At 60.8% G+C, this 55,910-nt stretch carries 54 protein-coding genes and 1 pseudogene (1 of these 55 running past the window's edge); 14 read left to right on the top strand and 41 right to left on the bottom strand.

Translation table 11 applies throughout. From position 1 onward, the window contains the following. Positions 1–543: the 5' portion of a class I SAM-dependent methyltransferase gene (locus FH08_RS0146970; protein WP_031365006.1), read on the bottom strand. The gene continues 309 nt to the left of window position 1, outside the view; the window shows 543 of its 852 coding nt (coding positions 1–543); it begins with the start codon at positions 541–543; the stop codon falls past the left edge of the window. A 271-nt stretch (positions 544–814) separates the two neighbouring features. Here FH08_RS0146970 and FH08_RS0146965 point away from each other — a divergent pair, with 271 nt between their 5' ends. Continuing rightward, a complete protein-coding gene (locus FH08_RS0146965) occupies positions 815–1,069 on the top strand; it encodes an AbrB/MazE/SpoVT family DNA-binding domain-containing protein (RefSeq protein WP_031365005.1) in 255 nt (84 codons plus the stop codon). Between the two features lie 144 nt (positions 1,070–1,213). On the opposite strand, the gene FH08_RS0146960 is transcribed toward FH08_RS0146965, so the two are convergent. After that, entirely contained in the window at positions 1,214–1,909 is a 696-nt protein-coding gene (locus FH08_RS0146960) for a helix-turn-helix transcriptional regulator (protein ID WP_031365004.1), read from the bottom strand. A gap of 90 nt (positions 1,910–1,999) precedes the next feature. Here FH08_RS0146960 and FH08_RS0146955 point away from each other — a divergent pair, with 90 nt between their 5' ends. Next, complete coding sequence (locus tag FH08_RS0146955) at positions 2,000–2,287, top strand: DUF1330 domain-containing protein (RefSeq protein ID WP_031365003.1); 288 nt, start codon at positions 2,000–2,002, stop codon at positions 2,285–2,287. Positions 2,288–2,295: 8 nt separating this feature from the next. Here the strand turns inward: FH08_RS0146955 and FH08_RS0146950 are convergent, their stop codons facing one another. From FH08_RS0146950 to argH, 8 genes are all read right to left on the bottom strand, one after another. Beyond that, the gene (locus tag FH08_RS0146950; RefSeq protein ID WP_031365002.1) at positions 2,296–3,153 is read right to left on the bottom strand and encodes an ABC transporter substrate-binding protein; all 858 of its coding nucleotides are present in this window, start codon (positions 3,151–3,153) and stop codon (positions 2,296–2,298) included. A 46-nt stretch (positions 3,154–3,199) separates the two neighbouring features. Then, entirely contained in the window at positions 3,200–4,588 is a 1,389-nt protein-coding gene (locus tag FH08_RS0146945; RefSeq protein ID WP_031365001.1) for an MmgE/PrpD family protein, read from the bottom strand. Further along, the gene (locus FH08_RS0146940) at positions 4,585–5,493 is read right to left on the bottom strand and encodes a polysaccharide deacetylase family protein (RefSeq protein WP_031365000.1); all 909 of its coding nucleotides are present in this window, start codon (positions 5,491–5,493) and stop codon (positions 4,585–4,587) included. The genes FH08_RS0146945 and FH08_RS0146940 overlap by 4 nt, the downstream gene beginning before the upstream one ends. After that, entirely contained in the window at positions 5,490–6,380 is an 891-nt protein-coding gene (locus tag FH08_RS0146935; protein ID WP_031364999.1) for a polysaccharide deacetylase family protein, read from the bottom strand. The genes FH08_RS0146940 and FH08_RS0146935 overlap by 4 nt, the downstream gene beginning before the upstream one ends. Then, the gene (locus tag FH08_RS0146930; RefSeq protein WP_031364998.1) at positions 6,367–7,209 is read right to left on the bottom strand and encodes an ABC transporter substrate-binding protein; all 843 of its coding nucleotides are present in this window, start codon (positions 7,207–7,209) and stop codon (positions 6,367–6,369) included. The genes FH08_RS0146935 and FH08_RS0146930 overlap by 14 nt, the downstream gene beginning before the upstream one ends. A gap of 62 nt (positions 7,210–7,271) precedes the next feature. Then, positions 7,272–8,045: an amino acid ABC transporter ATP-binding protein gene (locus FH08_RS0146925; protein WP_200878889.1), complete on the bottom strand. Its 774-nt coding sequence runs from the start codon at positions 8,043–8,045 to the stop codon at positions 7,272–7,274. A 29-nt stretch (positions 8,046–8,074) separates the two neighbouring features. Further along, positions 8,075–8,950: an amino acid ABC transporter permease gene (locus FH08_RS0146920; protein ID WP_051889069.1), complete on the bottom strand. Its 876-nt coding sequence runs from the start codon at positions 8,948–8,950 to the stop codon at positions 8,075–8,077. Beyond that, on the bottom strand, positions 8,944–10,371 hold the full coding sequence (gene argH / locus FH08_RS0146915; RefSeq protein ID WP_031364995.1) for an argininosuccinate lyase: 1,428 nt from the start codon (positions 10,369–10,371) through the stop codon (positions 8,944–8,946). Before argH ends, FH08_RS0146920 begins: the two co-directional genes overlap by 7 nt. Positions 10,372–10,566: 195 nt before the next feature. Here argH and FH08_RS0146910 point away from each other — a divergent pair, with 195 nt between their 5' ends. Beyond that, positions 10,567–11,457 (top strand): LysR substrate-binding domain-containing protein, encoded by an 891-nt coding sequence (locus FH08_RS0146910; protein WP_031364994.1) that lies wholly within the window; start codon positions 10,567–10,569, stop codon positions 11,455–11,457. A 248-nt stretch (positions 11,458–11,705) separates the two neighbouring features. Here FH08_RS0146910 and FH08_RS0146905 read toward each other — a convergent pair whose 3' ends face one another. The 9 genes from FH08_RS0146905 to FH08_RS0146865 form a co-directional block, all read right to left on the bottom strand. After that, positions 11,706–12,092 (bottom strand): BON domain-containing protein, encoded by a 387-nt coding sequence (locus FH08_RS0146905; protein ID WP_031364993.1) that lies wholly within the window; start codon positions 12,090–12,092, stop codon positions 11,706–11,708. 30 nt (positions 12,093–12,122) lie between these two features. Further along, positions 12,123–13,268 (bottom strand): porin, encoded by a 1,146-nt coding sequence (locus tag FH08_RS0146900; RefSeq protein WP_031364992.1) that lies wholly within the window; start codon positions 13,266–13,268, stop codon positions 12,123–12,125. Positions 13,269–13,361: 93 nt separating this feature from the next. After that, the gene (locus FH08_RS0146895) at positions 13,362–14,990 is read right to left on the bottom strand and encodes a 3-(methylthio)propionyl-CoA ligase (RefSeq protein WP_031364991.1); all 1,629 of its coding nucleotides are present in this window, start codon (positions 14,988–14,990) and stop codon (positions 13,362–13,364) included. Between the two features lie 42 nt (positions 14,991–15,032). After that, the gene (locus tag FH08_RS0146890) at positions 15,033–15,395 is read right to left on the bottom strand and encodes a Rieske (2Fe-2S) protein (RefSeq protein WP_031364990.1); all 363 of its coding nucleotides are present in this window, start codon (positions 15,393–15,395) and stop codon (positions 15,033–15,035) included. Next, positions 15,382–15,930: an RBBP9/YdeN family alpha/beta hydrolase gene (locus tag FH08_RS0146885; protein ID WP_031364989.1), complete on the bottom strand. Its 549-nt coding sequence runs from the start codon at positions 15,928–15,930 to the stop codon at positions 15,382–15,384. Before FH08_RS0146885 ends, FH08_RS0146890 begins: the two co-directional genes overlap by 14 nt. After that, the gene (locus FH08_RS0146880) at positions 15,927–16,775 is read right to left on the bottom strand and encodes a TauD/TfdA dioxygenase family protein (protein WP_031364988.1); all 849 of its coding nucleotides are present in this window, start codon (positions 16,773–16,775) and stop codon (positions 15,927–15,929) included. The genes FH08_RS0146885 and FH08_RS0146880 overlap by 4 nt, the downstream gene beginning before the upstream one ends. A 10-nt stretch (positions 16,776–16,785) precedes the next feature. Beyond that, positions 16,786–17,766, bottom strand: coding sequence for a quinone oxidoreductase family protein (locus FH08_RS0146875; protein WP_031364987.1), 981 nt, complete (start codon positions 17,764–17,766; stop codon positions 16,786–16,788). 126 nt (positions 17,767–17,892) lie between these two features. Continuing rightward, positions 17,893–19,212 carry an MFS transporter gene (locus tag FH08_RS0146870; RefSeq protein WP_031364986.1) on the bottom strand — a complete coding sequence of 440 codons (1,320 nt, stop codon included), beginning with the start codon at positions 19,210–19,212 and terminating at the stop codon, positions 17,893–17,895. 153 nt (positions 19,213–19,365) lie between these two features. Next, the gene (locus tag FH08_RS0146865; RefSeq protein ID WP_031364985.1) at positions 19,366–20,421 is read right to left on the bottom strand and encodes a 3-keto-5-aminohexanoate cleavage protein; all 1,056 of its coding nucleotides are present in this window, start codon (positions 20,419–20,421) and stop codon (positions 19,366–19,368) included. 247 nt (positions 20,422–20,668) lie between these two features. Here FH08_RS0146865 and FH08_RS0146860 point away from each other — a divergent pair, with 247 nt between their 5' ends. Further along, positions 20,669–21,670, top strand: coding sequence for an AraC family transcriptional regulator (locus FH08_RS0146860; protein ID WP_031364984.1), 1,002 nt, complete (start codon positions 20,669–20,671; stop codon positions 21,668–21,670). Between the two features lie 619 nt (positions 21,671–22,289). Here the strand turns inward: FH08_RS0146860 and FH08_RS51185 are convergent. After that, a pseudogene (locus FH08_RS51185) lies at positions 22,290–22,442 on the bottom strand (lipid II flippase family protein); the annotation flags it as partial. Positions 22,443–22,800: 358 nt separating this feature from the next. Next, complete coding sequence (locus FH08_RS0146855) at positions 22,801–24,312, bottom strand: sensor domain-containing diguanylate cyclase (RefSeq protein WP_075583477.1); 1,512 nt, start codon at positions 24,310–24,312, stop codon at positions 22,801–22,803. A 642-nt stretch (positions 24,313–24,954) separates the two neighbouring features. On the opposite strand from FH08_RS0146855, the gene FH08_RS0146850 reads away from it, so the two are divergent. Further along, entirely contained in the window at positions 24,955–25,248 is a 294-nt protein-coding gene (locus tag FH08_RS0146850; RefSeq protein ID WP_031364982.1) for a hypothetical protein, read from the top strand. Positions 25,249–25,796: 548 nt separating this feature from the next. After that, entirely contained in the window at positions 25,797–26,084 is a 288-nt protein-coding gene (locus FH08_RS0146845; RefSeq protein WP_031364981.1) for a DUF1330 domain-containing protein, read from the top strand. 110 nt (positions 26,085–26,194) lie between these two features. Here FH08_RS0146845 and FH08_RS0146840 read toward each other — a convergent pair whose 3' ends face one another. From FH08_RS0146840 to FH08_RS49205, 4 genes are all read right to left on the bottom strand, one after another. Beyond that, positions 26,195–27,184 carry a dienelactone hydrolase gene (locus FH08_RS0146840; protein WP_081889878.1) on the bottom strand — a complete coding sequence of 330 codons (990 nt, stop codon included), beginning with the start codon at positions 27,182–27,184 and terminating at the stop codon, positions 26,195–26,197. A gap of 108 nt (positions 27,185–27,292) precedes the next feature. Then, positions 27,293–28,357: a serine hydrolase domain-containing protein gene (locus FH08_RS0146835; RefSeq protein ID WP_419178066.1), complete on the bottom strand. Its 1,065-nt coding sequence runs from the start codon at positions 28,355–28,357 to the stop codon at positions 27,293–27,295. Positions 28,358–28,379: 22 nt separating this feature from the next. Further along, positions 28,380–29,666, bottom strand: a complete 1,287-nt coding sequence (locus FH08_RS0146830; RefSeq protein ID WP_031364978.1) for an MFS transporter — start codon at positions 29,664–29,666, stop codon at positions 28,380–28,382. Beyond that, positions 29,663–31,078 carry a M20 family metallopeptidase gene (locus FH08_RS49205; protein WP_051889068.1) on the bottom strand — a complete coding sequence of 472 codons (1,416 nt, stop codon included), beginning with the start codon at positions 31,076–31,078 and terminating at the stop codon, positions 29,663–29,665. Before FH08_RS49205 ends, FH08_RS0146830 begins: the two co-directional genes overlap by 4 nt. A gap of 153 nt (positions 31,079–31,231) precedes the next feature. Here FH08_RS49205 and FH08_RS0146820 point away from each other — a divergent pair, with 153 nt between their 5' ends. Then, positions 31,232–32,137 (top strand): LysR family transcriptional regulator, encoded by a 906-nt coding sequence (locus FH08_RS0146820; RefSeq protein ID WP_031364977.1) that lies wholly within the window; start codon positions 31,232–31,234, stop codon positions 32,135–32,137. Between the two features lie 21 nt (positions 32,138–32,158). On the opposite strand, the gene FH08_RS0146815 is transcribed toward FH08_RS0146820, so the two are convergent. From FH08_RS0146815 to glnT, 4 genes are read right to left on the bottom strand one after another with little or no spacing between them, the layout of a single operon-like run. Further along, positions 32,159–33,517, bottom strand: a complete 1,359-nt coding sequence (locus FH08_RS0146815) for an FMN-binding glutamate synthase family protein (RefSeq protein WP_031364976.1) — start codon at positions 33,515–33,517, stop codon at positions 32,159–32,161. Positions 33,518–33,543: 26 nt separating this feature from the next. Then, positions 33,544–34,233, bottom strand: coding sequence for a protein glxC (locus tag FH08_RS0146810; protein WP_031364975.1), 690 nt, complete (start codon positions 34,231–34,233; stop codon positions 33,544–33,546). After that, positions 34,221–35,129 (bottom strand): class II glutamine amidotransferase, encoded by a 909-nt coding sequence (locus FH08_RS0146805; RefSeq protein WP_031364974.1) that lies wholly within the window; start codon positions 35,127–35,129, stop codon positions 34,221–34,223. Before FH08_RS0146805 ends, FH08_RS0146810 begins: the two co-directional genes overlap by 13 nt. Before the next feature lie 11 nt (positions 35,130–35,140). Continuing rightward, complete coding sequence (glnT, locus tag FH08_RS0146800; RefSeq protein ID WP_031364973.1) at positions 35,141–36,541, bottom strand: type III glutamate--ammonia ligase; 1,401 nt, start codon at positions 36,539–36,541, stop codon at positions 35,141–35,143. Between the two features lie 222 nt (positions 36,542–36,763). On the opposite strand from glnT, the gene FH08_RS0146795 reads away from it, so the two are divergent. From FH08_RS0146795 to FH08_RS0146775, 5 genes are all read left to right on the top strand, one after another. Then, positions 36,764–37,366, top strand: a complete 603-nt coding sequence (locus FH08_RS0146795) for a helix-turn-helix domain-containing protein (RefSeq protein ID WP_031364972.1) — start codon at positions 36,764–36,766, stop codon at positions 37,364–37,366. 356 nt (positions 37,367–37,722) lie between these two features. Further along, positions 37,723–38,115 (top strand): RidA family protein, encoded by a 393-nt coding sequence (locus tag FH08_RS0146790; protein ID WP_031364971.1) that lies wholly within the window; start codon positions 37,723–37,725, stop codon positions 38,113–38,115. A gap of 123 nt (positions 38,116–38,238) precedes the next feature. Further along, positions 38,239–39,426 (top strand): NAD(P)/FAD-dependent oxidoreductase, encoded by a 1,188-nt coding sequence (locus FH08_RS0146785; protein ID WP_031364970.1) that lies wholly within the window; start codon positions 38,239–38,241, stop codon positions 39,424–39,426. A gap of 28 nt (positions 39,427–39,454) precedes the next feature. After that, entirely contained in the window at positions 39,455–40,228 is a 774-nt protein-coding gene (locus tag FH08_RS0146780; protein WP_031364969.1) for an electron transfer flavoprotein subunit beta/FixA family protein, read from the top strand. A gap of 2 nt (positions 40,229–40,230) precedes the next feature. Further along, entirely contained in the window at positions 40,231–41,163 is a 933-nt protein-coding gene (locus FH08_RS0146775) for an electron transfer flavoprotein subunit alpha/FixB family protein (protein WP_031364968.1), read from the top strand. A gap of 142 nt (positions 41,164–41,305) precedes the next feature. Here the strand turns inward: FH08_RS0146775 and rhaS are convergent, their stop codons facing one another. The 6 genes from rhaS to rhaM form a co-directional block, all read right to left on the bottom strand. Then, a complete protein-coding gene (gene rhaS, locus FH08_RS0146770) occupies positions 41,306–42,331 on the bottom strand; it encodes a rhamnose ABC transporter substrate-binding protein (protein ID WP_031364967.1) in 1,026 nt (341 codons plus the stop codon). Positions 42,332–42,411: 80 nt separating this feature from the next. After that, positions 42,412–43,416 carry an ABC transporter permease gene (locus FH08_RS0146765; protein ID WP_031364966.1) on the bottom strand — a complete coding sequence of 335 codons (1,005 nt, stop codon included), beginning with the start codon at positions 43,414–43,416 and terminating at the stop codon, positions 42,412–42,414. Continuing rightward, positions 43,409–44,449 (bottom strand): ABC transporter permease, encoded by a 1,041-nt coding sequence (locus tag FH08_RS0146760; protein WP_031364965.1) that lies wholly within the window; start codon positions 44,447–44,449, stop codon positions 43,409–43,411. The genes FH08_RS0146765 and FH08_RS0146760 overlap by 8 nt, the downstream gene beginning before the upstream one ends. Further along, a complete protein-coding gene (locus FH08_RS0146755) occupies positions 44,449–45,972 on the bottom strand; it encodes a sugar ABC transporter ATP-binding protein (protein ID WP_031364964.1) in 1,524 nt (507 codons plus the stop codon). Before FH08_RS0146755 ends, FH08_RS0146760 begins: the two co-directional genes overlap by 1 nt. Positions 45,973–45,982: 10 nt before the next feature. Further along, entirely contained in the window at positions 45,983–46,873 is an 891-nt protein-coding gene (locus FH08_RS0146750; protein ID WP_031364963.1) for an amidohydrolase family protein, read from the bottom strand. 38 nt (positions 46,874–46,911) lie between these two features. Beyond that, the gene (gene rhaM / locus FH08_RS0146745; RefSeq protein WP_031364962.1) at positions 46,912–47,226 is read right to left on the bottom strand and encodes an L-rhamnose mutarotase; all 315 of its coding nucleotides are present in this window, start codon (positions 47,224–47,226) and stop codon (positions 46,912–46,914) included. Positions 47,227–47,396: 170 nt separating this feature from the next. On the opposite strand from rhaM, the gene FH08_RS0146740 reads away from it, so the two are divergent. Further along, entirely contained in the window at positions 47,397–48,347 is a 951-nt protein-coding gene (locus FH08_RS0146740; protein WP_031364961.1) for a LysR family transcriptional regulator, read from the top strand. Here FH08_RS0146740 and FH08_RS0146735 read toward each other — a convergent pair. From FH08_RS0146735 to FH08_RS0146720, 4 genes are all read right to left on the bottom strand, one after another. Continuing rightward, complete coding sequence (locus FH08_RS0146735; RefSeq protein WP_031364960.1) at positions 48,334–49,116, bottom strand: SDR family NAD(P)-dependent oxidoreductase; 783 nt, start codon at positions 49,114–49,116, stop codon at positions 48,334–48,336. The genes FH08_RS0146740 and FH08_RS0146735 overlap by 14 nt on opposite strands. Before the next feature lie 16 nt (positions 49,117–49,132). Further along, positions 49,133–50,311, bottom strand: a complete 1,179-nt coding sequence (gene rhmD / locus FH08_RS0146730; protein WP_031364959.1) for an L-rhamnonate dehydratase — start codon at positions 50,309–50,311, stop codon at positions 49,133–49,135. A gap of 27 nt (positions 50,312–50,338) precedes the next feature. Next, the gene (locus tag FH08_RS0146725) at positions 50,339–51,658 is read right to left on the bottom strand and encodes an MFS transporter (protein ID WP_031364958.1); all 1,320 of its coding nucleotides are present in this window, start codon (positions 51,656–51,658) and stop codon (positions 50,339–50,341) included. A gap of 68 nt (positions 51,659–51,726) precedes the next feature. Further along, a complete protein-coding gene (locus FH08_RS0146720; protein WP_031364957.1) occupies positions 51,727–52,479 on the bottom strand; it encodes an SDR family NAD(P)-dependent oxidoreductase in 753 nt (250 codons plus the stop codon). 401 nt (positions 52,480–52,880) lie between these two features. Between FH08_RS0146720 and FH08_RS0146715 the strand changes: the two genes are divergently transcribed. Beyond that, positions 52,881–53,150 carry a GlsB/YeaQ/YmgE family stress response membrane protein gene (locus FH08_RS0146715; RefSeq protein ID WP_031364956.1) on the top strand — a complete coding sequence of 90 codons (270 nt, stop codon included), beginning with the start codon at positions 52,881–52,883 and terminating at the stop codon, positions 53,148–53,150. Between the two features lie 190 nt (positions 53,151–53,340). On the opposite strand, the gene FH08_RS0146710 is transcribed toward FH08_RS0146715, so the two are convergent. Together FH08_RS0146710 and FH08_RS0146705 are read right to left on the bottom strand one after the other, a co-directional pair. Further along, on the bottom strand, positions 53,341–54,384 hold the full coding sequence (locus tag FH08_RS0146710) for a substrate-binding domain-containing protein (protein WP_031364955.1): 1,044 nt from the start codon (positions 54,382–54,384) through the stop codon (positions 53,341–53,343). Between the two features lie 128 nt (positions 54,385–54,512). After that, positions 54,513–55,772 carry an SfnB family sulfur acquisition oxidoreductase gene (locus tag FH08_RS0146705; RefSeq protein WP_031364954.1) on the bottom strand — a complete coding sequence of 420 codons (1,260 nt, stop codon included), beginning with the start codon at positions 55,770–55,772 and terminating at the stop codon, positions 54,513–54,515. Between the last annotated feature and the right edge of the window lie 138 nt (positions 55,773–55,910).

Genomic DNA, 55,910 nt, shown 5'->3' with positions numbered 1-55,910 from the left:
GATTGGGGTCTGGTCAAAATAGTCGTAGCGCATTTTCCATTGCTCGTCGAAGATCATGGCGAAGGGATGGAATTCGACGAGGACAAAACGTCCACCGGGCTTCAGGGAGTGCGCCACGCCTTGCGCCCATGCGTCGATATCGGAAAGCCAGCCAAGTGTTCCATAGGAAGCAAACACGCGGTCAAACCGGCCCGGCATACTTCCCTGTTCGGCGAAATAGGTCAGCAAGTCGGCGCGGTGGAATGTCGCCGGGATCTTTGTTTGCGCGGACAGGTTTCGCGCGAAGCGAATGGCTTCGTCCGAGATATCGACACCGGTCACGTTGGCGCCCAAACGTGCAAGACTCAATGTGTCCTGCCCCGAATTGCACTGCAGATGAAGCAGGTCCAGTCCGCCGATACCGCCAAGCAACTCGACTTCCTCGGGGAACAGCGTTGAACCGCCGTTGCGGAAAAATGCAACCTGATCGCCCTTGTGACTGTTATGCGCTACTGTAGCCGCGTCCCAGGAAAGACGGTTTTTCTCGTGAAATTCGTTTGTCATTTTTTTGTTGTCGTTCGTTCTAAAGGATTCGTACCACTGTAGTCTGTTGCGCAGATCGCGGCGCTCATCGTATCGCGACAGCGCCCGAGGAGGCTTGTGTGACTGTCATCCGCAGCCGCGTACGTTCGGCCTGGGGAATCTAGACACGCTCGGGCGCAGGTCGAGCTCGGGTGAAAAAATGATTTTCATTGCCAATGCGTATCTGCACGTCGAAACATACAAGATCTTCAGATATGCTTATTGATACATTTATATTTGCGGAGTTCAGATCATGCCCATAACCGCGACACTCACGATTCAGCAGTGGGGCAACAGTCTCGCTGTGCGGATCCCCGCGGCCGTTGCCCGCTCCGCCCACTTTGAGGTGGGGCAGAAAGTTGATGTGATGACTGAAGAGATTGGCGTATCCATCAAACCGGTCGGCGCGCGCAAGTTCACGCTAGCGGAAAAACTCGCGCAATTTGATCCAGCGAAACATGGCGGCGAGGCGATGAAAACGTTCCCCGTCGACGCGGAGGTGCTTTGATGGTGCGCGCATCATGGCTACCCGACCGGCGCGACGTCATATGAATTGACCGTAACCCGCAGCTCGGTCGCGAAATGAAAGATTTTCATCCGATTCATCGATCAGCCGGATCAGCGTTACCGTACAGTGCTGGCTCTTTCACGACTACCAAGGCGTCGACTTCGCCAGATGCGTGCGGTACCGGCTCAATAACACCGCTCTCGCTCCTGGATACCGCTCACCCGTTTCATCGGCGGACGTGATCCTGTCGGTGCGAAAACTACGGAAATCCTGGCGCTTTTCGCACCACGCGCCAAGGATGCGGACATTGTCGAGGAAGCCCAGCACGACCGGCCAGACCACACGCTCCGACGGCTCGCCTTGCCCGTCCAGATAAGCGATCCGCAGTTTGCACTGGCCACGAATGGCCCCGCGCAAGCTCGTGAGCGGCACGGCATTGGCGGGAAAGTCCGGCACCGGCGGGCCGGAATGGACGGTCGGGGCACGCATGGCATCCTTGCCCGACGCATTCAATACCGCATCAATCTTCGCTAGCGCCTGAGCGGCGGCCTTACGCAAAACATCGTCGCCGCGCTGGTCCACATAACGCAGACCCAGCACCACGGCATCGATCTCGTCTTCGCTCAACATAAGCGGCGGCAGGAACAAACCTGGCCTGAGCACATACCCTATGCCCGCTTCGCCGTGGATCGGCGCGCCCTGTTCGATCAGCGTCGCAATGTCGCGATACAGCGTGCGCTCGGACACGGCCAGGTCCGACGCGAGTTCCGACGCAGTCACCGGCACACGCTTCGCGCGCAGCCTCTCCAGTAAGGTCAATAAACGAGCGGTTCGGGACACCCTGACTCCTGACAGTATCTGACAGGAGCTAAACGTACCATGAACTTCACCCGGTCAATCCGGCGCCGCCAGCGAATCCCCCGGAACCCCATGCCCGCCTACGTTATCTTCATCCGCGAAAAAACCCGCGACGCCGATCAGTTGGAGCTTTACAAAGAAAAATCGCAGGCAGTCTTCGCGAATCATCCCGTGACATTTCGCGCGTACAACGGACGCCATGAGGTACTCGAAGGTGCAAACGCGGAGGGCGTGTTGGTCCTCGAATTTCCGTCATTCGATGCCGCCCGCTCGTGGTATTACGACCCCGTGTATCAGGATGCATCGACGCACCGGTTCGTGGGTTCGGACTATCGATGCATCCTGGTCGAAGGCACGTGACTGCAGGACTAATGTACCGGCGCTGCGTTCATCGTCACCTGCTTGACCGCGCTCGATTGCAGGTTCCACTTGGCGACAATCGCCGCATAGGTCCCGTTCGCGATCAGTTTATTCAGCGCCCCGAGCACTGCATCGCGCAACTTCGGATTCGACTTCGCGAACGCAATGGCTTCAGGAGATGTAGCGAACGGCACGCCGATAGGCTTGTAGGTATTCGGTTCGAGCTTCATTGCATACGGCAGCGTTTCGCTGCCTTGCACGCCCGCCATAATCCGCCCTTGCTTTAACTGCATGCGCGCAGCGGAAGTATCTTCGGTCCCAGACACCGTAATGGCGGGCTTGCCGGCCGCCTCGCAATTTTGTGCGCTCCATGCGGCCGTGTCGCCCGGGAAGGACGTGCTGCGGCTCGTGCCAACCGACTTGCCGCAGAGATCCGCCGCTTGCCTGATCTCGTTCCCACGCGACGCGATGATATAAAACTGCGCGCCCGAGTTCAGGTAGTCGAGAAAATCGGCGGTGTCGCGGCGGCCCGGCACATCGCTCATTCCGCTCAGGATCATATCGACACGGCCCGTTGCCAGCGACGGCAACAACTGCTCGAACGCCGACTCCTGCCAGTCCAGTTTCACGCCCAGTTCCTTGGCAATGGCGTTGCCCAGATCGATATCGAAACCGACCAGGTCGCCGCTTTCCGGGTCCTTGTATTCCATCGGCGGATAGATGGAATTCACCGCGACCTTGATCACTTTCGACTTGGCGATGGCATCGGGCAAGGCCTGCGCATGCGCGCCGCTCGCGAAGAGAAACGTCGACAGGCAGAGTGCCATCAGGCTGGAAACGGCACGGATCGGGTTCAGCTTGTTCATGGAAGACGCACCTTTAAAGAGGTCTTGTTGAAGGTCAGGGTATCGATTAACGCACTACAGGTCTTGCGTCGGCGTCGCCTTGCAGCCATTGCGTCAGGGTGCGCGCATCGGCGAGATTGTCCAGATCGAGCACGGCGATTTCAAGCGCGTTCACTGATGCTTGCGGGATCGTCATGGCGGCCAACGTGCGGTATTTATCGGCGAGGTCCGCATCGGAAACCGGGTTGCGCGGGTCGCCAAGCGGCACGTTGACCTGCCGCGAACGCGGTTCGGCATCGGTCAATGTGAACGTGATGACAGGCTCGTCGAGATCGGACATTGACGGATCGATCTCGAGCGTGACGCGTTCCATTGCGGCTGCGATGCGCGGGTCGTTACGCTGCGCGTCGAGATACGCACCGATTCCCGCATGGCCATTCACCAGCACGGTGGCGATCGCGTAAGGCAGACTCATTTGCGCGGAAGCAAGCGTGCCAAGGTCACGGCCGCCGCACATCTGGTTCACGAAGGCGCTGAGTCTGACGTGCACGCCAACGAGTTTGTCCAGGTCCACCGCGCGTCCTTGCAGCAGGTCAAGCGTGGCATCCACGGCCGCATGGGTGCTGCGGCATGCCGCGTGCGGCTTGATCGAGCAGCGCATGAGTTTCCAGACAACACCCAGCTCCGCCAGCAGCGCATTCGGCATTTGCGTGTCTCGTGCAAACGCGTTGAAGAAACCTCCCCACACGTCCTCGAACACCTGCGTCGGGCCACTCACGCCCTGCTGGGCGAGCAACGCGGCTAGCAAGCCGCCTTCAGCCGCACGGCCCGTATGCATGCGCTTGGTCTGCGATGCATCGTGAATAAAACCCCACAACCCGCCGCTGAAACTTGCCGCGTGGCCGAACGCTGCTGCGGTCTGCGCGGCATTGAGACCGAGCAGGCGCGCACTGGCGGCGGCCGCGCCGAACACGCCGCACGTCATGGTCGAATGCCAGCCGTAGTTGTTATGAGGCGAATAACCGCCGCACGCTTCCAGCACGCGGCGGCCGACGTCGTAGCCGAGCACAACTGCCATCAGGAACTCGCGGCCCGATACGGGTCGCTGCGTGCACGCAAGCGCCGCGAATGCGGCGGGCAGCACTACCGCGCCGGAGTGATCGCAGCCGCCGGCGTCATCGAGTTCTAGCGCGTGCGCCGCCACGCCGTTGACGAAGGCCGCATCGCGGGGATTGAAGGCCTGTGACGTGCCCCACGCGGTTACTTCACCGCTGCTGCCCCTGCCCATCACTGCGCGGGCGCTGCGGGCTTCCACACCCGTCGCACCGCCCAACGAAGCACCGAGGGTATCGAGAATATGGCGCTTCGCCTTGTGCACGACAGGTGCGGGAAGCGTGTCGGCGGGAGTCTCGGCAACGAACGTCGCCAGGCGCTGAGATAAAGACGACGCGTTCACGCTTCCTCCCGCCGATGCCGCGCGTACACTTCGACCGGATGCCCGGGCTCGTTGGCTTCAACGCTCTGACTCCACCATGCAGCCATTTCGGAGCCGGTGGCGAACCACACATCGTCGCGTGAGCGGATATCGGCGAGCAGTTCGCGCAGCACATCGATGCGCCCCGCCGTGCCGATAATCTCCGGGTGCAGCCTCAGCACAAAGCACAATCCGAATCGATGAAACGCGGCGAAATCATGCTTCCAGTTCCGCAACACTTCGCGATAGGAAGGAATGCGCGGCTGCCCAACCGGGACTGCTGGTGAAAGGTTATAAGCGAAGTAAGGCTCGTCTTCCAGCTCGTAGTGCAGCGGCAATTCGACCAGACGAGGCGCTGCGAGCGACGCGTCCGTATCCGTATCCGGCAGATGAAAGTACGGCAGATCATCGCCGCGCCACGATGATGACCACGTCACGCCTTCATCGCGCAGGAAGTCCGCGAAGCCCGGCGCCCAGTTGCCGGTGAACGAACGGAAACCTTGCGTACGCCGTCCGAGCACGTGAGAGAGCGCATCTTGTCCCTTCCTGAACGCGTCTTTTTGCGCATCGAGCGTGAGCCTATCGAAGTCCTCGCAGACGTACCCGCTGTTGCCTATCTCATGCTTTTGCGTATGGATGCGCTTCACCAGATCCGCGTGCGTTTCAGCCACGCGACCGGGCACGAACCAGCTTGAACGCACCTCGTATTCCTCGAGCGCATCGAGCACGCGATCCACCCCGCGCTTCGCCCCATAGCGCCATACTGATAGAGATTTCTCGCGCCCCGCGATCCGGGGCTCTTGCGTAAGGATGCCGTGTTCGTCGTTGAAGTCGACCGTGACAACGACCGCGCAACGCGCGTTCTGCGGCCAGCGTAAAGAGTTCATCTGGAAGCTTCCTGCGAAGTCGGTGAGGCGTGGTCGGCGTTATTCATGCGCCACCATTGCGCGACGTCGCGACACGTGGCGAACCACACGCCGCCCTGCTCATGCATGTGATCGATCAGGCTTTCGAGCAACGCGATCCTGCCTGGCTTGCCCGACACCTTCGGATGAAAAAGCGTCGTCAGGCAAAGCCCGTCGCGATGTGAACCATCGAACTCGCGCCGCCAGTTATCGAGCGTCGTGTCGTAGCTTGCGATGCGATCCAGGCTCGCCGGAAAATTCGGATTGCGGTGATACGCGAGCGACGCGTAATCGTCCATTTCCCAGCGGCCGGGGATCTCGACCATAGGTTCGGCCATGCCCGCCGTATGCAGCAGATACGGACGGTCGTCGCCACGCATGGAACTCGAATATCGCACGCCCGCTTCCATCAGTACGCGAATCGTGTCCGGTCCCCAGTCTCCCGACGGCGTGCGAAAACCGACTGGGCGGATGCCGAGGTACTCGTCGAATACTCGCGCCGAGCGCTCCATCACCGCGCGTTGGCCGTCGGCATCGAGCGTCCAGAAGGCTTCATGTTTATAGCCGTGATAGCCGATCTCATGACCGCGCGCCACGATCGCCGCGCACTGTTCCGGCCAGTTTTCGACGACCCATGCGGGCACGAAAAACGTGGCCGGCACCTTCCTGTCGCCAAGCATGTCAAGCAACCGTCCTAACGCGCGCCAGGGGCCATAGCTGCCCAGCGTGAAGTATGAAGGGTTCCTCCAGATCGAGCCGTCGAGCATGGCGTCGCCGGTCGGGCCGTCAAGGTCGAAAGCCAGCGCGACGCAGGATCGATTGCCCTGAGGCCAGCGCGGGGCCGTCTGTTGAATGTCAGTTGCTGGCATCGATCAGCGCCTTTTGAACCGCGTGTTCCTGCAGACCCCACTTCACCAGGATCTTCTGATACGTGCCATCGGCAATCAGCTCGTTGAGCGCTTCCGTCAGTCCCGCATTCAAGGCCGCGTTGCCCTTCGCCATGCCGATGCCGTTGTACTGCGACAGGAACGGCTTGCCGATCGGCGCGTACGCGCTCTCCTCCACCGAGTTCTGGTACGGCAGCGTTTCACCGCCCTGCACCGCGGCATCGATACGGCCTTGGCGCAGTTGCACGCGTGCATCCGCCGAGCCGTTCGTGCCGCTTACATTGACCGGCTTCTTGCCCGCCTTGACGCAATGCTCGTTGCTCCAGGTCGCGATGTCGTCAGGCCACGACGTACGGCGGCTCGCGCCCACCGACTTGCCGCACAGCGCGTCCATGCTGGCGAATTCGCCGACACGCGCCTTGACGGTGTAGAACTGCGGACCGCCCGTGACGTAGTCGAGAAAGTTCACGGCCTCGCGGCGTGACGGCAGGTCGGTCATGCCTGAGAGGATCACATCGACACGATGCGTGGTCAGTGCGCTCATCATCTGGTCGAAGCCGGTCTCTTCCCACTGCAGTTTGACGCCGAGTTTCGCGGCAATCGCAACGCCTAAGTCAACGTCGAAACCCATCAGCTTGTCGGTGGCCGGGTCCTTGTATTCGAACGGCGGATAGTTCGGCACGATGGCCGCAACCAGCGTGCTCTTGCCGATCGACGGTGGTGTCCCGGCGTGTGCCAGAGGCACCACATGCAATGCCATTGCGCCGGTTACGAGCGCGGCAAGCTGGCGAAAGCGGAGGGAAACATTCATGGAAACTCGCTGAAGGTAAAAGTCAGACCGGGTTCCAACGACGCTGGAACCACAAATAAAAATCATGACAGCACGGCGGAAATAAAATCCTGCGTGCGTCGATGCTGGGGATTCGACAGCACCTGTTCCGGCGTGCCGCTCTCCACCACCTGCCCCTGATCCATGAACACAATGCGATTGGCCACTTCACGCGCGAAGCCGAGTTCGTGCGTGACCACGATCATCGTCATGCCGCTCTTGGCGAGGTCGCGCATCACGGCAAGCACTTCGCCAACAAGTTCCGGGTCAAGCGCGGAAGTGGGTTCATCGAAGAGCATGAGTTGCGGATGCATGGCAAGCGCTCGTGCAATGGCCACGCGCTGTTGCTGCCCGCCTGACAGTTCCACCGGGAACGCATCGCACTTGTGAGCAAGGCCCACGCGTTCGAGCAGCGCACGCGCTTCTTCAATCGCCTCCGAGCGACGCCGCTTGAGCACCTGCACCGGCCCTTCAATCACATTCTCCAGCACGGTCTTGTGCGGGAACAGGTTGAAACGCTGGAACACCATGCCGGTCGCCAGCCGCTGACGCGCGACCTGCTTCTCCGACAATGCATGCAGCTTGTTGCCCACGCGCCGGTAACCTACTCGTTCGCCGTTGACCCACAACGCGCCATCGTTGATCTCTTCGAGCTGGTTGATGCAGCGCAGGAACGTGCTCTTGCCCGAACCGGACGGTCCGATCACGCACAGCACTTCGCCTTTCGGAATGTCGAGCGTGATGCCTTGCAGCGCCTTGAAATCGCCGTAGGACTTGCGCACGTCGACGGCACGAACGATTGCATCGATTGAACTCATGGGAAGGGTTTCCATTTCAATCGCCGGGTTCATTGCCGGCCCGACGGACGGCCCGCGCCGCGTGCGTAAAACCGCTCCACGCGCGACTGCATGAACGACAGCACCGTCACCACCACGAGATACCAGATGCCCGCGACCATCAGCAGCTCGATCACCCGGGCGTTGGCATAGTAGATGTTCTCCGCGTTGTGCAGCATCTCCGCGTACTGGATCACGCTGGCGAGCGAAGTGAGCTTGACCATGCCGACCAGTTCATTGCCAATAGGCGGCACGATCACGCGCATGGCCTGCGGCAGGATCACGCGGCGCAGCGCCTGCAGCCTTGGCATGCCGATAGACTTCGCCGCTTCATACTGGCCGGTGTCGACCGCGAGCAGCCCTGCGCGCACCACTTCCGATGTATACGCGCCCTGGTTGATACCGAGCCCAAGCAATGCGGCGAGGAAAGGCGTCATCACGTCGACGGTGCGAAACTCGAAGAGACCGGGTATGCCTATCGACGGAAACACCAGCGCGAGGTTGAACCACAGCAGCAATTGCAAGATCACTGGCGTGCCGCGAAACAACCATACGTAGGCTTGCGCGACCGTCTGCAGCACCGGATTGGTCGACAGCCGCATGATCGCGGTGACGACACCCAGAGCGACGCCCAATGCCATCGCAAGCACCGTCATGACGACGGTGTTGGCGAGGCCAGTGAGGACCGATTTAGCTGTCAGGAAGCGCGCGACATAACGCCATTCGATCTGCCCATGCGCGAACGCGAGCCCGATATAAACCACGATCGCCAGGATCACGGCCGACGCAATGTATCGCCCCCAATGACGTCGACGCACGTATTCCAGTTGCGTGTAATCTGCTTCGATCGCATCGCCCGGTGTCATGTCCTGGTAAGCGCTCAGCATGTCGGTCCACCGTATGAAGTGGCCCATGCCAGTTGCTTATCGAGCGCCGTTTGCAAACGCGTGATCTGCTCGGCCACGCGCACCGGCGCAGTGCCGCCAAAGCCGCTGCGCGCGGCCACCGCTGCGTCGAGGGTCACGTGGTCCAGCACTGCGGGTTCCAGCCGTGCGTCGACCTTTTCAAGCGTCGCGGCCGATACCTCGGAGAGCTCGATCCCCTGCTCCTCGCAGGCCTGCACCAACGCGCCGGTGATCTCGTGCGCTTCGCTGAATGGCACGCCGCGCAGCGCGAGCCAGTCGGCAACTTCAGTGGCGAGCGTGAACCCGAGCGGCGCCTGACGGCGCATTTCATCCACGTTCACGCGCATCGTGCGGATCATGCCGGCCATGGCGGGCAGCACGAGTTCGAGGGTATCGATGCAATCAAACGCCGCGATCTTGTCTTCCGCGAGATCGCGGTTATAAGCAAGCGGCAGCGACTTGAGCGTGGCAAGCAAGCCGCTCAGGTTGCCGATCAACCGGCCGGCTTTTCCACGTGTCAGCTCGGCGATATCCGAGTTTTTCTTCTGCGGCATGATCGAGCTGCCGGTTGCGTAACCATCGTCGAGCACGACCCAGCCGAACTGGCGCGAGGTCCAGAGAATGACTTCCTCCGAAAGCCGCGACAAGTTCACCGACAACATGCTCGTGATGAACACGAACTCGGCAACGTGGTCGCGCGAGGCGACGGCGTCGATGGAGTTTTCACACGGACCGTCATAGCCGAGTTCCGCCGCCGACAACTCCGGCCGTCTGCATATCGCCGATCCCGCCAGCGCTGCCGCGCCCAGCGGCGAACGCGCGCTGCGCCGATCCCAGTCCACCAGCCGGTCGACATCGCGATAAATCGACTGCGCATGCGCGAGCAAGTGATGCGCGAACACAATCGGTTGCGCCGGTTGCAAATGCGTGAACCCTGCACTCACGCTATGCACGTGCGCGTTCGCCTGTTCGATTAATGCATTCTGCAAATCGATGACCGCTTGCGCCAGCGTGCGCGCCTTGTCGCGCAGAAAGAGACGCAGGTCGTTCGCTGCCTGATCGTTGCGCGAACGGCCGGCGCGCAGTTTGCCGCCGGTTGCGCCCAGGCGTTGCGTCAATTCCCGTTCGAGGAATGTATGCACGTCTTCATCGTCGAGCGTCGGGCCGACCTCGCCTGCCAGGAACTGCGCTTCCAGCCGATCCATTTCGCTCAGCAGTTGCTGCAGTTCGTCAGCCGTCAGGATTTCAGCGCGTCTGAGCTCCTGCGCATGCGCGCGTGAGCCCGCGAGGTCATACGGCGCAAGCCGGAAGAAGCTCGGGTCGGAGCGCGAAAGCGCGGTCAGTGCGGGCGCCGGGCCAGTCTTGAAGCGTCCACCCCACAGCCGGTCTGAATGTTGGGTCATGCAAAAACTCCCTGGAAGTGGATGGTTTGATTGCGCACCTGTGGAGGCGGTATGTCGCCAGGCGCCCTGCTCGTCAGAAGGCTTCTTGCGCTTTGGATCGGGCAAGAAGCCTTAACTTTCGAGCCGATTTTATGAACGCCAATTTTTAAGCGACAAACGGTAAAATCTCATGGTTACCATGCACAACTTGCATAAATGAAAATCGAACGCTATCCGCCGTTTAATGTGCTGCAGTCGCTGCTGGTTGTTGCCCGGTGCGGTAATTTCACGGCGGCATCGCAGCAGTTGTTCCTCAGCCAGAGCGCGGTGAGCCGGCATATCCAGCAGATCGAAGAGTATTTCGGCTGCGCATTATTCGTGCGGCACACGCGGATGGTGGTGCCGACGGCGGAGTGCCAGCGGCTCGTGCCTATCGTCGAGGAGCTGCTTGCGACCGCGCGCCGGTCGATGCATATCATCAGCACCGGCGGCCAGACCATCACGCTACGAGTCACGCCTACACTAGCTGCACGCTGGCTGTTGCCGCGCCTTCCCGACTTCTATGCCGAGGTGCCGGGCACGCAGTTGAACATCGACACCGCGTGGTTCCTGCCGACCAATTTCGGCGAAGGCACGCTGGACGCAGCGATCCTGTTCGGCAATGGACGATGGGAAGGACTCGAGGCGACCTGCCTGATGCGCGAACGATTGACGCCTGTGTGCTCGCCACAGACCGCGCATGGCCCGCATCCGTTGGCGCAGCCTGCCGATCTGAAGCATCACACGCTGCTGCATTCCAGTTTTGGCAGGCGCGGATGGATGTTATGGCTGCAGCAGGAAAGCGATGAACTCGCGTCGCATACGTATCGCGAGCAGGTGTTCGACACGCTCGATCTCGCGTTTGGCGCGGCGGTGCGAGGTCATGGCGTGGCGCTGGGAGACTTGAATCTCGTGCAGGAGAACCTGGCGAGCGGCGCGCTCGTGGCGCCGTTCGAACGCGTGCTTGAAACGGGTTCCGGGTATTACCTCGTGCATCCGCCGCGTAACGAGTATCGCGAGAAATTGAAACCACTGCTTGCGTGGCTGCTGGGAATTGCGGCGGGTTGAGGCGGGTTTAGGCGATACGTCGGTGATGGGCACGACTGAATCCTTGCCACCAGTCAGCGGCTGGCAGGAGCCGGCCAGTTACAGACGTTGGGCGGAATGCAACCCAAGACATTTAAGCGTCTTCTTCAGGCTCGTAAGGAGGCGGTGGATGCTTGAGGCCACCCACTCGGGCATCGCCGCCGATTGGTAGAAGCCGGCGTGACCCATTGTCTTCGGCCGCGCCGTACTTCGTGGTTGACTACAACAGCTTACATGCCGCCAAACGGTTTTTTCACCGTCAGCTTGTTGGTCACCGACGTCACTCCGGAAACGCCCCTGGCCATCGCCTCAGCCTTGCCGATCTGGGCAGCTTCCGTGACCGTGCCATTCAGTGTCACTACGCCGTCTTTCGCGATGACACTGATGTCCCCGGCGCTGATTTCCTTGTCCTTGCCGATGGCGGCATAAACCCTGCGGCGCAGGGCACGGTCCGCTTTCCTGCCTACGGGAGCCACAGCGCCCGATGCCGCCATCCCGGACGCACCTTGCGCACTGGCGGGCGCACTGGCTGCATCACCGGGCTGGGACCACGCGGTTGTAGACGCTGCAACGAACCATGCGGCGACCGCCAGCTCGAGTGCCTTGTTTGTTTTCATGGATTACTCCGGTTCATGAAGGTGACGGAATCAGAAGCTATGGCGAATGCCGACCATGGCCGCAGTGGTGGAGACACCGGGTGCAACTGGGGCTCCATAGATGATCGTCTGGTTCATGGTCCCCTTGTTGTTGACATAGCCGACCTGCGCGTACGCCTTGGTCCTCACGGACAGGTTGTATTCCGCACCTACTGCGAACTCGCTCGAGTGATTCGCTGAATTGTTCCGGTCTTTCAGGTAGTAGTAGCCGGACGTGATCTTGAAGGCCGGATTGAACTGGTAGCCAAGGCCGCCCGACACCATTTCGAAGTCGACGCTATTGCTCTTCGCCGGGTTCTTGCCAATAGCGTACGAGGCGGATACCGAGAAGCCGCTGATCGTATACATCGCACCGAAATAGTAGAAGCGGTTATTGTCCGAGCCTGTCGCCGGCACAGCCGGAGCCGCTGGATAAGTCAGCGGATACGGGTTGGTGTCATGCCCGTTGTAGTACACCGCGGACAGGTTCAGACCGTAATTTGAATACTTGAGTACGGCCGACTCGCGTGTGCCGCCCTGGAACTGTCCCGCGACGCCGCCCGGCGCGTACTCGAGCGCAAGCGAGGTGCCATAGAATTTCGGCGAATTGTAGACCAGCGCGTTGCTGTCATACAGGGCGCCGATTGGTGCGTTCGTGCTGGTACCGGGCCAGCCGGCCGCCTGATTGATGCCCAGCCACGAAGTCAGGATGCTGCCGAAATACTGTGCGCCGCGTACGTCGGTTTCCGCCATCGCGTAGATCATCGGGATGATCTGCCGGCCGGCGTCGAACGTGCCAAACGGCCCGGTTGCGCCGACCGTCGCAAACTGGTTGAAGAGCGCGGTCGTGCCCGGTGTATCGGTCAGCCCGAACTTGCCGTTCGTGGTGTTGAACGTGCCTTGCAGCTTGAACGTGATCTTGTAGCCGCCACCGATGTCTTCGGCGCCCTTCAGGCCCCAGTAGCTGGAATAGATGCCGCCGTCCTTGAGTTCATAGACATGCCCCAGGTTATGCGCACTCGGCTGGAACGTTGCGGCCGAGGTGCTCTGATACAGGAATCCACTGTCGAGTACGCCATAGAGCGTAACCGACGACTGCGCATGGGCCGCCGCTGAAAAAACTATCAGCACTGCCAAGCTATACGATTTTAATTTCATTGCGTCTCCTCCAGGTGTGGGGCGCCCCGGGTGGACCCGGCGGCTTATGATTTTGTTGCTCGAATGAAACTGTGTTGTTGCCGTGTCTGCGTCTCAGGCCGACAGGTAGTAGTCGCCGAACTGATCCCGTAACTGGTTCTTGAGCACCTTACCCGTTGCACCGAGCGGAATCGAGTCGACGAACACCACCGCCTCTGGCTTCCACCACTTCGCAACCCGGCCGTCAAAGAACGTGAGGAGTTCATCTGCGGCGAGCGCACTGCCAGGCTTTTTCACGATTAGCAGCAGCGGCCGCTCGTCCCACTTCGAATGCCGTGCGGCGATGCAAACCGCCGTCGCGACTTCGGGGTGCAGATACGCGACGTTTTCGATGTCGGTCGAACTGATCCATTCCCCGCCGGACTTGATGACGTCTTTGCTGCGATCGGTAATCTGCATGAAGCCGTCCGGATCGATCTTTGCGACGTCGCCGGTCGGAAACCAGCCGTCGCGCAGCGGCGATCTGCCGTCATGGCCGAAGTACGCCTGCGTGACCCAATGACCGCGTACGAGGAGGTCGCCGGTTGCTGCGCCGTCCCACGGCAAATCGTTGCCTTCCAGGTCGACGATTTTCATGTCGATGCCAAATACCGGGCGTCCCTGCTTCGCCTGAAGCGCGTAGCGCTCTTCAACGGGAAGAGACATCTGATGCGCCTTGAAACTGCAGACGGTGCCGACCGGGCTCAATTCAGTCATGCCCCACGCATGCAGGACGTCAACGTGATGGCGCTGCTGGAACTCCGTCGTCATGGCGGTCGGGCAGGGAGCGCCGCCGATAATCGTGCGTTTCATCGATGAAAACGAACCGGTGATCGTCTCGACATGCGCAAGCAGTCCTTGCCAGACGGTCGGTACGCCAGCCGACAGCGTGACCTGTTCGTCCTCGATCAGGTCATGAAGCGACTTGCCATCCAGCGCCGGCCCCGGAAACACCAGCTTCGCACCCACCATGCAGGCGATATACGGCAATCCCCACGCGTTCACATGGAACATCGGCACGACCGGAAGGATCACATCTCGCGCCGAACAGTTCAGTGAATCCGGCAGCGCGGCCGCGTAGGTGTGCAGCAGGGTCGAGCGGTGGCTGTATAACACCCCCTTCGGATTGCCGGTGGTCCCGGACGTGTAGCACAGTGATGACGCGCTATTTTCGTCCAGCAGCGGCCAGTCGAAGGCGTCGCTGTGACCATCGACGAGATCCTCGTAGCACAGCAGCATCGTAGACAGGCCATGGTCTTGCGGCATGTGCGCACGGTCGGTCATTGCCACGAAAACCTTCGGGCTCTTGACCCGCGGCGCGACGCGCTCGATCAACGGCAGAAACGTCAAGTCGAAGAAGACGACACGATCTTGCGCATGCTCGATGATGTACGCGAGCTGATCGACGTGCAGACGCGGGTTGAGCGTGTGCAACACGGACCCGGCCCCAGACACGGCGAAGTACAGCTCCATGTGCCGGTAGCCGTTCCACGCCAGCGTCCCGACCCGCTCGCCCGGCTGGATGCCGAGGCCAGCGAGGGCATTTGCCATGCGGCGCGCGCGTTGCGCAAAATCCCGGTACCGGTACCGGTGAATATCACCTTCGACCCGTCGTGACACGATTTCCTGTTCGCCGTGGTGGCGTTCAGCGTGCATGAGCAGTGACGCAACCAGCAGCGGTTGCTGCATCATTAAACCTTGCATCCTTGTTCCCCTGAATGACTGCATGTTCCCGCGCGGCCCGGATCACGCTTCCGCATTGCACGCCGGCCCCTGCGCGGGACTGGTGGCCGGGTCCTCAAGACTCGCGACCAGCTTTCCGTCGATGACCCGGACCGGGAAAGTTGTCAAGCTCAGCCCGCCTGCGCCTGGCATGCGGCCGGTTCGCAGGTCGAAGCGCAGACCATGCGCCGGGCAGCGCAGCACGCATCCCTCCAACTGACCGCTTGCTAGCGAGGCCCCGTTGTGGGGACACGCGTTGTCGATTGCGTGGATCGTGCCGTCGATGTTGAACAGGACAATGCTGCGGCCATCGACGAAGGCCAGTTTGCGCTGGCCTGGCGCGAGTTCATCGACCGCGCCAACCGCTATCTGATCAGACGAGTCCATGGATCAGTGTCTCCGCCATCGGCCATTCGCCAAACCCCGCAGCGGGATTCAGGTGACCGACTTCGCCAAGGTCGACGAGCCGACTGCCCCAGTCTTTCGCCATCGCCGCGACACGCTCGAACTGCGCGAGCGGATCGTTGCGGCTTGCACCGACAATGCTTGGAAACGGCAGCGGCTTGCGTGGAATTGGCTGCCAACCATTCTGAGCGAGCGCATCGAAGGCTGGATAGCCTGCCGGCAGCGGCGTCTCAAGGTCGGCCGGAGTGGCGAGCAGTGCACCGTGAATCTTGCGGCTGTGCTGCTGGGCCCAATGCACCGTGATCATCACGCCCGCGCTATGCGCGACCAGGATCACCGGGCCATCGACTTTCGCAAGGGCAGCATCGAGCGCCGCGACGCGTGCCGCGCAACTGAGTTTGCCGTGCTCAAGCGGCGGCACCGAGACCACCTTGGGCAACTTTTGCTCCAGCAGCGTTTGCCAATGCTCCGCAACGTAGTCGCGCAGGCCCGGCACCATGAGGATGGTGGGTGTCATATCGGCTTGTCACCGATAATTCCGGCGCGCTCCATCTTGCGGTGACACGGCGGGTAGTCCATCACTGCATAGTGCTGCGTGCTGCGGTTGTCCCAGATCGCAATGCTGTTGGGTTTCCAGCGCCAGCGGACCTGGTACTCGGGGATGCAGGCCTGGCTGATGAGATAGCGCAGCAGCTCACCCGCGCCCGGATTGGCGTCCTGCCCGAAGCGCACGCGCGCCGGCGTGTGGTAGTTGGTGAAATGGGTGGTGAAGGCGTTCACGAACAACACCTTCTCACCGGTCTCCGGGTGCGTGCGCACAACGGGATGCTCCGCGTCCGGGAATTGCGCCTTGAGAGCGAGACGTTTTTCGATCGGCATCGCGGCACCGAAGCTCGCCTCGATGCTGTGGCGGGCGCGCAGGTCTGCGATCTGGGTTTTGACGTGGTCTGGCAGGTTCTCGTAGGCGAGGACCATGTTTGCCCACATCGTATCGCCGCCGACTGGCGGGCACTCCACGCAGCGCAGGACAGCGCCGAACTGCGGCGCCTCGCGCCAGGTGGCATCCGCGTGCCACGCGTTTTCATACCGGTCGTTGGGTTGATCCGGGTTCTTGTAGATGCGCACGAGGCCCGGATGTTCCGGGTCGCTGCCGGCAACAGGATGGTCCTCCAGTTCGCCGAAACGGCGCGCAAACGCAACATGCTCGGCGCGCGAGATGTCCTGGTCGCGCAGGAACAGCACCCGGTGCTTGAGCAGCGCCGCATGGATCTCGGCAAACAGGCCGTCATCGTCGATGGCATCGGCAAGATTCACGCCGACCAGTTCGGCGCCGATGGCGCAGGTCAATTGTTCGACTCGCATGGCGTTCTCCTCAGATGACGAAGACCGACGAACCGGTCGTCTTGCGCGATTCAAGGTCGCGGTGGGCCTGCGCCGCATCCTCCAGCGCGTAACGCTGGTTGAGTTCGATCTTGATGCGGCCTGCGGCGACATGCCCGAAGAGTTCACCGGCGAGTTCATCCTTCTCGGCGGGGTCGGCGATATAGTCCGCCAGCGCGGGGCGCGTCAGGTAGAGCGAACCCTTCATCGCCAGAATCTGTGGATTGAACGGCGGGATCGGCCCGGACGCCGTGCCGACGCAGACCATCAAACCACGGCGCCGGAGCGAATCGAGTGACGCCTCAAAGGTATCCTTGCCGACGCTGTCGAACACGACGTCCACGCCAACGCCGTTGGTCAGTTCCCGCACGCGCTTCGCGACGTCTTCCCGGCTGTAGTAGACGATGTGATCGCAGCCATGCGCACGGGCCACCTCGCCCTTCGCCTCGTTCGAAACTGTGCCGATCACGGTGAGACCCAGCAGCTTCGCCCATTGCGACACAATCAGGCCGACGCCGCCGGCGGCGGCATGCAGCAGGATGGTGTCACCCGCCTTGAAATCGTGGATGCGGCGCATCAGGTACGACGAGGTCAGGCCTCGCATCGTCATGCCGGCCGCCGTTTCGCAAGAGATCGCATCCGGCAGCTTGATGAGCGGCGCCGCCGGGACCAGGCGTTCAGTGCTGTAGGCGCCGAGTGTGTTGAGAAAGCCGGTGTAGGTCACGCGATCGCCGACCGCGACGTCGGTCACGTCGGGGCCGATTGCCTCGACCACACCTGCTGCCTCGACACCCATGCCTGCAGGCATGGGCACGGGGTAGAGGCCGCTGCGGAAATAGGTGTCGGCGAAATTCAGGCCCACTGCCTCATGGCGCAAGCGAACCTGTCCGGGACCGGGGTCGCCCACTTCAACGTGTTCATAGCGCAAGACTTCGGGACCGCCGGTTTCATGGAAGCGCACTGCTTTCGCCATGTCGAATCTCCTGTTATTTACTCGAACTGCAAATTTATATTTGGTCGGTAACGGTAACGGTGACGATGCTGTCCGTCCCGCTCTCAATTCACTTGCCAGGCCTGAAGCTTGCCGGTGGCCGTTGGGTCAGTATCCGGCCTGTTCACGCAGGGCACTCACACGATCGAGGTCGACGCCATAGTTCCGCTTGCCGATGAAGAAGGCGACTGCAGCGACCAGGGGTGCAAACGGCACGAATTGCAACGCGCCGAGCAGTCCGATCCGGTCGGCCACGATGCCCGTCAGGACGGCGGCGGGCGCCAATCCCAGCAGGTTGTTCGCCAACGTCAGGGTGGCAAACGCCGACGCATGGATCGACGGTGGGGTGAGGTTCGCCACCATCGCACCCGAGGGTCCGGTCGCGCCTGCGCAGAAGAACATGCCAGCGCCGATCACGACGAGCTGCGCCAAACCCGCCGGCATCCGGAAACCGATCGTGAGCAGCACGAAGCAGATCAGGCAGAAGGCGACGGCAGTGCTCCACTTTCTTTCCCGCTGATGCTTGCTGAGCCGGTCGGTCAGATTGCCGCACACCACCATGCCGAAAGCGGTGACCAGCACAAACACGGCAGCGCTCATGGCCGCCTTGCCGGTGGGCATGCCATAGTAGCGGTTCAGGAAGCTGGGCATCCACGCCCAAACAGCTGCCGGAACCAGCAGATGGATGCCGCTGCCGACGTAGGCGCAAACGATCGACTTTGTCGAAAAGAGCCCTTTCATCAGCGCGCGAAAGCTCATGCATACGCCGTGGCCCTGCGCTTGGCTGCTCACACTTGCGGGCTGCAATCGCGCCAGTTGTTTTTCGGTGACGGCAAACCGGTAGACAATCAGCAGCACGATGCCCAGTGCTGCCATTGCGCCGAACGCCGCGCGCCAGCCAAGGTGAGCCGCGACCGTACCCCCGAGCGCCATGCCCAGCACTGAACCGAACGCCCCTCCGGCCATGAACGCGGCGGTGAGCGTGGAGCGCAGCCGTGCCGGAAATATGCTGAGGACGACCGCGATGCCGACACTGCCATAGGCGGCTTCACCGACACCGACGAAGGCGCGCGCAAGCAGCATCTCGTTGTAGTTCGTCGAGAGCGCACAGCCGAGCGTTGCGAGACTCCACATCGCCGCCATCAGGACAATGCTTTTCACGCGGCCCCAGCGGTCGGCGAGCACGGACAGCGGAAAGGTGAGCACGCCGACCATCAGCGCGACCACACTGCTCAGCGAACCCAACCGGGTGTCGGAAAGGTTCCACGTCGCCTTGAGCATCGGAAACACCGCATTCAACACCTGCCGTGACATGTAGTCGGAGAGCAGCAACCCCACGGTCAGGACAAATACGACCCACGCATACGCGCGCACGTCTTTTTGCGTCGTCGAAACATCGGCCGTCGTGGGCTCAGCATGCGTGAACATGAGTCGTCTCCTTCCTGTCCAGCTCGTTGGCGACCGCCTTGCCTTGCAGGACAAAGCGGGCCTTTATGGATACCGCGCAACCCTTCCCGGCATGCCGGGGAGCTCTACCTTTGAAAACCGGCATCCGCGAAGCGTCAGCCGCGCTCCAATCCTTTACGCCGCGCGCAGCGGCAGGTTCTTCACACCGGCCTTGCGATTCGGCGCCATCCCGTTCGCCGCGAGCGTCTCGTCGGCCGTTTCGTACTGCACGCCGATGCGGTAGATGTCGCGCGCTTCTCTGCCGGAGGCAATCTCGCGGCCCAGTTCGCGCGCCACGCGCACGCACTGTTCGATCTGCTGCACCGAAGTCATCCTGTTGCCGTGCTGGTCGATGATCGTGTCTTCGATGCCGCAGCGAGGATGCAGGCCCATTGCCATCGCCATCATGTTGAACGGCAATACGTTCTTGAGCAGCGACTCAGCCGTGAGCGTGCAGCCGTCCGGCGCGCGATGCACGAAGTTGGAGAAATTGAACGGGTTCGGGCCGTCGAAGCCCCCGCCGATACCGATCCACGTCAGGTTGAGCGGACCCTTGTAGGCGCCTTTGCGCACAAGGCGATCGAGTGTCTCGAGCGCATGGATGCCCGTGAGCTGGAAGTGCGGCTGGATGCCCGAAGCGTGCAGGCGGCGCAGGTGCTCCTCGACCCATGCCGGGCCGGCGGGCACCGTCATTTCGCTATAGGCGGCCATCAACGCAGGGTTAGACAACGAGGTGCCTTCCAGGTACTCCGGATAGAGCAACTCCATGATGTTCATCTGCGTGGTGTTGATCGCGACCGTCACCTGATCGGGCTTCGGGTCGAGGTCGGCCAGCATGTGGCGGGTGTCGTCCGACAGCCACTTTGCGGCCTGCCCATCGTCTTCCGGTGCGAACGAGATCGAGCCACCGACCTGGATGATCATGTCCGGCACGGCCGCGCGCACACCCGCGATGAGTTCGTTGAATTTCGACAGACGCTTGGAGCCCTTGCCATCCAGCTCACGCACGTGCAGGTGCAAGACGGTCGCGCCGGCGTTGTAGCAGTCGACGGCCTTCTGGATCTGCTCCTCCATGGTCACCGGAATGTCTTCCGGAAAGTCCTCGGGCATCCATTCCGGGCCGTACGGAGCGGTCGTGATGACAACCTTGTCCTGGTTCTCGGGGTGCAGCGAATCGTCGAGGAATTGCATCGTGTTCTCCAATAGGGGGGACGGTATTCCGACGCTCCCGGCACGGCTGGCCGCTTGACAATCAGTCGAAATATGATGAACCGTTGAGATGCACGATACGGCAAACCTGCGTTACACTTTTACGATTGGGCGCCATTCTTTTAGCATTTCATGCCACTACGTGTTAACACCGGTATTTGCGCGCGCGAGGCATTTTCATGACCGGACGGCAAGGCGCTGCCCGTAAGTTGTGCGCGGAGGCATGACGATGGAATCGATGTTGCGCTCGGTCGCCATGAGCGGCTATTTCGATGTAACGCGGCGGGTCGGGCTGAATCCGGTCGAGCTTGCGCGGCAGGTCGGAATTGATACCGCGGCGCTTGCGAATCCGGATGATCGCATTCCGGCGGCCGCCGCGTGCCGGCTACTGGAACTGACGGCCGAAAAGGCGTCATGCCCGACTTTCGCGCTGCAAATGGCCGAGACCCGGCAGAAGTTCGGTACCGGTGTGGTCAATGTCCTGCTCGCGCACAAGCGCACGCTGCGCGAGGTGTTGCTGGCCACAGCCCAATACCGGCATCTGCTGAACGAAGCCTTGGCTGTGTACGTCGAGGACGCGGGCGAAACGGTCACCATCCGCGAAGAACTAGTCGTCGAACCGGGCACCCCAACAAATCAGGCGATCGAACTCGCGGTCGGTGTCCTCTGGCGCCACTCCAGCGCCCTGCTTGGTGATCACTGGAAACCACGGTCCGTCCATTTTGTTCATCAGGGACCGAAAGACCTGACGTTTCATCGACGGTTCTTCGGCTGTCCGTTGGAGTTCGGCAGCGATTTCAATGGCTTCGTGTGTGCGGCCGCCGATCTCGATTACCCGAATCCCGCCGCTGACCCGGAACTGGTGCGATATGCCGAGAGCCTCGCGGATTCACTCAACGTGACGGGTGTCGACTCGACCCCGCTGGAAGTGCGCAAGGCGATCTACTTGTTGCTGCCCCTCGAGCAGGCCACCGTCGAGCTGGTTGCCCGCCATTTACGTCTGAGCGTTCGCACCATGCAGCGCCAACTTGAACTGGCGCAAACCAGTTTCTCGCGTCTGGTCGAGGAAGTAAGGGGCGAACTTGCCGTGCGCTATATGAGCAACCCACGCTATCCCATCGGGCGGGTTTCTGCACTGCTAGGCTATTCACAGCAGGGCTCCTTCACGAACTGGTTCAATTCACGCTTCGGCGTGACCCCCCGCGCCTGGCGCAACAGCCATTTGAAATAACGGTGCTTCGCTTTAAGCCTGCTCTGAATTCGCCCGTAGGTAAGTCATCGAATCAACCAAGCTCACGACCGCGAACCACCAGGACAACCGGCGCGCGACAGTCGGCACCCCGCTCGGACAGTGCTGCGAAGCCTAGTCAGATAGGCCAATACGCTGCTCAAGCACAAGGTATTTTTTTGCGTCTGTCTTTCAACTGATTCGCCCCCACCGATGGCTCGACGACGTCGAGGGGGCAAAATACAAACTCGACGTACAGCCGCTGATCCTCAAGGAGAACGCCGTACTTTTGCTCTCTCTGTCGAAGGCTGCAACTGCATCCGGTCGCGCCGACGGACAAGTGAACGTTGGCTTACGGGTAAGCGTCAGGCATTACAATCGTCGCTCCGAGATTTGACGCTTATGTGGCCGTAGTAGACGCTGAAGCAGCCGTTGATACCGCGACGTACCGGACGGCAGCAACGGGTCGGTTTACGACGATCGCCGTTGCTATCGTGCTTTACTTTCCGTTTTCTGAAGCTCCACCAACGTGCGCAAATTTCCGAATGTTGAGACGCCCCCTATGAGCAGTCCTTTTCATATCTGAACTGGCTCGACCTCCCCTCCTTATCGCGACATAACCCGTCCGGTCAACTAAGGCGATGATCCCGAATAGAGAAATCGACACGGCGATATGACGCTTACGAACAACAGCGATCCGCACCGCGTAAGCCAGTGTCGCGATCACATGAATTACAAATGTGAGCGCACATATGATCAAAAGCTGAGTGTCCATGCTGTCGCGGCGAGCTTAGCGAGAACATAGTCCATCGAAGCGCGTTCCTCACCCGAGTCGTCTCTAGCACGGGGGCGTCTACTTTGTGCTGACACGCGCGCATCGGCGCGCTTGTGCTACATGACCTCTGGCCGAGTGACGACCGCAGGTGGCTCGACGCTCACTCGACGGGTCGTTATCTGGTGTCGATACGCCGATCGTCAACGACCTATAGCCGACTCTATCGAACGTCTCAAACTGGCCGAGATGATCTGTGAAAACGCACCGATCGCCTAAACTGCCGCAGGCCGCACACGGTTGGACAATCGCGATCTATCAGCGCTTCCATGCTCTCCGACTTCGGTCCAATTTACGCTCGCTATGCCTCGCAGACCCGGTTACGGCCAGTTGACTTTGCTTCGTATAGGGCCGAGTCAGCCATCTTCACCAGAACCGCGCCATCGTGGACCGCCCGCCCTTGGGACGTCACCACGCCGATGCTCGCGGTTACACAGCCATACCGGCTTTGGACGTGTTTAATATTGAGGTCGAATACGGCGTGCCGAATGGTCTCCGCGACGTTCGTGGCACCAGTCGCGTCGGTATCTGGAAGGGTCACGACGAACTCTTCGCCGCCATACCGGGCCACGTGGTCGCCCGGGCGGCGTACGCACAGGGCCACGCATTGAGCTACGGCTCTTAGCACCTCGTCTCCAGCCTGATGACCATAGTAGTCGTTGTACGCCTTGAACTGATCGATGTCGACGAACAGCAACGAGAGCGGACGGCCGGTGCGATTGGCCCGTTGCCATTCTTTCTGCAGCGTGTCGTCGAATGTCCCCCGGTTGTTCAGCCCCGTGAGGGCGTCCGTGCGCGCCAGATGCTGCAGTTTCGATTCCGCAAGCTGTCGCCGCTGTAGTTCTCGCGACAGCAGCAACGATCCGGCTCCGAGGATAAGGCTGAACACCGCCATCACGATCCCGAGCCGGATGGCCCGACGTTGCCATTCAGCGTATATGTCGCTCTCTGCAGGTGCCACATCAACGATGATCGGCAGCCCGGATAAGTGCTTGTACACGTAGAGCCTACGGACCCCATCGATTGAGGCAGTGCCGGCGAACGCACCTTCGTTGGTCGCCATCGCCCGGATGAACACGGCGGCGCTCTGGATGTTGCGCCCAACTACCTCTGGGTCGTAGGGCAATCGGGTGATCATGGATCCGTTAGTCTCGATGACTGCCGCCGTGCCGCGCTGTCCTACAGAAAGTCCGTCCAGTAAGGCACGGAAATAGTCGATGCTCAACGTCCCGACCACGACACCACCGAAGGAGCCGTCTGCCCGAGTAATCCGACGGCTAAGTGCAATCGTGAGCGCCCCGTCTCGAAGCCGTGACGCGTAGGGTTTGCTGATGTAGAGGCCGGCATTGCTGTGATCGCGGTGAAACGTGAAATAGTCACGGTCAGCGAAGTTCCCCACACGCGCCGGTATGAATCGGGAGTCTATGATGATGTCGCCGCGCTCATTGATAACGAAGATGGAGCCGAGGTACTTGCCCGAAGCGGCGCGGTCGAACAACACCTCGCTTCGCAGCTTCGGGGCGAGGACCATGACCTGTGGATCCACCACCCCGTCCGCTACCGCCTGCAAGGAAAGATCGTAGAGTTCGACATTGCGGGCGATGTCCCGCTCGATGACCAGCATCAGGTTCCGTGCGTTTTCCTCGGCGTGGTTGTAGGCATCGCTACGTGACTCGAAAAGCACCCACGCGCAAAGGCTGCACGTGAACAGCATCAGCAGAACGCCACAAACGATCACACCAGATGGCGACAACGCCTGCGAAGCGGCTGACGAAAAAGATCGGCGCACAGAAAGCGACAGTGACGAACGCATGGAGCCTCATGAGACGAATTCATACGCACGGTCTGAACAAACGTCGCCGCGTGGCGGGGCCAGCGGGTGCGCGTTTTGATTGACAAGTCATCGTCATTTCTCGCGGCACACAAACCCAAAATGAGTCCGATTGTCGCCGCGCGCGATCTGACAAAATCATTGTTTGAGTATATTACTTGAAAGCGACAGACCTCCTTTCTAAATACCCGTCGCGACACTCGCCCAGTCATTGTGGCTCTGCACCACCATCCGTTTTCGTTCGATGTGGGCTACCTTCAAGAAGCGGATTTTTTCCTACGACTAGCGGCAACTTCGTCAGGTTGCCGGTAAGCGTCATTCGATGCCTCCGCCCAGATCGTCGTCAATCGTGGGGGAGTTCGTTTGCAAGTTTGCTCACCGGGCCCCGCTCCACTGGCAATTCGCTTTGCACGCAGCCCAATTAGTTTCCTGGCGGGTCGGGTCACGAAGATGCACCGCTCAATGCCGGACCGCCTGCCTTAGATTGGGCTCGCCCGTTAGGGGTAACCCCAAAAATAGCAATTCACCCTTGCGAAGAATGCGCTTAATTATAAGCGCCCGCTTTCCTACAATACCAATGAAACATTTAGGTCGAAATTCCGATTCAATCAAGGAGACGGGGTCATGAACAAGGCAACCAGTACATTAATCGCGGCTGTCGCTGCACTCACTTTGTCAGGCGGCGCTTATGCACAGAGCAACAACTCGCTGGCGCGACCGAGCGTAACGTCGCCGGTCAGCGCAGCGGGCGGCTACGGCACGCCAGGCACCACCAATTCGGACAGTGGAAGTCCCGCCGGGTCGGCAAACTCGGGGATGCCGAATAGCGTGAATGGCTCGACGCCTGCGCCCACCGTTTGGCCAAACAATAATTCGCTGGCGCGACCGAGCGTAGTGTCACCGGCTGCCGGTCAATAACAGCTGTTGGCGATGACGATTAGCAGCGATATTGTCATCGCCAGCGGAATCGTGGGGAGAGGGTGACCGCTCACCGCTCTTTAATCATTGGCAAAAGGACCACTGGCGGTTCTTCGCGGGTGAGTGCAGGAGGATCGGCCGAGCTGGCGTCCTGTATGCGTCATCGGGGTGCACCAACTGCTGCATACGCGCCGCGCAGTGTGCCTTTCAGGGGTTGCCAATAAGTGGCGTCGCTGCGAGCGTCGAATAGTTCGGGTAACTGACTATTCGATTTTAAGCCGATTTATTCCAGAACTGCGCAGCGTACCGTGGCCACGAACGACCGCTTCGAGGAATGTTGAATCTCCCTTCAGGGTCGGGAGCGGTATTCCAAAAACTGCCCGCTACGATCGCCTCGCGAACGCCTGTTTGCGAGAACCGGATGGTTCTCTCGCACAAGGACGGGTCGACCATGCGCCGACGCTGCGTATCGAGTTCCAATACAGAAGTCCAGTCCGGTTTCATGGCATTATCGTATGCACCTTCACACCACTGCAGGAGCGTACGCCATGGCGACTTATATTGTCTTCACAAAGGAAAGCACGCAGGATCAGGGGGAGCTCGACATCTACCAAAGCAAGGTGGGCGAGACCTTCAAAGGTCATCCTGTCAAGATTCTCGCGGCCTACGGACCTCAGCAGGTCCTCGAGGGCGACGCGCCTGAGGGCGTCGTGATTGTGGAGTTCCCGTCGACGGCGGCCGCGCGTGCGTGGTACGACGGCCCGGCATATCAAGAGGTCGCGCAGCACCGGTTCAAAGGCGCGAAGTATCGCGCCGTTCTCGTCGAAGGCGTATGACGAAAAGCGGCGATGATCGGGCGCTTGAACTCAGCCGGAAGCGGCTTGCGACTGACGCGGCAGGTGTGCGTCTGTGCTCCCGGCACCAGCCCATGAGAGACGAGCGCTTTCTATCGTAGCTTTGCCTCGAAAAACCGCACCACGTCGGCGTTGAATTGTTCATGGAACGCCGCACGATCGAAGCCCGGCTGACTGTTGCAGACGTCAGGCATTTTTTTCGACAGGCGGGCATTGCAGGGTGGCAGGAAGTCGTAGTGACCGGCATTGGCGACCACGTGATAGTCGGGCGCTTCAGGCAGGTCGTCGCGTACCGCCTCCTCATAGTAGGGATCCGGCTGATGACGATCATCGGCTGCTCGCCAGAGCTGGACCGGGACACGCACACGGCTCAAGCCCATGCGGCCGAAGGCGAAGCCAAACGCCGGCGCTGCGACGACCACGGCCTTGACGCGCGGATCGTGGATCCAGGCGCCGGCAGGAATGTCCGAGCGTAAATGAAGATCGACGCCCGCATGCTTCAGTGCCTCGCACAGGTCATGATCCGGATGCGCATCGCAATACGGGGCGATCTTCGAGAGGTCCGGCGTCCCACCTGCGGCCACGAGCACCGTGAATCCGCCATTGGAAAAGCCGAATGCGCCGACGCGGGCCGCATTCAGCCGCGCATGCGAAGGCCATTCGCCGAGCATGTAGTCCACCAGTTGGTGAAGCTGGGCAGGACGGCGCCACAGTTGCAAGACCCGGCTTTGGTCATTGAAAGTATCGCCGGCGTGACTGACTGCAGCCACCACGAAACCCGCATGCGCCAGCGCGAGTGCCGTGTCGTAATGGCCGTCGTACCACCCGCCGCCGCCATGCGACATCACGATAAGCGGCAGGCCACGGCCAGCAACCGGACCGTTCGGCGCCACAGTCTGGGTGGAATCTCCCAAGGAATGCGGTGCGGCCGGTGCGTTAGTCGGATACCAGATCCCGGCCGTTAGCGGCGGCTCCTCGCCATTCGCTATCTTGACCTCCTGGAAGCCGACGTCGGCGGCGAAGGCCGGCGCAGCGAGCAGTGCAAAAAGGGTAACGATCATGGCTACGAGTCTCAAGGCCATCTCCTCTGTTGTCGTCGCCCAGATCGTACGATATTGCGTGAGCAGTGGACGAAGTGCGACGGCGATCTTCCCGGATTGCACGCGCCCTTCGCCATGATCGCTAACTGTTCAACGCCCCACTACCCCGTCAACCCCCTTCAACACCAGCCCGAAAAACTCATCGGCGTGAGCGGAATTCAGCCACCGGACCACCACTGCCATCTTGCGCTCCGGTTCAATCCACGTGAACGCACTACCCGCGCCGATTGCAAAATAGCTCGATGCCGGCACGCTCGGAAACACGCGGCGTTCGTGATTGAGCCACACGAGATAACCGTAGTACGGCGCAAGCGCACAAGGCGTTTTCATGCGCGCGAGCCATTCACGCGAGATGATCCGGCGCCCATCCACTATCCCGTCATCGACAAAAAGACGTGCCACCTTGAGCTGATCGTTCGCGCTGATCGACAGCCCGCCGCCCCAGTGCGTCCCGCCCGGAACCGACTGCATGCGTTGCCCGTTGAGCTCGACCCACGCGTTGTCATACCCCACCCATTGCCAGTCTTCGCTGGCGCCAAGCGGTTGCATGATCGCCTCCCGAAACACCTCTGGCAGCGGCCGGCCGAACAAATGCAGCAGCGCCAGTGAGAACTGATTGATGCGGACATCGTTGTATTCCCAGTACGTTCCAGGCGCCTGCACCTGCCGCAGGTCGCCCTTCTTGCCATCGGGCGCACGGCCGAACGTCACTGCACGAAAGTGGTCCGCCTGGTCCGACAATCCGAAACACTCGCCGCGCCATTCACTCGTCTGCTGAAGCAGATGCGCCCAGGTAATGCGGGCATTGTGCTCATCATCGAAACCGATACCCGGTACGCGTATATGCACCGGCTCGCTCACGTTCGGCAGCAAGCCCCGATCAAACGCCACGCCCGCCAGCAACGCGAGGTAGGTCTTGGCAATGCTGAACGTCAAGTCGGCTCGATCAGGCTCGCCCCACGTCGTAAGCACCTGGCCATCAAGGAAAATCGCACCGGAGACCGGACCGCGATCATGCACGGGACCCAGCAGCCGGTTCCACGGCGGCGGGTCGTTCACATGCACGCCCCACGCACCATCCACATTGCGGTCCCAGAGCGATTCATGATCTATCGAGAACTGTATGGCTTGCTGCAAATCCTTCATGTCGGTCATGTCCAGTAGTTCATCCAACGGTTCAATGCACTTTCAGGCGCGTTCGCGCCCACAGCAGCGTGAAGAGACTGATGATGGCCGCGAGCATCAGGTAGTAGCCGGGCGCCAGGTTATTGCCGGTGACCGCGATCAGCGAAGCGACCGCGAGCGGTGTGAAACCGCCGAAGACCGTGGTGCCCACGTTGTAGCCCACCGCCATTCCGGTGGTACGCGTACGGACCGGAAACAGGTCCGACATCAACGCGGGAATCGGCGCGAAATAGATGGCCTTGAGTACCGCAACCCACATAACCGCAGCCAGCAGTGTGATGAGCGATGGATGCGCATTCATGAACATGAACGCCGGATAGATGGTCACGAAAAACACCGATCCTGCAGCGAGCATGATGCGGGTGCGACCTACTTTGTCGGACCAATGACCGACCATCGGCGTCAGCACCATGACTATGAAACCCGCCGCCAGCGTCGCGATAAATCCATACGACGGCGCCAGCCCAAGCTGCCTGCTTGCGTACGTCGGCATGTAGAGCAGCATGTAGTTGGCGGTAGTCGTCAGCACCAGCGAGCCAACACAAATCAGCATGCGTTCCTTCTGCGTAGCCATCACTTCGCGAATGGGCGAAGCGGAACGTTCGGTGCGTTCGAACTCCGGGGTTTCATCGACATGGCGGCGGATATACCAACCCACCGGACCGATCAGGATGCCGAACAGAAATGGGATACGCCAGCCCCAGCCTTCGAGTTGCGCCGGCGTCAGCGTGCTCGTCAGCACCGCGCCGAACGCCGATGCAACCAGGACGCTTGCTCCCTGGCTCGCGAACTGCCAGCTCGCCATGAAACCGCTGCGTGCAGGCGCATGCTCGGTGAGGAAAGCCGTCGAACTGCCGAACTCACCACCCGCCGAGAATCCCTGCAGCAGCCGCGACGCGAAGATGCCGATGGGCGCCAGCACGCCGATGGTCGCGTAGCCGGGCATCAGCGCGACCATGCCGGTTCCGAGCGTCATCATGGCAATGGAGAGTGTCAATGACGCCTTGCGGCCCTTGCGGTCGCTGTACGACCCCAGCACGAACGCACCCACCGGCCGCGCAAGATACGACAAAGCAAAGGTACCGAGCGTCAGCAGCAACGACACGGTTTTATCGGTGGTCGGAAAGAACAGTTTCGATAACGTCGACGCAAAGTAACCGTAGACCACGAGATCGTAGAACTCGAGCGCATTGCCTATCGATGTCGCGGCGATCAGCTTGTAGATGCTGGCATGCTGCCGTGCTGCCGGCAAAACGGTGGCGGCGGAATCAGTGCTCATCGGGCGTTCCTCCGCTCGAAGTCGGGGCGCTCAAGCTCGCCGGGCTGGCCGAGATCCCAGAACAACCCCGCCATGATGCGCAGCCCCTCTCGCACAACGGTCCCAAGCAAATGCTCATCGGGCGCATGCTGCGAGCAACCGGGATACGAATGCGGCACCCATAACGTGGGCATGCCGAGGATCTCCGCGAAGACATCATTGGGTAGCGTGCCGCCCAGGTTCGGCAGGAGCACAGGTGCCCGGCCGGTGGTCTGCCTGAGCGAGCGCACGGCCCATTGGACCCAGGCGTTGTCGGGGTCCACGCGCGTGGCGGGCGTGCCCCGGTCCACCTCGACGGTGACCCTCTCGAAGCCTCGTTCATCCAGATGACGACGCACGATCTGCTCGAGATTCTTCCAGTCCGTCCCGACCACGAAGCGGATCTGCATGTACGCGAATGCGTGCGGCGGAATCGCATTGACGGGCTTCTCGGGATTGCCGGTCCGGAACGCCAGCACCTCCATGTTGTTCCAGCCGAAGACGCGTTCAGCCGGTGTGAGGCCGGGTTCGCCATAACCCGTGTCGACTTCCGGCTCGCCCGGATTGCCGCCGACGGTAATGCCCTCCAGCGCGCGTCGCACCGCTTGCGGCACTTCCGGTGGCCGGAGGCCTTCAACGAGGATGCGCCCGTTGGCATCGACCATCGACGCAATCGCGCTGGCCAGCACCACGGCGGGATTGCGCAACAGGCCGCCCCAGTTGCCCGAATGATGACCGCCTTCGCGCAGGTTTATATCGAGCTTGAAATTCACGACCCCGCGGGAGCCGAGGAAGACTGTTGGGTGAGCCGCGCCCAGACGCGGCCCGTCGGACGCAATCAATACGTCGGCGCTCAATTCGTCGCGAAGCATTTCGCACACGGCATGCAGGCCGGGCGAGCCCACCTCTTCGCCGGTTTCGACCAGCAGCTTCAGATTGAAGCCGAGCCTTCCGCCCCGTGCGTCGAGTACGGCCTTGAGCGCGGCCAGGTTGATGCTGTGCTGGCCTTTGTTGTCCGCGGTGCCACGTCCATACCAGTGATCGCCGGCGACGGTGACTTGCCATGGCGACATGCCATCGCGCCACTGGGCGTCATAGCCCCGTACGACGTCGCCGTGGCCGTAGGTCAGGACCGTCGGCACGTCATCGCTTTCGTGACGATGAGCGACCAGGAACGGCCCGGAGCCCTTCGCGGGATTATCGATCAGCCTGGAGGTGAAGCCAAGTTCGGCCAGCGCTGGCGCGATCTCCTCGGTCAGATACCCGGTGAGCAACGGACCGCTTTCAGGCTCCTGGCTTTCGGTGCGCATCGCCACGCGGCGACGCAGGTCTTCGAGAAAAATGCCGGAATCGTACAGATCGGCCGCAGCTTGAATAGCAGACTCGCGTGTCACTTATTGATCTCCGATGAAGCACGTCAAAAGGCGTTGGGTCTTCTGGTCAGGGAAAGCGATGACGCGATCTTGATACCGCCGATATTTATGGACAATGACAATATTTGGCAGATTCCGTTGCCGAAACGGCAAAGCTCCAATGAGGCATGCGTCATGCAAACCACCGCGCTGCGTTATTTCCTGGAAGTCGCCCGAAGCGGCTCGCTGAGCAAAGCGTCCGAGCGGCTGTTTGTCGCCGTATCGGCACTGAGCCGGCAGATTGCCAAGCTGGAGGACGAGATGGGCGTGCCGCTGTTCGAGCGGCGGCCGCGAGGCATGGTGCTGAGCGAGGCGGGCCGCCTCCTGGCCGCGCATGCGCATCGCAGCCTGATGGAGCAGGATCGGGTGACCGAGGAGATTCGCGGCCTGACGACGGACCGGCGCGCGACAATCCGCGTGTCGAGTTCCGAAGGCGTTGCCCGGGATTTCTTGCCGCAGGTGTTCGTTCAGTTCCTGAAGACCTGGCCGGCCACGCATTTCCAACTCGATGTGGATACGCCCACGAAAGCCACGCAGCGCGTACGCGACGGCACCGCGGACGTGGCCGTGTGTTTCAGCGTCGCGCCGGAAAAGGACGTCAACGTACATTTCGCACAGCGTGCGCCGATCTTCGCGCTGGTTACGCAAGACCATCCGCTGGCGCCGCGTAAGTCCGTCTCGCTCGCCGACCTGAAGTCATGGCCGCTGGCGACCTATGAAGAGGGTATAACCGTCAGACAATTATTCGATATTGCCTGCAGCCTTGAAGGTCTCACCTTCGAGCCCGTGTTCGTCAGCAACTATGGCAGCGCGCTGCAGACCTTCGTGCAGCGAACGAAGGCGTTCACGCTGGTCGGTCACCTGACCGCGCGCAGCCGCCTGAAGGTCGACAACCTGGCGGCTGTGCCTATCAGCAATCCCGAGCTGCATCAGCGGACACTTCAGGTTCAGACCATGGCAGGGCGTACGTTACCCAAGGCCGTGAACGCGTTTCTTGAACTGCTGATCACAGCGATTCAAGATCCTTCGTGTCTCGACTGATGTTTGGACTGATGCTTACACTCACGTCAAACCCGGAATCCATGAAGTACCGGCCAACGGCACTCGCGCCATGGCCGCTGCTTCAACCGTGAGAGCAACCAGATCCTCAGGCTCGAGATGATGGACATTCTGCTTGCCGCAAGCCCGAGCGATCGTCGTCAGTTCCATGTTCAGCGTCTTCAGGTAATTGCGTACCCGGCGTGAGCCTTCTTCCGGCTGTACGCGCTGTTCAAGCAACGTGTCCTGGGTCGTGACGCCGACCGGGCATTTGCCTGTGTGGCAGTGATGGCAAAAACCCGCCGATGTACCCAGCGCCGCATAGTCCGCCGCCGCCGAATGCAGGCCACCGTGCTGGAAATACGTATCGCTGTTGCAGCCGAGCGCCATCAACATGCCTTGCCCGATCGCCACCGCATCCGCGCCCATCGCCAGCGCCTTTGCAATGTCCGCACCCGTGCGAATCCCGCCCGACACGATCAACTGCACTTGCCCCTTCATGTTGAGATCTTCAAGCGCGTCCACCGCCTGACGGACGGCCGCCAATGTCGGAATGCCGACGTTCTCTATGAAGCACGTCTGGGTCGCGGCGGTGCCTCCTTGCATGCCATCGATCACGACCACATCGGCGCCGGCATGGACGGCAAGCTTCACGTCGTTGAACGTGCGCGTTGCGCCCACCTTCACGTAGATCGGCTTTTCCCAATCCGTGATCTCGCGCAGTTCCTGGATCTTGATCGCAAGGTCGTCGGGACCGGTCCAGTCAGGATGACGGCTAGCCGAACGCTGGTCGATACCCGCCGGGAGCGTGCGCATGGCCGCCACGCGCGGGTTGACCTTCTGCCCGAGCAGCATGCCACCGCCGCCCGGCTTCGCGCCCTGCCCGATCACCACTTCAATCGCATCGGCGCGGCGTACATCGTCGGGATTCCAGCCATAGCGCGATGGCAGGCACTGATAAACCAGCGTCTTGGACGAGCGGCGCTCTTCCTGCGTCATGCCGCCATCGCCGGTCGTGGTTGATGTGCCCATCGCGGTCGCAGCCTGCCCCAGCGCTTCTTTCACGTTAGCCGAGAGCGCGCCGAAACTCATCCCTGCAATGGTGATCGGGATATCCAGCACGACGGGCTTCTTTGCAAAGCGCGTTCCAAGCACGGTCTTTGTCGCGCATTTCTCGCGATAGCCTTCGAGCGGATAACGCGAAAGGGATGCGCCGAGAAACAGCAGATCGTCAAAGTGCGGGACTTTACGTTTCGCGCCAAGGCCACGAATCTCGTATAGGCCGCGCTGTGCCGCGGTGTGAATATAGTCGATCGTGCTGCGGTCATAACCTGCTGACTCTTCTTGCTGCAGCCGGGCGAAATGAACCGGTTTGGCTTCCATGGGGACCTTCTCTGTAGAACGGAATGTCAATATTCCTGGTTCGCGTCGGCGTTCCAGTGGTAGAGGGTGCGCGCCGATGCAATGCGTTTGAACGACATCGGATCGTGATTCAGTCCCGCCGCTTTCAGCAGGTCGCGAACGGCCGAGACATCAGCGTCGGTCATCTCTTCGTACTGCGCGTCGGCACCTAGCGATTTCACCGAACCGCGTACATACAGCACGGCTTCGTAAAGGGAGTCGCCCAGCGCATCGCCCGCGTCGCCACAGATCACCATGCGGCCCGCCTGCGCCATGAACGCCGAGAAGCTGCCGACCGAGCCGCCGACCACAATGTCGCCGCCTTTAAGCGAGATTCCGCAACGCAGGCCGGCGTCGCCGTCGATCACGAGCAGGCCGCTATGCGCCGATGCCCCCGCGCCATTCGACGCGAAACCCTTCACGTGGACCTTGCCGCTCATCATGTTTTCCGCGACGCCCGTGCCCGCGCTACCGTCCACGATAATCGTCGCGTGTTTGTTCATGCCGCCTGCGTAGTAGCCGGCGTGTCCGTCGATCAGCACCTGCACCGGGGCATCCACGCCGACCGCCAGATTGTGCGCGCCGTTGGGCGAAACGACCGTCACCTGCCGGCCTTCGAGCGTCTCCGGCGCGCCATGGAGAAACTGGTTGACCTCGCGGACCGTCGCTTTCTCCAGGTCAAAGATCACGCTTTCCATACATACATCTCCTCGGGTGCAGGTTCAAACACTTTGGCATGCTTGATATCGGGCAAGTGCGCGAGCGAACGGAATTCCGATGCGATCGCGACGTAGTCATCGGTCTCGGCCACGACTGCCGGCTTGCAGGCAAAGGGGTCACGAATCAAGGCCAGTTCCGTCGACGTCCCCATCAGGAAGGTGTAGAAACCGTCGAGCTCCTCGAAGCCCTTTTGCAGCGCTACCGGCAATTCATCGCCTTCGCGCAGCCGCCATTCCAGAAAACGGCAGGCGGCTTCCGTGTCGTTGTCGGTATCGAAGTGAATGCCTTGCGGTTCGAGCATGCGGCGCACGCCATAGGGATTCGAGAGCGAGCCGTTGTGCACCAGGCAAAAATCTTCTCCGGCCGTGAACGGATGCGCGCGATCCGGTGTCACCGCCGACTCGGTGGCCATGCGTGTATGGCCCACGAGATGCGAGCCCTTCAGGTTCGCGAAGTCGTAGCGCGCGGCTACCTGCGCCGGCGTACCGATGTCCTTGTATAAATCGATGGAACGTCCCGTGGAGAGCAGGTACAGCTTCGGAAACGCGGTGCGCAACCACGTCTTCACGGCTTCCGGGTCGCGCGCCAAGGTCAGGATCGCGTGATTGCCTTGCGCGTCCACCTGCGCATCCACGTTCATGGCGCCATTCAATGCAGCCGTCAGCCCGCTCCAGTCGAACCGGTCGCCCTCGGGCGTGAACCCCGAATACAGGCTGAGTTTTCGCTTGGCCGCATCCAGCGGCTGGCTGAACACCGCCAAGCCGGCCGAGTCCGGGCCGCGCTCGGTCATGCCAATCAGCATTGGCACCATCAATGCCCCAAGCTGCTCGCGCAGTGCCGGTGTTTTCACCAGCAAACCTACGATTCCGCACATCGTGCTTCTCCTCAGAAAAATTCCAGATAACTCTTCATTTCCCAATCCGACACATGCCGCATGTATTCGAGCCATTCCATACGCTTGAGCTTGAGGAATTCATCGGCGACAGGACCGAGCGCGTCGCAGATCAGGCGGTCGCTCTCAAGTGCATCCAGCGCGTGCTCGAGGTTCTGCGGCAATACGCCGATGCCATGCTCGCGCAGTTTGGCCGGCGACCACTCGTAGAGGTTTTCATTCGCCGGTGCGCCGGGCGACAGCTCCCGGTCCACGCCGTCGAGACCCGCTGCAATAACTGCGGCCGTCGCCAGATACGGATTACACGCGCCGTCGGGCAGACGTAGTTCAATGCGTTCGCCCGGCACGCGCACCATGGTCGAGCGGTTGTTGTCGCCATAGCTGATGTACGCAGGCGCCCAGGTTGCGCCCGTCAGCGAACGGCCAACCACCAGCCGCTTGTATGAGTTCACGGTCGGGTTACACAGCGCCGTGAGCGCCGGTGCGTGGGCCAGCAAACCGGCTGTGAAGTGGTACGCAAGCTTCGACAAGCCCATACCCGACGGGTCGCTTTTGTCTGAAAAAAGATTACTCACGCCGTCGCCAATCGACATGTGCATATGCATGCCGTTGCCCGGCCGGTTCGCGAACGGCTTCGGCATGAACGAGCAGATCAGACCCATCTCGTTCGCGATCTCGGAGGCCGCCATCTTGAAGAACACATAGTGATCGCAGGAGGTCAGGCAATCCGTGTACGTATAGTTAATTTCGAACTGGCCGTTCGCGTCCTCGTGATCGATCTGATAGACATCGATTCCCGCCGCGCGCATCGACTCGGTGAGCTTTTCCAGGAACGCCCGGGTACGCGACAAACCCTTATAGTCGTAGCAGGGTTTGGCGAGCGTATCGCTCGAATCGCACGGTTCGATAACACCCGACACCGAACGCTTGAGCAGAGAGAACTCCGGTTCGAGCCCTGTAAACAAGGTCCATCCGCGATCTGTCAGGCGGGTTATCTGCTTCTTAAGCGTCACGCGCGCGTCGTAAGCCCAAGGTTCACCCTTGACATGTCCCTCGCAGACAATGCGCGCCGTACCGCTTTGCCAGGGCACGGTGGTGAGGGTTGAGAGATCGCCGACCGCCATGAAGTCCGGGCCGTTCGGCTCGATACCCACGCCCCAGATCGCGAAACCCGCGAACCCGGCACCCGCGGTGAGGATGCTGTTGAGGTGCGCAACCGGCACCGACTTGGCCTTGGCCACGCCGTGAATATCGACGAACTGCGCCAACACGTATTTCACGCCTTGTTGCACGAGCCAGCTTTGCGCATCCTGCGCGGATTCAAAGCGGGGGACCTTGCCAAGCTCGGTACCAAGCTCCGCGACGGGCGCGTTGCCGCCATCGTTCAGGTTCATCGTGACTCCTTGCATCGTCTATCGTTGGTTGAAAAAGCCATACCTTTTTGCATGGCCCGACTACGACCCGCTCGAAAATCACCCGTCCCGGCAATCTGCCAAGCAAGTTCGCAGTATGTGCATGAATTTATTGATATGCAACAATAATTCATGCCATGAAACATCTGACGCAACCCTACCACTACTGATCTGCTAACCTGCCGTTTTCTCATGAGGCGTGCGATGCAAACCGAGGATGACCGCAAGAATCCGCTTGAGCATTACCTTGGCGCGACCATTCGCGAACTTCGCCAGCGCCATGGCTTGACCATTGCCCAGGTTTGCGAACAGGCCGGCATCAGTCGCGGCATGCTGTCGAAGATCGAAAATGCCCAGACGTCGACCGGACTCGATGTTCTCAACCGGATCGCCCAGGCTCTCGGCGTGTCAATGTCGGCCCTGTTTCGCAATTACGACACTCCCGACGGCGGCGCCCAGTTCGTCAAAAAAGGGGCCGGCATGGAAGTGGTCCGCAAGGGAACGAAACGCGGCCATACCTACCATCTGCTTGCCTACGACCAGGGCCCCAGGAAAATCTTCGAACCGTTTCTCATCACGATGGATGACGAAGCGGAAAGATTTCCGATCTTCGAGCATCCCGGCACTGAGTTCATCCACATGCTGAAAGGCGTGATTGAATACCGGCACGGCCAGCAAACCTATGTCCTCCATCCGGGCGACACCCTCACGTTCCAGGGCGATGTTCCGCACGGTCCGGAGAAGCTCATCAAGATGCCGATTCAATTTCTGTCGATCATCCTGTACCCGCCGACCGCAGCGGAATGAAGACTCGAACACTCCTCGATATAGCAATGCAACGATCGTGCCAAGTTTCCCGATGAGAACTAAAAGTTCATGTTAGGAAACCATCCGGCAATCATGAGAGGTCGCGCCGATGGCGGTGCGGGGAAGTGCGACCGCCTTATGGCGGTGCGCTGTTTGCCTTGCCTGGGTGCATCGACGCACGCTGCCGGGTGCCCGCTTATAAAGTTCATTACAAGCGCTTATGCAAAGCGGCGCAACAAAGCCGGGATACGCTCGCGCTCTCCGCGCAATGCTCGTTTCATCACAGGCTGAAACGTTGGTCGCCAGGTCGGGGGTACTCTGCTTTCATTCCAGACCCCCACCGCAGGAGCGTTCCAATGAAAAGGCAAATCATCCGCGTCGAGCCCCTTTCCTCGTATCTGGAAAGATGGAAAGCGCCAGCCTCCGTCATGACGCGGCATGGCGATATCCTGTATCTGTCGGGCCTGCCTCCGTTCGATCCTGACACGGGCGAGGTCGTCAACGCGTCGATCGAACGTCAGGCTGAGCTGGTGCTCGAACAAATGAAGCTTTGCCTCGAAACGGCAGGGTCATCGTTGGATAACGTTTTGAAGTGCAATGTGTATTGCACTTCGGTCGAGAAGTTTGCTGCCATCAATGCGGTCTACGAACGCTTCTTTCCCCAGGATCCGCCGGCTCGAATCTTCGTCTGCGTTCCCGCATGGGCGGGGAAGTTCGACATAGAGATTGATTGCATCGCTGCCGTTTGAAGCTCTTGCCATGTCGCGCCGTGACCAGCAATCCGCGCGCTCTGCATAAGTTTGCCTAATACAAAGCGACCTAGCATTTCGCCTCCCTACAATCCGCTCATCGATCTTCTTTCAGGAAGTGCCATGAGCCATTACGACTTCATCGTGATCGGCGCCGGGGTTATCGGCGCATCGGTTGCCCATCACCTCGCAGCGCTCGGGGCCAAAAGCGTGCTGGTCGTGGATCGCGGCACGATTGGAGCCGGCACGACGTCGCAGTCGTCGGGGCTATTGCGCACGCACTATTCCGTGCGGCAGAACGTGGAACTCGCGCGTTCATCCTGGCACGCGTTCAACAACTTCGCGGCTTATGTGGACGACGACGAAGCCTCCTGCGGTCTCGTGAAATGCGGTTATATGATCTGCGCGCCCGAAGGCGACAAGCTCGCGCCGCTGCAAGCTTCGCTCGACGCGCAGCAAGGCATGGGCATCGAAGTGCAACTGCTCTCCAAGGCTGAAGCGCGCGAGCGTTTGCCGATCGCTCAATTCGACGATGCCGCGTTGATCGGCTACGAACCCGAGGCGGGTTTCGCCGATGCTTATCTGGTCGCGACGGGCTTCGCGCGCTCGGCTCGCCGGCGCGGCGTGAAGTTCATGGAAAACACGAATGTGACCGGACTCGTGCGTGAAGGGCGCCGGGTGACCGGCATCGAAACGTCCGCCGGCAACTTCAGTTGCGGGGCGCTGATCAGCACGCAGAACATCTGGACACCGGAGCTTGCCGGGTGGATCGGCGTGCCGTTGCCCGTCAAGCCGGAACGCCATACGGTGCTCGCTCTGGAATGCGAGGCCGCGCCCTATACCTTCAGCATGCCGGCCTTCAAGGATCTCGGCTCGCCCGGCATGCTGTATTTCCGCAGCTACGGCGGTAGCCAGATGCTGGTGTCCGAAGGTGTGGTCGGCGAAACGCTGAACGCGCCGGAGACCGAGCAAGGGGATATCTCGCTCGACTATGTCGGCGAAGTCGGTGCCCAGGTTGCAGAGCGTTTTCCCGCGTATGAAATGTCGGGGCTCGCTTCATCGTGGACCGGGGTGTACGACGTCACACCCGACTGGAACCCCGTGCTCGGGCCGGTTGGCGACATAGAAGGTTTGACGGTCGGGTTCGGCTTCTCCGGGCACGGCTTCAAGCTGTCGCCGGGAATCGGCAAGATTCTCGCGCAGCACGCGCTGGGCCAGGCCACCGACGTCGCGCTCGCGCCATACGCGCTCGATCGTTTCGCGAGCGGTGCGTTGCTGGTCGGCAAATACGGTTCAGGTGCGGTGTCCTGAGCGCTTCGACGATAACCCTGAAATGATCATGAAAATTCTCGTCCCCGTGAAACGGGTCGTCGATGCCAACGTGCGCGTTCGCATCGGCTCCGCAGGCAGCGTTGATACAGCGGGCCTGAAAATGTCGCTCAACCCGTTCGACGAATGCGCTGTCGAACAAGCCTTGCGTCTGCGCGAAGCGGGGGTTGCGTCGAGCGTGACCGTGCTCACCTGCGGCCTGCCCGTTTGTCAGGACGTGCTGCGCACCGCGTTGGCGATGGGTGCGGACAACGCGGTGCTGATTGATACAGCCAATGCTTCACCGGACTCGCTCGGCATAGCGCGTCTCCTGCATGCGTTCATGACTGCCGATGCCGATATCGATGCGTACGGTCTCGTGCTATGCGGCAAGCAGGCGATTGATGACGACATCGGCGGCGTCGCAGCCATGCTGGCCGCGTTGCTCGGCTGGCCACAGGCGCTCAATGCATCTGCGATGGAAGCGGCCGGAAGCAGTTGGCTGGTCACCTGCGGCGACGACGCCGGCACAGCCACCTGGCGCCTTGACGGGCCTGCCGTGGTCAGTGCGGACCTGCGCCTGGCCGAGCCTCGCCGCGTCACGTTGCCGAGCATCGTGAAGGCGAAACAAAAGCCGCTGCGCACGCTCGATGCCGCCACGTTCAACGTCGAGCTCGGCACACAAATACGGATTGTAGAGATGACCGAGCCGGCGGTCCGCAAGCCCGGTATCAAAGTCGCCGATACCGCCGCGCTACTCGGCGCCATCGGCAGCAAGCGCCTGTTTCAGAACGTGGGAGCGTGACCATGAGAAGTCTTGTCGTAGGAGAATGGGAAGACGGTGCGATCGCCGATGCAACCCTGCGTGTCATCCAGGCCGCGAGCGGGCGTGGCCTGCCGGTGGACGTGCTCACGTTTTCGCCTGCCATGGCGAATGCGGCTGCGTGCGTCGACGGCATCGGGCGCGTGCTGCTGGCATCGGAGGACGTACCCAATCCTGAAACGCTTGCTGCGCTTCTTCAGCGTATTACTTCGGATTACTCCATGATTGCCGCGAGCCACCGTACAGCGGGACGCGCAGCCCTTCCACGAGCCGCCGCGTTGAGCGGCAACGCGTTTCTCGCGGACATCACGCGTGTCGTGAGCGCGCAGCGTTTCGTGCGCGGCCTCTATGCAGGCAGCGTGGTCGCGACAATCGAAAGTACGAGCACCACGCTCTTCGCCACTATTCGGACGTCATCGTTCGGGCCTGCTTGCGCAACTGGTGGTACAGCGTCGATCGTCGCGCTCGATCCCGTCGCACCCTTCACCGCGACCGTTTTGATCGACCAACAGGGCGCGGCGCTTGACGCGCACGATCTGTCAAGCGCGCGAATCGTGGTCGCCGGAGGCCGGGGACTGGCATCGAAGGAGAATATGGACAAGCTCGGCACGTTGGCCCGCAACATGGGGGCGGCGCTCGGTGCATCGCGCGCGGCAGTGGATGCGGGTTATGCGCCTAACGCCGCGCAGGTCGGGCAAACGGGCAAGACCGTCGCACCGGACATCTATCTTGCGTTCGGCATCTCCGGCGCAATCCAGCATCTGGCCGGGATGAAGGATTCACGGGTTATCGTGGCCGTGAACAAGGACCCTGACGCACCGATTTTTTCAGTGGCCGATTACGGTATCGTCGGCGATCTTTTCGATGTCATGGGCGAACTCGATGCTCACGCACGCGCAACAGGGGACGTGCCTTGAACGCGGGTTTCTCGCATCGATTCAGCCCTGTGTTCAGTTCCACCAGTACAAAAAAAGACCGGTGCCCAATCCAGGATTGGGCACCGGCCCTTACGTGCATCTCTCTTCCCAACAACATTTTCGCTCTTCCGCAGACTTCGCTCTAGAAATTGAAGTTGTCGATATTGGAAGAATCAAACGTGGTCGGCGGTCCAAGCACGACTTCGCCGCTCTTGCCTACCGTGCGCTTGCCCAGCTTGCCTGCGTCGAAGCTGTCGCCTTCCTTGCCCGTGATCGTGCCTGAAGCAAGGTTAGCCGCCGCGTACGCCGCGAGGTAGCCGAGTTGACCCGGATCCCACAACTGGAACGCCTTCACGGTGCCGTTCTTGATGAACGCGCGCATCTGGTTCGGCGTGCCCAGCCCGGTCACCTCGACCTTACCCTTGGCCGGCGATGTCGAGATATAACGTGCCGCCGCTGCAATACCCACGGTCGTCGGGGAAATGATGCCCTTCAGGTTCGGATACGCTTGCAACAAGCCCTGCGTTTCGACGAACGATTTCTGGTCGTCATCGTTACCGTAGGCAATCTTCACCAGCTTCATCTTCGAATATTCCGGCTTCTTCAGCTCCTCCTCCATCCACTTGATCCAGGTGTTCTGGTTCGTGGCGTTTGGAGTGGCTGAGAGGATCGCGAACTCACCCTCGCCGCCAATCAGCTTCGACATCAACTGCACCTGCCCCCGACCGATGCCTTCCGAGTTCGCCTGATTGACGAAGATCTGGCGGCCCTCGGGTGCGGTATCCGAGTCGAAGGTCACGACCTTCACGCCCTGCGCCATCGCCTTCTTCAAGTACGGCACGACCGCGTTGGCATCGTTCGCGGCAATCACGATTGCATCCTGGCGTTGCGTGATCAGCGTGTTGATGTACTGGACCTGTGACGATGCGCCCGCATCCGACGGTCCCACTACCTTGCCCTGACCGCCCATCTCCTTGATTGCAGCGAGACCGCCGTCGTCGGCAATCACCTCGTAGGGGTTGTTGATCTGCTTGGGCAGGAACGCTATTTTCAGGTCTTTCTTCAGATCCGCGGCGTTCGCGCTGACCGGAATCATTGCCGCCGCGGACACCGCGATCAGCGCGGCGCATAGCGCCGGACCGCGAATGGACTTGAAGGGTTTGAACATGCTTGTGTCTCCTGATGTCGCGCGCTGCTCCGGTTCAATGAATGGCCGGAGTCTTCACGCTGGTTTTAAAAAGCCAAGCTTCATGAAAGCGTCTGCGTCATCATGCGTTTTTCACGCATGACACGCCAACGTGCAACAAGATTCGGAATCAGCACTGACGACAACAACAAGCCACCGGTCACAATGGTCAGCGTCTCGCTCGATACATCCGAGAGCGTCAACGCATTGCGCAACACGCCGATGATCAGCAACGACAGAAGCACGCCGATCATGGACCCACGTCCACCGAAGATGCTCACGCCCCCGAACAACACCGCTGCGATCACCGACAACTCAAAGCCCTCGCCGTTATCTCCGCGAGCGCTCGTGAAGCGCAGGGTATAGACCACGGCCGCGAGCGCGCTCATCGCGCCGGACAGCATGAAGAGCTTGAGCTTCGTGCGCGCCACGTCGATGCCGGAAAACTGCGCGGCAACCGGATTCGCACCGATCGCGTAGAGGCTGCGCCCGAACGGCGTAGCTTGCAGCAGCACCGTGAAAACGACCGCGCCAATGACGACAAGGACAAACGGCATGGGCAGGAAGGCCGCGATCGTATCCATTCCGAACGCCGTATAGGACGCGGGAAAATCCGCGACAGCCTGGTCACCGAGCAGCACGTATGCCAGGCCGCGAAACAACGCCAGGGTGCCGATGGTGACGGCAAGCGAGGGAAGATTGAAGCGCACGATCACGAGCCCGTTGAACAGGCCGGCAAGCGTTCCGGCAACCAGCACGATCGCAATCACCAGCGGCATGGGCAAGCCCATGTGCCAGAGCACGCCCATCAGCGCACTCGATGCGCCAAGCACCGACGCCACCGACAAATCGATTTCAGCCGCGACAATGATCAGCGTCATCGGCAAGGCGATCAGCGCGATCTCGGTGAAGTCGGCGAGCATGTTCGAGAGGTTGGCGCTCGAGAGGAACACGGGCGACAACACGCGGCCGAGGATCAGTCCCAACACGAGCACCACCACCAGCATGGTTTCCCATGAGAGATGCCGGCGCTTCGTCAAAGCAAGTGCGGAATCAGGTTTAGCCATGGTCGCGTTTCCTCATCATGCGGCGCGCGACCGAGCGCGCCAGCAATGTGTCGAGCGTGATCGCCGCAACGATCAATGCTCCCTGAATGGCCTGCTGCCAGAACGGCGATACGCGCAACACCACGAGCGCAATGTTGATCACGCCGAGCACAAGCGCACCAAGTGTCGCGCCAAGGATGGTGCCCACGCCGCCCGTGATCGCCACGCTGCCCACCACGGCTGCGGCCACCACCTGCAACTCGATGCCCTTCGCGGTGCTCGCTTCGACCGTGCCGAAACGCGCAAGCCACAGCACGCCCGCGAGGCCCGCAATCGCGCCGGACAACAGGAAGCCGATCATCACGCGACGCTCTACGCGAATACCGGCAAGCCGTGCGGCTTCAGGGTTCGACCCGATCGCGTAATGCTCACGCCCGCCGCGATATTGCTTCAGATAGACGCCAATCGCGAACAGCACGACCACTGCGATCAAAACGAGGTTCGGCAAGCCAAGCAGCGAACCCGTAGCAATACGCGAGAACGCATCGGGAAGGCTGGTCGCGTTGATCTGGCCGCCGTGGACCCAGGCGTAATCGGCGCCGCGCACGATATACAGCGTCGACAAAGTTGCCACCAGCGAAGGCACGCGCCCGAACGTGATCAGCGTGCCGTTCACCGCACCGATCGCCAAGCCGATGGTGATGCCCGCGAGCATCGCGACCGCTATCGGCATGTGCGGAAACATCACGAAGAGACTGCCGACCGAATACGCGCTGACACCGACAACGGACGCTACCGACAGATCGATATGCCGCATCAGCATCACTACCGTCATGCCCGCCGTGAGCAAGCCGATGATCGATACGTTGAGCAGGACGTCGCGCAGATTCTGCAGGTTCAGGAACTCAGGTTTTACCGCGGCAGTGGCCGCGACCAGCGCAATCAGCACGACAAACAAGGTCGCCTCGCGGCTGCGAACGAGGTCCGCCAGCAAGTTGCGACGTTTGGGCTTGGGTGCGTGCACGGCGGGCATGGCGGGAGAATGTCGTGTCATCATGCCGCCTTCCCCAACATGGACGGCGATGCGCCGAGTGCGGCGCTCATCACGCGTTCTTCGCTTGCATCGGCGCGGGCGATGTCGGCGCTGATGCGTCCTTCGTGCATGACAAGAATGCGATCGGCCATGCCGAGCACTTCGGGCAGCTCGCTTGAAATCATCAGGACTGCCATGCCTTCGCGCACGAGTTCGGCGAGCGTTCGATACACCTCCGCCTTGGCGCCTACGTCGATACCGCGGGTCGGTTCATCGATGATCAGCACTTTAGGCCCTGTCGCCAGCCACTTTCCGAGTACGACCTTCTGCTGGTTGCCGCCCGACAGCGTGCCTACGGGTGCGTCCAGATCGCTCGCTTTGAGCCGCAGGCGTTTGCCCCAGTCGGCGGCGAGGGTATTCTCGCTGCGTGACGAGATCAACCCGTGTTTGACAAGGCGTCCCAGCACCGTCAACGACGCGTTGCGCGCAATGCTCAGTTCCAGCGCAAGACCTTGCGCACGCCGGTCCTCGGGCACCAACGCGAGCCCTGCGCGCACTGCCGCTTGCGGCCGGCCGAGTCGCAAGGGCTTACCAGCGATATGAACCTCGCCCGCATCCACCTGGTCGATGCCGAAGATCGCGCGCGCCACTTCGCTGCGCCCTGCGCCAACCAGCCCCGCGAGCGCCACGATCTCGCCCGCGCGGACCTCGAACGAAACGTTCTTGAACACGCCGTCGCGAGTCAGGTTACGGACTGAAAGACGGACCTCGCCGGGCGCCACATCGGCTTTCGGATAGAAGGTATCGAGATCGCGTCCGACCATCTTGCTGACGATTGAATCGATGGTCATGTCGGCGGTCATGCCGTCGAAGACCTTCAGGCCGTCCCGCATGATCGTCAGGCGCTGCGTCAGCGCGAACACTTCGTCCAGCCGGTGCGTAATGAAAAGAATGGCGGCATCGCGTTCACGCAATGCGCGCACGATCGAGAACAAGCGCTCTACCTCGGTTAGCGACAACGCTGCTGTCGGCTCGTCCATGATCAGCACATTGGCGTTCAGCGAGAGCGCTTTTGCAATCTCGACCACTTGCTGATCGGCAATGGACAAACCGCGCACCAGGCGTTCCGCGCGTAGGTTAACGCCAAGCGATTGCAACAACGCATCCACTTCGCGATTCATTTCGTCATAGCGAATCCGGCCGATCCGGTCGCGCGGCTGACGTCCCATGTAGATGTTTTCGGCGATGGAGAGATCCGCAAACAACGTAGGTTCCTGATAGATCACGGCGAGACCCGCGTCGCGCGCTTCAGCGGGATTCGCAAACGTACGCGCCTGCCCATCCACCAGCAATTCGCCCGAGTCCGGCTGATACACGCCGGCCAGCAGCTTGACCAGCGTCGACTTGCCCGCACCGTTCTCGCCGAGCAACGCATGCACTTCACCCGGCCACAACGCGAGGCTGCCGTCACCGAGCGCACGCACGCGGCCAAACGACTTGCTCGCGTGCCTTAGCTCAAGCCGAGGCGGATTGTTATTGCCCATACTGTCTCCTTCAGATGCGATAGATTCGTTCTGCATTGCTTTTGAACAGGGCATCTTTTTCTGTGTCGCTCAGGTCTTTCACGATCGATGCATAGGCGTTCCACAATCCTTCATACGTGGCGAACAAGCGATCCACCGGAAAGTTCGATGCAAACATCGCGCGCTCGCAACCAAACGTATCGATGGTCTCGAGCACATACGGCCGAAAACTTTCGACAGTCCACTCGTGATCGAACATGGCGAGCCCACTGATCTTCACCGCCACATTCGGACATGCGGCCAGCGCACGCAACCCGTCACGCCATGCACGAAACCCCTCCACCGAAGAACGATCAACGAACATGCCGGCATGATTCACGATGAACTGTGTGTCGGGATGTTCCTGTGCAAGCTCAGCCGCTTCTTTCATTTGCGACGGGTAGAGCTGCAGGTCGAACGACATCGAATACCGTTTCAGCAGGGCGAAGTTCTTGCGCCATTGCGGTTCACGCATGTAGTGCCGGCCCACGTAGTCATAAAGTGGCTTTGCATGCACGTTGAGTATCTGCCGAATGCCGCGCGTATTGGCGAATACGGCGTGCCCTTCGAGCACTTCCTGCACGTTATCCGCCGATAAATCCGCGCCCGCCACGATCGCGTTCGGCAACCCGTGGCCTTCGTTGTCGGCAACATGCTGCAGCCAGCGCGTTTCTTCCACCGGATCGGCGGGATCGTGATTGGCATCCACATGCACGAGCTTGAGTACCTGGACCGAACCGGCATCGCGCAGCAAATCAGCGATCAAATAGTCATGCTTCAACTCGCTTGCATCGCCGACGAACGACTTCCCCGGGTTTGCCAGCCACGGATAGTGATGCGTCTTCAAGTCCCAAAGGTGAATGTGCGGATCGACAACCTGCATGGATATGTCCTCGTGCCGCAAAGGCTAAAGCAAACGCGTCAGGGTAGATGGAAGACCGGCACGAGCGCGGTTTGCACCGGCGAGCGGTCAGGGTTTGTTTCCATCAGGTCGGCCATGCTGTCCCACCATTTGCGCATGATGGGCAGATCGGGCAACGCGTCCATGGTGTGATCGCGCTCACGCTTGAGCGTGGCGAACAGGTGCCCCGTGGTTTCGTCGAGGAAAATCCGGTAGTCGCGGATTCCGGCGTGGCGTAACGCCTCGGCCAGCTCGGGCCATATGTCGCGATGACGCCGCTCGTATTCATCGCGCCGGCCCGGTTTGAGGGTCATCCTGAACGCAATCGTCTCCATTGCGGCTTGCCTTTTATAGGTGTTGAACCGGTTGATCATCGTCATAAAGCGAGTCCGACTTCCGGCTTGTGCGTTACGACTATAATTCGCCGACTGATAACATGACAATCCGAAGTCAGGATCAGCCGATCGCAAAACCGAATCGCAGAATGGACGCACGAGGACGCCCGATGAACCAGAACGTCTCCCAGATTGCCCTCGTCAATCGCCTGAAATTCAAGCATCTCGCGCTGCTTGTCGCCCTCGACGACGCCCGCAACCTGCACCAGGCCGCCGAAGCCATCAACGTTGCCCAGCCGAGCGCAAGCCGGATGCTGAGCGACATAGAAGAAGCGTTCGGCTTCCTCCTGTTCGAGCGCAACGCCCGCGGCATGCAGCCCACGCCGCTCGGTGTCGCCACGCTCGCCTATGCGCGCCGCTCGCTTGCCGACCTCACGCGCTTCGCCGCCGACCTCGAAAGCAAGCGGCGCGGCGGTCACGGTCAACTGACCGTCGGCGCGATCATGGGTGCGGCGCCCGACGTGCTCGCCATGGCCATCGCCGAACTTAAAAGCGAACGGCCGCTGCTCAACGTCCGCATTCTTGGCGAGACCAGCGACCAGGTGGTGCAATTGCTGCACCGCCGCGAAGTGGATCTTGCGCTCGGCCGTCTCACCACGCCGCTCCAGCACAACGACTTCGACTTCGAACCGCTCTCGCGCGAGGCCATGCGGCTGGTGGTGCGCGCCGGGCATCCGCTCGCCCATGAAACCACGCTCTCGCTCGACGCGCTGATTTCCTGGCCCTGGATCCTGCAACCGATCACCAGCCCCGCGCGCGCGCTGTTCGAAGAAGAGCTTGCGCGGGCCAAGCTTGCTTCGCCCTCCAACGTGGTCGAGTGCGCATCGATCTTCGCCACGCTGCAGCTTTTGCAGAACAGCGACGCCGTCGCCATGCTGCCGGAGTCCGTCGTACGCGATTACCTGCGGGCACATTTACTGATCGAACTGCCCATCGAGATCGGCAAAAGCCTTTCGGGCTTCGGCTTGTTGCGGCGCAAACATGAAACGCTCAGCGAACCCGCCGAATACTGCATCGCGTTGCTACGCAAGTACTCGGCCGGATCGTTCACTGAAGGTTGACGAACAGGCCGCCGTCCACCAGCAGCGATGCTCCCGTGACATAGCGCGCGCGATCCGATGCGAGAAATGTCACGCACTGCGCGACGTCATCCGGTTCGCCCAGGCGTCCGAGCGGAATGCGCTTTTCGAAGTACGCGCGCTTCTCGGCATCGGCGAGATCTTCTGCGTTCAGGTCCGTCGCGATCGTGCCGGGCATCACCGAATTGCAGCGGATGCCATAAGGCCCCAGCGCGATCGCACACGACTGCATCAGCGAATGAACGCCCGCCTTGGTCGGCGTGTAATGGGTCTGCATGCCGCCGCCAACGAGCGCGCTGATCGAACTGGTCGCAACGATCGCGCCCCCTGTTCCTTGCAGCTTCATCTGATTCGCAACGGCCTGCGTCACATAAAACGCACCGTTCAGGTTGACGCCGACAGTCGCTTCGTACACCGACGCAGGCATGTCGAGGAACGAGTGAAATGGACAGATACCCGCGTTGCTCGCGAGGACGTCGACATGACCGAATGCATCGACTGCCTGCTTCACGAGTTCGAGCCCCGTCTCACGCAGCGCGACGTTTCCTTCGACGGCGATCACTCGCCGGCCAAGTGTCTCTATCTCGCCGACCACCTCCTGCACCGCCGACAACCGTCCATACGAGCGGTCGTTATCGCCCCAATAGTTCAGTACGACGTCCGCGCCTTCCTTCGCGCAGGCCACGGCGATCGCGCGGCCAATGCCTCGCGATCCGCCTGTGACAATCACCACCTTCTTGTCGAGCAGCACGATAACCTCAGTGTTTTCAATGTGTATACGGACGCACAAGGGTGCATTCGGGATTGAGCCGCACACCGAAACCCGGTGTCTCCGGCACCTTCATCCGGCCATTCACGGGCACGGGTTCATCGAGCAGCAGCGGGTTGAACATGGGCACGACTTCGTCGGCTTTCGGCGCCATCATCAGGAACTCCGCGAACGGCGAGTTGTGCCGCGTCACCACGAAGTGATAGCTATAGACCGATGATCCATGCGGCACGACCAGCACGTTATGGGCATCGGCGAGTGCGGAGATCTTGATCAGTTCCGTGATGCCGCCACACCATCCCACGTCCGGCTGGACCAGATCGGCGCAGCCCATTTCAAACAACATGCGGAAACCCCAGCGCGTGGCTTCATGCTCACCGGTCGTCACCATCATGCCGCGCGGCACCGAGCGCCGCAGTTCGGCGTAACCCCAATAGTCATCGGGCGGCAACGCTTCTTCAAGCCACTTCAGGCCGTATTCCTTCGCCGCGTGCGCGAGGCGCGTTGCGTAGTTCAGGTCGAGGCTCATCCAGCAGTCGAACATCAGCCAGAAATCATCGCCTACTTTCGAGCGCATATCGGCAAGCTTCGCAATGTTCTTCGTCAGCCCTTCCTCACCTTCCGCGGGTCCGTGCTGCAACGGCATCTTGCCGCCGATAAAACCCATCTCCTTCGCCAGGTCAGGACGTGCGCCGGTTGCATAGAATTGCAGTTCGTCGCGTACAGGTCCACCTAAAAGATGAAACACCGGCTCCTTGCGAACCTTCGCGAGCAGATCCCACAATGCAAGATCAACGCCCGAGATCGCATTCAGCACGATGCCTTTGCGCCCGTAATAGAGCGTGGCGAAATACATCTGGTCCCACATCTTCTCGATGTCGGTAACCCGTTGGCCTTCGAGAAACCGCGCCAGATGTTTCTCCACGATAAACGCCCCTATCTCACCGCCGGTGGTGACCGCGAAGCCGACTGTGCCATCGCTCGCTTCAATTTCGACAACCAGCGAACCGAGCACGTTGATGCCGAACGACTGGCGGCTCGCGCGATACTCAGGGTAACGCCCCATAGGCGTCGAGATATGGTCGTCGATCCAGTGATCGGCGCCCTGGTCGTGATAGTCGGCGCCGCCGCCGCGAACAGTGAACGCGCGAACGTGGCGGATGGTGGGCATGGACATGATTGGACTCCGTTAAGGTTCTAATGTTCAGGACGCTTTGGCACGCTTGTCGTGGATATAAGCGGGTGTCTGCGCAGGACGCACGAACACGATGATCGCGATGGCGGCGAGCACGGCAACGAGTCCGAGCAGGACGAGACCCGCGCTAGTCGATGCATAGGAACGTTCCGCGGCCGTGCGCACCATCGGCGCGACGAAACCGCCGAGGCTGCCGAGCGAATTGATCAACGCGATGGCTCCGGCCGCAGCGGCGCCGGTCAGGTAATGCGTGGGAAAGGTCCAGAACAGCGGTTGTGCTGCGATCAGGCCGCTCGCTGCGAAACACAACGCGATCAGCGAGATCACAGGTTGACCTGCGAGTCCCGATACCGCGATGCCCGCACCGGCCACGATCAGCATCAGCACGGCGAGCCGTCGATGCTGGCCATAACGATCCGCATAACGCGGCACCACCCACGTCACAAGCACCGCGCACAACCAGGGGATCGCCGTGACGAAACCGACCTTCGCACCCACGTTCGCGCCAAGCAACGCAGCCACTTGTTGCGGCAGATAAAAGATCACGCCATACACGGACATCTGAATTAAAAAATACACGGCTGACAGGGTCAGCACTCGCGGATCGATCAATGCGGCAAGCACGCTGCGAGGTCCGTGCGCGGACGCTGTCTGCGCGTCGTGGGAGAGTCGCGATAGCAGCAGCTCACGTTGACCGTCATTCAACCAGCGGGCCTTCGATGGATCGTTGTCGAGATACCAGAACGCCCATACGCCGACGATGGAGGCAAGAACGCCTTCCACCAGGAAGAGCCACTGCCAGCCCGCAAAACCAAACGCGCCATGCAGGTCGAGCAACGCGCCGGACAATGGGCTGCCGAAGATGAACGCGAGCGGCGCGCCGAAATAGAACACGCCTAGCGCCCTCGCTCGCGCCGATTGAGGAAACCAGCGCGTGAGGTAATACACAATGCCCGGGAAAAAGCCTGCCTCAGCCACACCCAGCGCGAAGCGCAACACATAGAACATGGTGGCCGTATGCGCGAACGCCATCGCTGCGGAAACAAGCCCCCATGTCACCATGATCCGGCACATCCAGAGCTTGGCTCCCACACGATGCAGCAGCAAGTTGCTCGGTACTTCGAAGAGCGCATAGCCGACAAAAAACACGCCCGCTCCGAACGCAAAGGCCGCATTCGAAAGACCCGTATCGTGCTGCAGTGCTTTCTGCGCGAAGCCGATATTTGCCCGATCGAGAAACGCCAGCATGTACATCAGCAACAGGAACGGCAGCAGACGGCGCATCACGCGACCAACGACCGCTTCCTCCGCACTAGCGGTATCGCTCATGCGTGTCTCCAGATATTTTTATGTGACGGGCGTGGCTGTAGCGACACCCGGGACATCCGCTAGCGGCTTCAGTAGGTCGCGCGGCCACCGGACAGATCGAACACCGACGCCGTGCTGAACGCGCAATCCTCCGAACTGAGCCACAGAATCAGGGAGGCGGCTTCTTCCGGCAGGAGAAAGCGGTTCATCGGAATCTTGGACAGCATGTAGTCAATATGCTGCTGCGCCATGGAATCGAAAATCTCGGTCTTGGCAGCCGCCGGCGTCACCGCGTTGACGAGGATGCCGCGCGTGGCGAGCTCCTTGCCGAGCGACTTCGTCAGCCCGATCAGGCCAGCTTTCGAGGCGCTATAGTGCGACGCATTCGGATTGCCTTCCTTGCCCGCCACCGACGCAATATTCACGATCCGGCCGTAGCCTTCCTTCAGCATGTGCGGCACGACGGCGCGGCAGGTGAGATACGGGCCGATCAGATTAACGTCGATCACGCGGCGCCATACGTCCGGCGCCAGCTCCCAGGTCGTGCCGTTGCCGCCGGTGATGCCCGCGCAGTTGATCAGCACATCGATCTTTCGATGCGCTTGCAGCGTCTGCTGCGTGGCTTGTTCAACTGATGCCTCTTCCGTCAGTTCGACCACGGCGACGCTGACCTTGCCGGCCTTCGCGAGTTCGCCGCGGGCGCGCTCAAGACGTTCAGCGTCGATATCCCACAATGCAACTTCAGCGCCGGAGGCGAGCGCCCGTTGTGCGACCGCGTAGCCAATACCGCGTGCGCCACCGGTGATTACCACGGTCCGTCCTGCCAGATCGATCTGGTTCATCGTGTCTCCTTTTGTCTTTAGATGATTGCGTTGCTTCGGCGCCAAGTTTCGCATTCCGTTCGGCGCCTGCTTAAAGCCGCTGATGAACGAACTATAGGGGCGCTCTCATAGCCAAACAATCCGACTATTCGATGGTCCGATAGCAAAAGTGGATCACAAGCTTATAGAGGGAGCATTCGAGTTCGGGTTTAGCCCTATGACGCCTGCAGCGCATAAGCGCCAAGCTTGGTGAATCGGTCGTTCTTGCCGCATTGCCCTTTCCGGGCACGCGGTTTGCTCGAACCGAGAGGCTTATCGATTCAGGGGGAACATGAACATCGTCTAACCGGGGTGTCCCCGTAAGAATTGTCATCACCATGCAGGTAGCTTGCTACACGCATTTAACCTGACGGAGAAACGCTATGGAACCTGTCTCGCACGGAATCATCTTCTGGCTGATCATTGGCGGAATTGCCGGCGCGCTCGCCGGCCGAATCGTTGATGGAGGCGGCTTCGGAATTATTGTGGACATCATTGTCGGCATTGTCGGCGCGTTCATTGGCGGGTGGGTCGGCGGCGTGCTCGGCCTGCACCTCGGCGGCGGCATTATTGGGTCGCTGATCACCGCGTTGATTGGCGCCGTGATCCTGCTGTTCATCCTGCGACTCTTTAGCCGAGGGCGAACGGTTTAGCCGGGGACGCGCCAGGGAACAATCTGGCAAACACCGGCGCTTACAAACGCAGTTCTTTAAATTGAAAATCCCGCACAGGCGCTTCGCCGGTGCGGGATTTTTTCTTTGACTGCATCAGTCTTTCCAGCGGGTTGAATCCGCGCCGAGCAGATAATCGCATCAATCATCAGGATCGCGAAGCAACCATCCTTTAATCGCGAACCTCTGGGATCCAGCCTGCCTTGGCCACATCTGCCTGCCTGAAATCCACAAACCGCGACTCAAGGTCCGCAATCGTGTGGATATCATTCTTGACCAGGTCGTCGCGCGTGATCAACGCAGGTTTTATTGCGATCCTATGCCCCGGGTCCTGGCCTGCCACCAGCAGCGCCGCCGCTCGCACCGACACTTCTCCCACTACGGCAGGATTAGTCGCGGCAGTGGCGACCCACGAACTCCCGGGCGCCCGGATCGCCTCTATATCGGCCGTCGATATATCGGCGCTATAAATCCGGAGCTTCGAAGCGATGCCTGCCTCGTCGGCCGCCAGTTTCGCGCCGCGGGCGAACTCATCGTATGGCGCGAACACCACACGCACGTCGGGATGCGCCCGATAAGCCGCCGCGGCCTGGTTGGCCACCGACTGTGCAATCGGGTTATCGACCGTGCCGAAGCGCGCCTCCTCCTTGATCTTCGGATGTGCGGTCTTGAAGGCCTTCCAGACCGCGTCGCGCCGGTCGAGCGGAGCGAAGCCCGGCACATAGACGTACGCGGCGGAGAACGCATCGCCGTTATCTTTCACTGCCTGATCGAGCAACAAAGTCGCGAGGTCGTGATCGCTTTGCTCGATCTGCGGCACTTTCGGGTTCCCGAGGTCAACGTCAAACGCGACCACCTTGATGCCTTTATCCAGCGCCACCTGCACCACGTCCTTTAGAGACTCAGGCAAACCATGATTCACGATGATCGCTGAAACACCCAGATTGATTGCTTGCTGAATCTGGTCACGTTGCTGGGCGGCATCCTGACGTCCCTCGTAAATGCGCAAGTCGATGCCCAGCGCCTTGGCCTGCTTTTGCGCACCCGCTTCATAAGCCTGGAAGAAATCGCCAGTCGAAAGATAATTGACCAACGCGATCCTGACGCCGCCTTTGTTGAAGGGGGCGGGAGCATTGGGCAAACCGCCTGCTGCATAGGCGGAGATGCTGCCGGCAAGCAACGCGGCGACGAACAGACGGCCGATAGGTTTAAGCATGAAAGATAGTTTCCGTTTCTGTGGAGTAAGCGTGAGGACAACGTTCGACTGAAAGCGCGCAGCGGCAAGGCGCCTCCATACGACTTGGCTGATTATTCGCAACCGCCCTGTTTATCGACGAGCCCGTTCTAGTTCCACGGGTGGCGCGTCGGCTTGATGCCATTTAAGTAATAGTTGCCCACCAGGTGATACTTCCAGCGCACGGGGTCGTGCAGCGTATGCGTGCGCGCGTTGCGCCAGTGACGGTCGAGGTTATGCGCGGCAAGCGTCGACTGCGTACCGGCCAGTTCGAACAGCTTTTCACCGGCAAGCAATGCGATCTCGGTGGTCAATACCTTTGCTTCGCCGACCGCCACCGATGCACGGGCAATGTCGTCTTCGCTTGGCGCATGCCCTTGCGTTGCAATGGCGTCCAGCGTACGCGCCGCACGCTCGAGCAACGCCTCGGCAGCGTGCAACTGGATGTGAAGATGACCCACCTCACGTACCACGAGCGGATCGTCGCTGGCGCGCTCGACTCCGCTATCGATCCATGGACGCGAGCGCTCGCGGACGAACTTCAGCGTGTCGTCTATCGCCGCCCGCCCGATACCCGCATCGATTGCTGCCTGGATGATCTGGGAAATCGGGCCATTGAGCGTCGGCACGTCCGATACGCGAAAGGCCGGAAATACGTGGGATGCCGCAACGCGTACCTGGTCCGCGATAACCGTACCGCTCGCGGTGGTGCGCTGACCAAAGCCTGACCAGTCATCGATAACCTGCAAGCCCGCGGTACCCGCTGGAATGTAGGCAAGCCAGCCACGCCGTTCGTCGTCGAGACCCAGGACCGGCACGTAGTGCGCGAACAGCGCACCGGTCGAATAGAACTTCGTGCCGTGCACGACATACTCGTCACCCTCGGCTGTGACGCGTGTCTTCAGGTCGAGGACGTGCTTAGTGCCCTTCTCCGAGAAGCCGTTGCCGAAACGCTTGCCCTGCAATATCTCGCCGAAGAAGAACTGCTTCTGCTCTGGGGTTCCCGTTAACGCGATGACGTCGACGAGACCCAGATGGTTCTGGGGCAACTGTGCCAGCGACGGATCGGCCGCGGCGATGATCTTGATGACTTCGGTCACTGTCACATATGACACCCCCGCACCGCCGTACTCTTTGGGTACGGTGATCGCCCATAAGCCGGCTTGCGAAAACCAGTCGATTTCTTCGTGCGGCAAGCGACGCTCGCGATCGCGCTCGCTGGCATGTTCGACAAGGCGAGCGGCCACTTCGTGGGCGCGTGCGATGGCTTCGACGTCGTCGCGGATGATATGTGCAGGTGCTTTCTCTGAAGATCCGCTTGAATCGACTGATGCAGGACGCGTCGCTGCATTTTGCGGAATGGCTGACATGCTTACCCTTTTATGTGTCGAATCGACATCAATCTAGCAGCGTGATGAGCGGGTTCAAACCGAACGATAACGCTAAGAACATCAAGGGGTCGCTTCTACGTTCAGCATTGGACGGAAAGAGGGGCGGAGAAGTCGCGG

This window comes from Caballeronia sordidicola, from assembly GCF_000729995.1.
Lineage (GTDB): Bacteria > Pseudomonadota > Gammaproteobacteria > Burkholderiales > Burkholderiaceae > Caballeronia > Caballeronia sordidicola_A.
The sequence above is the reverse complement of the archived record's forward strand: the minus strand, read 5'-3'. Positions and strand labels throughout refer to the sequence as shown.

What these genes read in the sequence shown, in the direction of transcription:
- rhaS (WP_031364967.1), bottom strand. Translation starts at nt 42,331, where the DNA reads ATGTTCAAACCCTTCAAGTCCATTCGCGGTCCGGCGCTATGCGCCGCG.
- FH08_RS0146850 (WP_031364982.1), top strand. Translation starts at nt 24,955, where the DNA reads ATGAACAAGGCAACCAGTACATTAATCGCGGCTGTCGCTGCACTCACT.
- FH08_RS0146740 (WP_031364961.1), top strand. Translation starts at nt 47,397, where the DNA reads ATGAACCAGAACGTCTCCCAGATTGCCCTCGTCAATCGCCTGAAATTC.
- FH08_RS0146865 (WP_031364985.1), bottom strand. Translation starts at nt 20,421, where the DNA reads ATGCAATTCCTCGACGATTCGCTGCACCCCGAGAACCAGGACAAGGTT.
- FH08_RS0146930 (WP_031364998.1), bottom strand. Translation starts at nt 7,209, where the DNA reads ATGAATGTTTCCCTCCGCTTTCGCCAGCTTGCCGCGCTCGTAACCGGC.
- FH08_RS0146870 (WP_031364986.1), bottom strand. Translation starts at nt 19,212, where the DNA reads ATGTTCACGCATGCTGAGCCCACGACGGCCGATGTTTCGACGACGCAA.
- FH08_RS0146775 (WP_031364968.1), top strand. Translation starts at nt 40,231, where the DNA reads ATGAGAAGTCTTGTCGTAGGAGAATGGGAAGACGGTGCGATCGCCGAT.
- FH08_RS0146925 (WP_200878889.1), bottom strand. Translation starts at nt 8,045, where the DNA reads ATGAGTTCAATCGATGCAATCGTTCGTGCCGTCGACGTGCGCAAGTCC.
- FH08_RS0146880 (WP_031364988.1), bottom strand. Translation starts at nt 16,775, where the DNA reads ATGCGAGTCGAACAATTGACCTGCGCCATCGGCGCCGAACTGGTCGGC.
- FH08_RS0146920 (WP_051889069.1), bottom strand. Translation starts at nt 8,950, where the DNA reads ATGCTGAGCGCTTACCAGGACATGACACCGGGCGATGCGATCGAAGCA.
- FH08_RS0146705 (WP_031364954.1), bottom strand. Translation starts at nt 55,772, where the DNA reads ATGTCAGCCATTCCGCAAAATGCAGCGACGCGTCCTGCATCAGTCGAT.
- FH08_RS0146950 (WP_031365002.1), bottom strand. Translation starts at nt 3,153, where the DNA reads ATGAACAAGCTGAACCCGATCCGTGCCGTTTCCAGCCTGATGGCACTC.
- FH08_RS0146965 (WP_031365005.1), top strand. Translation starts at nt 815, where the DNA reads ATGCCCATAACCGCGACACTCACGATTCAGCAGTGGGGCAACAGTCTC.
- FH08_RS0146795 (WP_031364972.1), top strand. Translation starts at nt 36,764, where the DNA reads ATGCAAACCGAGGATGACCGCAAGAATCCGCTTGAGCATTACCTTGGC.
- FH08_RS0146755 (WP_031364964.1), bottom strand. Translation starts at nt 45,972, where the DNA reads ATGGGCAATAACAATCCGCCTCGGCTTGAGCTAAGGCACGCGAGCAAG.
- FH08_RS0146820 (WP_031364977.1), top strand. Translation starts at nt 31,232, where the DNA reads ATGCAAACCACCGCGCTGCGTTATTTCCTGGAAGTCGCCCGAAGCGGC.
- FH08_RS0146725 (WP_031364958.1), bottom strand. Translation starts at nt 51,658, where the DNA reads ATGAGCGATACCGCTAGTGCGGAGGAAGCGGTCGTTGGTCGCGTGATG.
- FH08_RS0146955 (WP_031365003.1), top strand. Translation starts at nt 2,000, where the DNA reads ATGCCCGCCTACGTTATCTTCATCCGCGAAAAAACCCGCGACGCCGAT.
- FH08_RS0146885 (WP_031364989.1), bottom strand. Translation starts at nt 15,930, where the DNA reads ATGACACCCACCATCCTCATGGTGCCGGGCCTGCGCGACTACGTTGCG.
- FH08_RS0146830 (WP_031364978.1), bottom strand. Translation starts at nt 29,666, where the DNA reads ATGAGCACTGATTCCGCCGCCACCGTTTTGCCGGCAGCACGGCAGCAT.
- FH08_RS0146895 (WP_031364991.1), bottom strand. Translation starts at nt 14,990, where the DNA reads ATGCAAGGTTTAATGATGCAGCAACCGCTGCTGGTTGCGTCACTGCTC.
- rhmD (WP_031364959.1), bottom strand. Translation starts at nt 50,311, where the DNA reads ATGTCCATGCCCACCATCCGCCACGTTCGCGCGTTCACTGTTCGCGGC.
- FH08_RS0146905 (WP_031364993.1), bottom strand. Translation starts at nt 12,092, where the DNA reads ATGAAAACAAACAAGGCACTCGAGCTGGCGGTCGCCGCATGGTTCGTT.
- FH08_RS0146900 (WP_031364992.1), bottom strand. Translation starts at nt 13,268, where the DNA reads ATGAAATTAAAATCGTATAGCTTGGCAGTGCTGATAGTTTTTTCAGCG.
- FH08_RS0146940 (WP_031365000.1), bottom strand. Translation starts at nt 5,493, where the DNA reads ATGAACTCTTTACGCTGGCCGCAGAACGCGCGTTGCGCGGTCGTTGTC.
- FH08_RS0146890 (WP_031364990.1), bottom strand. Translation starts at nt 15,395, where the DNA reads ATGGACTCGTCTGATCAGATAGCGGTTGGCGCGGTCGATGAACTCGCG.
- FH08_RS0146910 (WP_031364994.1), top strand. Translation starts at nt 10,567, where the DNA reads ATGAAAATCGAACGCTATCCGCCGTTTAATGTGCTGCAGTCGCTGCTG.
- FH08_RS0146780 (WP_031364969.1), top strand. Translation starts at nt 39,455, where the DNA reads ATGAAAATTCTCGTCCCCGTGAAACGGGTCGTCGATGCCAACGTGCGC.
- FH08_RS0146765 (WP_031364966.1), bottom strand. Translation starts at nt 43,416, where the DNA reads ATGGCTAAACCTGATTCCGCACTTGCTTTGACGAAGCGCCGGCATCTC.
- FH08_RS0146710 (WP_031364955.1), bottom strand. Translation starts at nt 54,384, where the DNA reads ATGCTTAAACCTATCGGCCGTCTGTTCGTCGCCGCGTTGCTTGCCGGC.
- FH08_RS0146875 (WP_031364987.1), bottom strand. Translation starts at nt 17,766, where the DNA reads ATGGCGAAAGCAGTGCGCTTCCATGAAACCGGCGGTCCCGAAGTCTTG.
- FH08_RS0146815 (WP_031364976.1), bottom strand. Translation starts at nt 33,517, where the DNA reads ATGGAAGCCAAACCGGTTCATTTCGCCCGGCTGCAGCAAGAAGAGTCA.
- FH08_RS0146715 (WP_031364956.1), top strand. Translation starts at nt 52,881, where the DNA reads ATGGAACCTGTCTCGCACGGAATCATCTTCTGGCTGATCATTGGCGGA.
- FH08_RS0146860 (WP_031364984.1), top strand. Translation starts at nt 20,669, where the DNA reads ATGGAATCGATGTTGCGCTCGGTCGCCATGAGCGGCTATTTCGATGTA.
- FH08_RS0146785 (WP_031364970.1), top strand. Translation starts at nt 38,239, where the DNA reads ATGAGCCATTACGACTTCATCGTGATCGGCGCCGGGGTTATCGGCGCA.
- rhaM (WP_031364962.1), bottom strand. Translation starts at nt 47,226, where the DNA reads ATGGAGACGATTGCGTTCAGGATGACCCTCAAACCGGGCCGGCGCGAT.
- FH08_RS0146790 (WP_031364971.1), top strand. Translation starts at nt 37,723, where the DNA reads ATGAAAAGGCAAATCATCCGCGTCGAGCCCCTTTCCTCGTATCTGGAA.
- FH08_RS0146855 (WP_075583477.1), bottom strand. Translation starts at nt 24,312, where the DNA reads ATGCGTTCGTCACTGTCGCTTTCTGTGCGCCGATCTTTTTCGTCAGCC.
- glnT (WP_031364973.1), bottom strand. Translation starts at nt 36,541, where the DNA reads ATGAACCTGAACGATGGCGGCAACGCGCCCGTCGCGGAGCTTGGTACC.
- argH (WP_031364995.1), bottom strand. Translation starts at nt 10,371, where the DNA reads ATGACCCAACATTCAGACCGGCTGTGGGGTGGACGCTTCAAGACTGGC.
- FH08_RS0146805 (WP_031364974.1), bottom strand. Translation starts at nt 35,129, where the DNA reads ATGTGCGGAATCGTAGGTTTGCTGGTGAAAACACCGGCACTGCGCGAG.
- FH08_RS0146845 (WP_031364981.1), top strand. Translation starts at nt 25,797, where the DNA reads ATGGCGACTTATATTGTCTTCACAAAGGAAAGCACGCAGGATCAGGGG.
- FH08_RS0146720 (WP_031364957.1), bottom strand. Translation starts at nt 52,479, where the DNA reads ATGAACCAGATCGATCTGGCAGGACGGACCGTGGTAATCACCGGTGGC.
- FH08_RS0146760 (WP_031364965.1), bottom strand. Translation starts at nt 44,449, where the DNA reads ATGACACGACATTCTCCCGCCATGCCCGCCGTGCACGCACCCAAGCCC.
- FH08_RS0146935 (WP_031364999.1), bottom strand. Translation starts at nt 6,380, where the DNA reads ATGCCAGCAACTGACATTCAACAGACGGCCCCGCGCTGGCCTCAGGGC.
- FH08_RS0146840 (WP_081889878.1), bottom strand. Translation starts at nt 27,184, where the DNA reads ATGGCCTTGAGACTCGTAGCCATGATCGTTACCCTTTTTGCACTGCTC.
- FH08_RS0146750 (WP_031364963.1), bottom strand. Translation starts at nt 46,873, where the DNA reads ATGCAGGTTGTCGATCCGCACATTCACCTTTGGGACTTGAAGACGCAT.
- FH08_RS0146810 (WP_031364975.1), bottom strand. Translation starts at nt 34,233, where the DNA reads ATGGAAAGCGTGATCTTTGACCTGGAGAAAGCGACGGTCCGCGAGGTC.
- FH08_RS0146835 (WP_419178066.1), bottom strand. Translation starts at nt 28,357, where the DNA reads ATGACCGACATGAAGGATTTGCAGCAAGCCATACAGTTCTCGATAGAT.